The organism is Nocardia sp. NPDC055050, from assembly GCF_053608345.1.
On the sequence record NZ_JBSGVG010000022.1, the window covers coordinates 1 to 56924 of the forward strand.

General features: G+C 67.3%; 55 protein-coding genes and 2 tRNA genes (1 of these 57 running past the window's edge). 27 read left to right on the forward strand and 30 right to left on the reverse strand.

Going from position 1 to position 56924, the window contains the following annotated elements; translation table 11 throughout:
* Window positions 1-127 precede the first annotated feature (127 nt).
* The 23 genes from murA to argS form a co-directional block, all read right to left on the reverse strand.
* On the reverse strand, window positions 128-1408 hold the full coding sequence (murA, locus tag ACWGCN_RS22165) for a UDP-N-acetylglucosamine 1-carboxyvinyltransferase (protein ID WP_056819138.1): 1281 nt from the start codon (window positions 1406-1408) through the stop codon (window positions 128-130).
* 91 nt (window positions 1409-1499) lie between these two features.
* Window positions 1500-2078, reverse strand: a complete 579-nt coding sequence (locus ACWGCN_RS22170) for a cob(I)yrinic acid a,c-diamide adenosyltransferase (protein WP_062984468.1) — start codon at window positions 2076-2078, stop codon at window positions 1500-1502.
* Window positions 2075-2503 (reverse strand): DUF2550 domain-containing protein, encoded by a 429-nt coding sequence (locus ACWGCN_RS22175; RefSeq protein ID WP_378639396.1) that lies wholly within the window; start codon window positions 2501-2503, stop codon window positions 2075-2077. Before ACWGCN_RS22175 ends, ACWGCN_RS22170 begins: the two co-directional genes overlap by 4 nt.
* 186 nt (window positions 2504-2689) lie before the next feature.
* Window positions 2690-3067, reverse strand: a complete 378-nt coding sequence (locus ACWGCN_RS22180; protein ID WP_378963587.1) for a F0F1 ATP synthase subunit epsilon — start codon at window positions 3065-3067, stop codon at window positions 2690-2692.
* A 6-nt stretch (window positions 3068-3073) separates the two neighbouring features.
* Window positions 3074-4522, reverse strand: coding sequence for a F0F1 ATP synthase subunit beta (gene atpD / locus ACWGCN_RS22185; RefSeq protein ID WP_056817894.1), 1449 nt, complete (start codon window positions 4520-4522; stop codon window positions 3074-3076).
* Window positions 4523-4547: 25 nt separating this feature from the next.
* Window positions 4548-5519 (reverse strand): F0F1 ATP synthase subunit gamma, encoded by a 972-nt coding sequence (locus tag ACWGCN_RS22190; RefSeq protein WP_379314655.1) that lies wholly within the window; start codon window positions 5517-5519, stop codon window positions 4548-4550.
* 58 nt (window positions 5520-5577) lie between these two features.
* Window positions 5578-7218: a F0F1 ATP synthase subunit alpha gene (gene atpA / locus ACWGCN_RS22195; RefSeq protein ID WP_378996162.1), complete on the reverse strand. Its 1641-nt coding sequence runs from the start codon at window positions 7216-7218 to the stop codon at window positions 5578-5580.
* Between the two features lie 67 nt (window positions 7219-7285).
* Window positions 7286-8098 carry a F0F1 ATP synthase subunit delta gene (locus ACWGCN_RS22200; protein WP_378996164.1) on the reverse strand — a complete coding sequence of 271 codons (813 nt, stop codon included), beginning with the start codon at window positions 8096-8098 and terminating at the stop codon, window positions 7286-7288.
* Between the two features lie 19 nt (window positions 8099-8117).
* A complete protein-coding gene (locus ACWGCN_RS22205) occupies window positions 8118-8675 on the reverse strand; it encodes a F0F1 ATP synthase subunit B (protein ID WP_378996166.1) in 558 nt (185 codons plus the stop codon).
* 5 nt (window positions 8676-8680) lie between these two features.
* Entirely contained in the window at window positions 8681-8929 is a 249-nt protein-coding gene (locus tag ACWGCN_RS22210; RefSeq protein WP_056817903.1) for an ATP synthase F0 subunit C, read from the reverse strand.
* Window positions 8930-9001: 72 nt separating this feature from the next.
* Window positions 9002-9856 (reverse strand): F0F1 ATP synthase subunit A, encoded by an 855-nt coding sequence (gene atpB, locus ACWGCN_RS22215; protein ID WP_378996168.1) that lies wholly within the window; start codon window positions 9854-9856, stop codon window positions 9002-9004.
* A 286-nt stretch (window positions 9857-10142) separates the two neighbouring features.
* Window positions 10143-10601, reverse strand: coding sequence for a hypothetical protein (locus ACWGCN_RS22220; RefSeq protein WP_378996170.1), 459 nt, complete (start codon window positions 10599-10601; stop codon window positions 10143-10145).
* 28 nt (window positions 10602-10629) lie between these two features.
* On the reverse strand, window positions 10630-11760 hold the full coding sequence (locus ACWGCN_RS22225; protein ID WP_378996172.1) for an MraY family glycosyltransferase: 1131 nt from the start codon (window positions 11758-11760) through the stop codon (window positions 10630-10632).
* A gap of 13 nt (window positions 11761-11773) precedes the next feature.
* On the reverse strand, window positions 11774-12439 hold the full coding sequence (locus ACWGCN_RS22230; protein ID WP_378996174.1) for an L-threonylcarbamoyladenylate synthase: 666 nt from the start codon (window positions 12437-12439) through the stop codon (window positions 11774-11776).
* Between the two features lie 331 nt (window positions 12440-12770).
* Window positions 12771-13652 carry a peptide chain release factor N(5)-glutamine methyltransferase gene (gene prmC, locus ACWGCN_RS22235; protein ID WP_452460160.1) on the reverse strand — a complete coding sequence of 294 codons (882 nt, stop codon included), beginning with the start codon at window positions 13650-13652 and terminating at the stop codon, window positions 12771-12773.
* A gap of 180 nt (window positions 13653-13832) precedes the next feature.
* Window positions 13833-14903, reverse strand: a complete 1071-nt coding sequence (prfA, locus tag ACWGCN_RS22240; RefSeq protein ID WP_062984459.1) for a peptide chain release factor 1 — start codon at window positions 14901-14903, stop codon at window positions 13833-13835.
* Window positions 14904-14998: 95 nt separating this feature from the next.
* Window positions 14999-15235, reverse strand: a complete 237-nt coding sequence (gene rpmE, locus ACWGCN_RS22245) for a 50S ribosomal protein L31 (protein WP_067447685.1) — start codon at window positions 15233-15235, stop codon at window positions 14999-15001.
* A 254-nt stretch (window positions 15236-15489) separates the two neighbouring features.
* Window positions 15490-17538 (reverse strand): transcription termination factor Rho, encoded by a 2049-nt coding sequence (rho, locus tag ACWGCN_RS22250; protein ID WP_452529089.1) that lies wholly within the window; start codon window positions 17536-17538, stop codon window positions 15490-15492.
* Between the two features lie 361 nt (window positions 17539-17899).
* Window positions 17900-18826, reverse strand: a complete 927-nt coding sequence (gene thrB, locus ACWGCN_RS22255; protein WP_452458375.1) for a homoserine kinase — start codon at window positions 18824-18826, stop codon at window positions 17900-17902.
* A 25-nt stretch (window positions 18827-18851) separates the two neighbouring features.
* Window positions 18852-19943, reverse strand: a complete 1092-nt coding sequence (gene thrC, locus ACWGCN_RS22260; RefSeq protein WP_378635756.1) for a threonine synthase — start codon at window positions 19941-19943, stop codon at window positions 18852-18854.
* Window positions 19940-21280, reverse strand: a complete 1341-nt coding sequence (locus ACWGCN_RS22265) for a homoserine dehydrogenase (RefSeq protein ID WP_378996183.1) — start codon at window positions 21278-21280, stop codon at window positions 19940-19942. Before ACWGCN_RS22265 ends, thrC begins: the two co-directional genes overlap by 4 nt.
* Entirely contained in the window at window positions 21277-22698 is a 1422-nt protein-coding gene (gene lysA, locus ACWGCN_RS22270) for a diaminopimelate decarboxylase (protein WP_378996185.1), read from the reverse strand. The genes ACWGCN_RS22265 and lysA overlap by 4 nt, the downstream gene beginning before the upstream one ends.
* Window positions 22699-22732: 34 nt before the next feature.
* Window positions 22733-24394 carry an arginine--tRNA ligase gene (gene argS / locus ACWGCN_RS22275; RefSeq protein WP_379313086.1) on the reverse strand — a complete coding sequence of 554 codons (1662 nt, stop codon included), beginning with the start codon at window positions 24392-24394 and terminating at the stop codon, window positions 22733-22735.
* Window positions 24395-24483: 89 nt separating this feature from the next.
* Here argS and ACWGCN_RS22280 point away from each other — a divergent pair, with 89 nt between their 5' ends.
* The 3 genes from ACWGCN_RS22280 (at window position 24484) to ACWGCN_RS22290 (ending at window position 26279) form a co-directional block, all read left to right on the forward strand.
* Window positions 24484-25371, forward strand: coding sequence for a DUF3105 domain-containing protein (locus ACWGCN_RS22280; RefSeq protein WP_378996189.1), 888 nt, complete (start codon window positions 24484-24486; stop codon window positions 25369-25371).
* Window positions 25371-26093, forward strand: a complete 723-nt coding sequence (locus tag ACWGCN_RS22285) for a DUF305 domain-containing protein (RefSeq protein WP_452453957.1) — start codon at window positions 25371-25373, stop codon at window positions 26091-26093. Before ACWGCN_RS22280 ends, ACWGCN_RS22285 begins: the two co-directional genes overlap by 1 nt.
* Window positions 26094-26206: 113 nt before the next feature.
* A tRNA-Arg gene (locus ACWGCN_RS22290) sits at window positions 26207-26279 on the forward strand.
* Between the two features lie 83 nt (window positions 26280-26362).
* Here the strand turns inward: ACWGCN_RS22290 and ACWGCN_RS22295 are convergent.
* The gene (locus tag ACWGCN_RS22295; RefSeq protein ID WP_449972277.1) at window positions 26363-26692 is read right to left on the reverse strand and encodes an antibiotic biosynthesis monooxygenase family protein; all 330 of its coding nucleotides are present in this window, start codon (window positions 26690-26692) and stop codon (window positions 26363-26365) included.
* A 224-nt stretch (window positions 26693-26916) separates the two neighbouring features.
* On the opposite strand from ACWGCN_RS22295, the gene ACWGCN_RS22300 reads away from it, so the two are divergent.
* From ACWGCN_RS22300 to ACWGCN_RS22335, 8 genes are all read left to right on the forward strand, one after another.
* Complete coding sequence (locus ACWGCN_RS22300) at window positions 26917-27543, forward strand: Rv0361 family membrane protein (protein ID WP_378996193.1); 627 nt, start codon at window positions 26917-26919, stop codon at window positions 27541-27543.
* Window positions 27544-27600: 57 nt separating this feature from the next.
* Window positions 27601-28956 (forward strand): metallophosphoesterase, encoded by a 1356-nt coding sequence (locus tag ACWGCN_RS22305; RefSeq protein WP_452458376.1) that lies wholly within the window; start codon window positions 27601-27603, stop codon window positions 28954-28956.
* Window positions 28957-29049: 93 nt separating this feature from the next.
* Window positions 29050-30072 (forward strand): iron ABC transporter substrate-binding protein, encoded by a 1023-nt coding sequence (locus tag ACWGCN_RS22310; protein WP_452458377.1) that lies wholly within the window; start codon window positions 29050-29052, stop codon window positions 30070-30072.
* 15 nt (window positions 30073-30087) lie between these two features.
* Window positions 30088-31626 (forward strand): ABC transporter permease, encoded by a 1539-nt coding sequence (locus ACWGCN_RS22315; protein ID WP_452458378.1) that lies wholly within the window; start codon window positions 30088-30090, stop codon window positions 31624-31626.
* Entirely contained in the window at window positions 31623-32681 is a 1059-nt protein-coding gene (locus ACWGCN_RS22320) for an ABC transporter ATP-binding protein (protein ID WP_452458379.1), read from the forward strand. The genes ACWGCN_RS22315 and ACWGCN_RS22320 overlap by 4 nt, the downstream gene beginning before the upstream one ends.
* Window positions 32682-32746: 65 nt before the next feature.
* Window positions 32747-32818 (forward strand) — tRNA-Cys (locus tag ACWGCN_RS22325).
* Window positions 32819-32856: 38 nt separating this feature from the next.
* Window positions 32857-33444, forward strand: coding sequence for a MarR family winged helix-turn-helix transcriptional regulator (locus ACWGCN_RS22330; protein WP_379316391.1), 588 nt, complete (start codon window positions 32857-32859; stop codon window positions 33442-33444).
* Window positions 33445-33469: 25 nt separating this feature from the next.
* Window positions 33470-34522, forward strand: coding sequence for a hypothetical protein (locus ACWGCN_RS22335; protein ID WP_452453966.1), 1053 nt, complete (start codon window positions 33470-33472; stop codon window positions 34520-34522).
* On the opposite strand, the gene ACWGCN_RS22340 is transcribed toward ACWGCN_RS22335, so the two are convergent.
* Window positions 34519-35313: an enoyl-CoA hydratase gene (locus ACWGCN_RS22340; protein WP_452453968.1), complete on the reverse strand. Its 795-nt coding sequence runs from the start codon at window positions 35311-35313 to the stop codon at window positions 34519-34521. The two genes, ACWGCN_RS22335 and ACWGCN_RS22340, sit on opposite strands and share 4 nt — an antisense overlap.
* 140 nt (window positions 35314-35453) lie before the next feature.
* On the opposite strand from ACWGCN_RS22340, the gene ACWGCN_RS22345 reads away from it, so the two are divergent.
* Window positions 35454-36005 (forward strand): hypothetical protein, encoded by a 552-nt coding sequence (locus ACWGCN_RS22345; RefSeq protein WP_378996206.1) that lies wholly within the window; start codon window positions 35454-35456, stop codon window positions 36003-36005.
* A 32-nt stretch (window positions 36006-36037) separates the two neighbouring features.
* Here the strand turns inward: ACWGCN_RS22345 and ACWGCN_RS22350 are convergent, their stop codons facing one another.
* Window positions 36038-36997, reverse strand: a complete 960-nt coding sequence (locus ACWGCN_RS22350) for a DUF2157 domain-containing protein (RefSeq protein ID WP_449972258.1) — start codon at window positions 36995-36997, stop codon at window positions 36038-36040.
* A 135-nt stretch (window positions 36998-37132) separates the two neighbouring features.
* Between ACWGCN_RS22350 and icmF the strand changes: the two genes are divergently transcribed.
* The 3 genes from icmF to ACWGCN_RS22365 all read left to right on the forward strand — a co-directional run bounded on the left by icmF (window position 37133) and on the right by ACWGCN_RS22365 (window position 41952).
* Entirely contained in the window at window positions 37133-40342 is a 3210-nt protein-coding gene (gene icmF, locus ACWGCN_RS22355) for a fused isobutyryl-CoA mutase/GTPase IcmF (protein ID WP_378996210.1), read from the forward strand.
* Window positions 40343-40423: 81 nt separating this feature from the next.
* Window positions 40424-41491 (forward strand): amidohydrolase family protein, encoded by a 1068-nt coding sequence (locus ACWGCN_RS22360; protein WP_452458380.1) that lies wholly within the window; start codon window positions 40424-40426, stop codon window positions 41489-41491.
* 53 nt (window positions 41492-41544) lie between these two features.
* The gene (locus ACWGCN_RS22365) at window positions 41545-41952 is read left to right on the forward strand and encodes a DUF3224 domain-containing protein (protein WP_378996216.1); all 408 of its coding nucleotides are present in this window, start codon (window positions 41545-41547) and stop codon (window positions 41950-41952) included.
* Between the two features lie 37 nt (window positions 41953-41989).
* Here ACWGCN_RS22365 and ACWGCN_RS22370 read toward each other — a convergent pair whose 3' ends face one another.
* Both ACWGCN_RS22370 and ACWGCN_RS22375 read right to left on the reverse strand, forming a co-directional pair.
* A complete protein-coding gene (locus ACWGCN_RS22370; RefSeq protein WP_378996218.1) occupies window positions 41990-42739 on the reverse strand; it encodes an SWIM zinc finger family protein in 750 nt (249 codons plus the stop codon).
* A complete protein-coding gene (locus tag ACWGCN_RS22375) occupies window positions 42739-45612 on the reverse strand; it encodes an SNF2-related protein (RefSeq protein ID WP_452458381.1) in 2874 nt (957 codons plus the stop codon). Before ACWGCN_RS22375 ends, ACWGCN_RS22370 begins: the two co-directional genes overlap by 1 nt.
* 198 nt (window positions 45613-45810) lie before the next feature.
* Here ACWGCN_RS22375 and ACWGCN_RS22380 point away from each other — a divergent pair, with 198 nt between their 5' ends.
* From ACWGCN_RS22380 to ACWGCN_RS22405, 6 genes are all read left to right on the forward strand, one after another.
* The gene (locus ACWGCN_RS22380; protein WP_378996222.1) at window positions 45811-46173 is read left to right on the forward strand and encodes a hypothetical protein; all 363 of its coding nucleotides are present in this window, start codon (window positions 45811-45813) and stop codon (window positions 46171-46173) included.
* A gap of 247 nt (window positions 46174-46420) precedes the next feature.
* Entirely contained in the window at window positions 46421-47044 is a 624-nt protein-coding gene (locus ACWGCN_RS22385) for a thermonuclease family protein (protein WP_452458382.1), read from the forward strand.
* A 361-nt stretch (window positions 47045-47405) separates the two neighbouring features.
* The gene (locus tag ACWGCN_RS22390) at window positions 47406-47759 is read left to right on the forward strand and encodes a hypothetical protein (protein WP_378996228.1); all 354 of its coding nucleotides are present in this window, start codon (window positions 47406-47408) and stop codon (window positions 47757-47759) included.
* Complete coding sequence (locus tag ACWGCN_RS22395) at window positions 47734-47907, forward strand: hypothetical protein (protein ID WP_452458383.1); 174 nt, start codon at window positions 47734-47736, stop codon at window positions 47905-47907. Before ACWGCN_RS22390 ends, ACWGCN_RS22395 begins: the two co-directional genes overlap by 26 nt.
* Before the next feature lie 8 nt (window positions 47908-47915).
* The gene (locus tag ACWGCN_RS22400; protein WP_379312073.1) at window positions 47916-48281 is read left to right on the forward strand and encodes a hypothetical protein; all 366 of its coding nucleotides are present in this window, start codon (window positions 47916-47918) and stop codon (window positions 48279-48281) included.
* 290 nt (window positions 48282-48571) lie between these two features.
* On the forward strand, window positions 48572-49051 hold the full coding sequence (locus tag ACWGCN_RS22405) for a hypothetical protein (RefSeq protein WP_452458385.1): 480 nt from the start codon (window positions 48572-48574) through the stop codon (window positions 49049-49051).
* A gap of 487 nt (window positions 49052-49538) precedes the next feature.
* Here ACWGCN_RS22405 and ACWGCN_RS22410 read toward each other — a convergent pair whose 3' ends face one another.
* Entirely contained in the window at window positions 49539-50345 is an 807-nt protein-coding gene (locus ACWGCN_RS22410) for a sulfurtransferase (RefSeq protein WP_452458398.1), read from the reverse strand.
* Between the two features lie 288 nt (window positions 50346-50633).
* Between ACWGCN_RS22410 and ACWGCN_RS22415 the strand changes: the two genes are divergently transcribed.
* A complete protein-coding gene (locus tag ACWGCN_RS22415) occupies window positions 50634-51836 on the forward strand; it encodes a benzoate/H(+) symporter BenE family transporter (protein WP_452458386.1) in 1203 nt (400 codons plus the stop codon).
* A gap of 22 nt (window positions 51837-51858) precedes the next feature.
* On the opposite strand, the gene ACWGCN_RS22420 is transcribed toward ACWGCN_RS22415, so the two are convergent.
* Window positions 51859-52350: an Lrp/AsnC family transcriptional regulator gene (locus ACWGCN_RS22420; protein WP_379312069.1), complete on the reverse strand. Its 492-nt coding sequence runs from the start codon at window positions 52348-52350 to the stop codon at window positions 51859-51861.
* A 171-nt stretch (window positions 52351-52521) separates the two neighbouring features.
* Here ACWGCN_RS22420 and pdhA point away from each other — a divergent pair, with 171 nt between their 5' ends.
* From pdhA to ACWGCN_RS22445, 5 genes are all read left to right on the forward strand, one after another.
* Window positions 52522-53604 carry a pyruvate dehydrogenase (acetyl-transferring) E1 component subunit alpha gene (pdhA, locus tag ACWGCN_RS22425; RefSeq protein ID WP_452458387.1) on the forward strand — a complete coding sequence of 361 codons (1083 nt, stop codon included), beginning with the start codon at window positions 52522-52524 and terminating at the stop codon, window positions 53602-53604.
* Entirely contained in the window at window positions 53601-54575 is a 975-nt protein-coding gene (locus tag ACWGCN_RS22430; RefSeq protein ID WP_378996244.1) for an alpha-ketoacid dehydrogenase subunit beta, read from the forward strand. The genes pdhA and ACWGCN_RS22430 overlap by 4 nt, the downstream gene beginning before the upstream one ends.
* A complete protein-coding gene (locus tag ACWGCN_RS22435; protein ID WP_452453994.1) occupies window positions 54575-55909 on the forward strand; it encodes a dihydrolipoamide acetyltransferase family protein in 1335 nt (444 codons plus the stop codon). Before ACWGCN_RS22430 ends, ACWGCN_RS22435 begins: the two co-directional genes overlap by 1 nt.
* A 107-nt stretch (window positions 55910-56016) precedes the next feature.
* A complete protein-coding gene (locus ACWGCN_RS22440) occupies window positions 56017-56712 on the forward strand; it encodes a hypothetical protein (protein WP_452458388.1) in 696 nt (231 codons plus the stop codon).
* Between the two features lie 85 nt (window positions 56713-56797).
* A protein-coding gene (locus tag ACWGCN_RS22445) for a nucleobase:cation symporter-2 family protein (RefSeq protein WP_452458389.1) crosses the window boundary here: on the forward strand, window positions 56798-56924 show its beginning. Its footprint extends 1265 nt past the window's final position; 127 of the gene's 1392 nt are visible here — the first part of the coding sequence; its start codon is at window positions 56798-56800; the stop codon falls past the right edge of the window.

A 56924-nucleotide genomic window follows, 5' to 3' on the forward strand; every position in this document is an offset into this window, starting at 1 on the left:
CAGTCAGGCGCTCAACGTCCTACCTCGTGTCCCGGCCGCTGGGCGGCTGAGTCGGTGTCCGTGTCGCTCTGACTCGAATAAAGTTACGTGCCGACCAACACGAAGTCAAATCGGCTGGTCAGGGGCCCTATTTCGGCGCATCTACCCGTTCGACCTGTCCGCCGAGCGCCTGCATCTGCTCGACGAACCGGGGGTAGCCGCGGTCGATGTGATAGACGTCGTGCACTTCGGTGACGCCATCAGCGACGAGGCCGGCGAGCACCAGGCCCGCACCCGCGCGGATGTCGGAGGACCAGACCGGCGCACTCGACAACCGCGGGATTCCACGGACCACCGCGTGGTGACCGTCGGTCCGGGCGTCGGAGCCGAGCCGGATCATCTCCTCCACGAAACGGAACCGCGCCTCGAAGACGTTCTCGGTGATCATCGACGTGCCGTCCGCGATCGCGGCCAGGCCGATGGCCATCGGCTGCAGGTCGGTCGGGAAACCGGGGAACGGCAGCGTCGCGAAGTTCACCGCGCGCGGACGCTCGGCCTGCACGACCCGGAAACCGTTGGGCTCGTACGAGATTCGCGCGCCGGCCGAACGCAGCTTGTCCAGCACCAGCGCCAGGTGCTTGGGGTTGACGCCGGTGACCCGGACATCGCCGGTGGTCATCGCGGCGGCGATCCCCCAGGTGGCGGCGACGATACGGTCGCCGATCACCCGGTGTGTGGTGGGCGAGAGGCTCTTGACGCCCTGCACGGTGAGCACGGAGGAACCGGCACCATCGATCTGCGCACCCATCTGTACGAGCATGGTGCACAGGTCGACGATGTCGGGCTCGCGCGCCGCATTGTCGATGACCGTCTCCCCCTCGGCCAGGACCGCGGCCATCAGGATGTTCTCGGTCGCGCCCACCGACGGGAAGTCGAGGCGGATCCGCGCGCCCTGCAACTGTTCGGCCGACGCCACGACGCAACCGTGCTCGATCGCACTGGTCGCACCGAGCAGGCGTAGGCCCGCCTGGTGCATGTCAAGGGGTCGCGAACCGATCGCGTCGCCACCGGGCAGCGCCACCACGGCGCGTTTACAGCGCGCCATCAACGGACCGAGCACACACACCGAGGCGCGGAACTGGGTCACCGCGGGGAAGTCCGCGTGGTACTTGGGCTCGGCGGGGGTATCGATCGTCACCACCGAGTTGTCGCCGCCGACATCGTCGGAGATCGTCACATCGCAGCCGAGGCCGCGCAGCACCTCCGCCATCAAGGGGACATCGAGGATGTCCGGGCAGTTGGTGATGGTGGTCGTGCCCTCGGCCAGCAACGAGGCAGCCATCAGCTTCAGCACGCTGTTCTTCGCGCCGCCGACCGCGACCTCGCCGACGAGTCGATTGCCGCCGGAGACCAGAAACCGTTCGCTCACCACGCCAGCTTATCGACCGTCACGCGACGACACGCCCCCCTGCCACGAAAGAACAAGAAACCGACCGATTCTCCGCGTCGGAGAGTCGCTTTCAGCGTGGTAGCCCGCCGCCGGGCTGCCACAACACGTCACCGGAAGGATTGGTCGCGCGGCTGAGGATGAACAGCAGGTCCGAGAGTCGATTCAGATATTTCGCGGGCAGCACACTGGTGTCGTCAGGGTGCGTTTCGACAGCGGACCACGCGGATCGCTCGGCGCGCCGCACCACAGTGCGGGCTGTGTGCAACAACGCAGCCAACGGCGTGCCGCCGGGCAGAATGAACGAATTCAGCGGTGCCAGACCGTCGTTGAACTCGTCGCACCACTTCTCGAGCCGGTCGATATAGGGCTGGGTGATGCGCAGCGGCGGATACTTCGGTTCGGCGACAACCGGGGTGGACAGATCGGCGCCCGCGTCGAACAGATCGTTCTGGATCTGGCGCAGCACCGTCAGCACAGCGGGTTCGGGCGCACCGAGAGCGACGGCGACACCGAGTGCGGCATTGGCCTCGTCGCAGTCGGCGTAGGCGATCAGCCGGGGATCGTTCTTGGCGACACGGGAGAAATCGCTGAGACCGGTCGTCCCGTCATCGCCCGTGCGGGTATAGATCCGGGTCAAATGCACGCTCACGACGGGCCTCCACGAGTGCGGCGGGCGCGATCGGACGGTCGCGACTCCACCCAGGACAGAAAAGCCGCCATCGAACCGCGGTCGAGCGCGAGCTCGAATTTGCTGTGCGGATCGGTGACGGCTACCACCACGATGTCATCGCTCATGATGTCGAATTCGTCGCCCTGCGGCGCTCGGCGCTCCACGATCTCGAGGCCCTGCCGATGCACCGTGGAGTCGGGTCCGAATTTCAGGCTGGTCAATTTGAAGAAGACGAGGCGATCCTCGTCGTAGCGAATGAGCCCGTGCCGCCAGCCTTGGCCGCCGCGCGCGGGCAGTGAACGTAGGAGCGCGGCCGTACCCCCGCGGCGCAACATCACCAGGCGATAGGTCGACGCACCGGCTACGAACACGAGCGTCAGCACCAGAATGATCAGGAGAACCATCCCGGTTTGCAATGCCGTACGCCCTTTCGCTCTAGCCGGTGTCAAAGACACCCCCGCCCAGACATTCAATCACGCCCACTACGCGGTGCTCCGGCCGGATCGTCTATCCCCACGAAAAGGCGGTGCAAACAACTCTGCCGGCGAGGAACCGAAGTTCCTCGCCGGCAGAGAGTCGTACTACTGCGATCAGTCGGTCACGGTCGCTTCGACCGCACGCACCTGGCCCTGGGCCGCGCGCAGCTCCACCTCGGTGGCGCTCGCATCGGCCAGCACCTTGCGTGCCGCGTCGACGTCGACCTCGCCCGCGAGATCCGCGGACTCGGCCAGCACCCGCACGGTGTCGGCGGTGACCGAGAAGAAGCCGCCGTGCACCGCCGCGACGATCCGCTCGCCGTCGGTCGACACGATGGAAACCGTGCCGCCCTCGACGAGCTGACCGAGCAGCGGCTCGTGGCCTGCCATGATGCCGATCTGACCCTCGGTGGTCTGCGCGCTGACGAACGAAGCCTGGCCGGACCAGATCTTGCGCTCGACAGCTACGAGATCAACTGTCATCTCCGCCATAGTGGACTACTTCCCGAGGATCTTCTTCGCGGCTGCCTCGACGTCGTCGAGACCACCGCAGGAGTTGAACGCCTGCTCCGGGTAGTGGTCGAACTCGCCCTTGCAGACACGGTCGAAGTCGTCGATGGTCTGCTCCAGCGGAACGACCGAGCCGACCTGGCCGGTGAACTTCTCGGCGACGATGAAGTTCTGACCGAGGAACTTCTCCAGGCGACGGGCGCGACCGACGAGGACCTTGTCCTCTTCGGAGAGCTCGTCCATGCCGAGGATGGCGATGATGTCCTGCAGTTCCTTGTACTTCTGCAGGATCCGCTTGACCTCGTTGGCGACCCGGAAGTGGCGCTCGCCGACGATCGAAGCCTCGAGGATACGAGAGGTCGAGGTCAGCGGGTCGACGGCCGGGTAGATGCCCTTCTGCGAGATCGGGCGCGAAAGCTCGGTCGTCGCATCCAGGTGGGCGAAGGTGGTCGCCGGCGCCGGGTCGGTGTAGTCGTCGGCGGGGACGTAGATCGCCTGCAGCGAGGTGATCGAGCGACCCTTGGTCGAGGTGATGCGCTCCTGGAGCTGACCCATCTCGTCCGCCAGCGTGGGCTGGTAACCGACGGCCGAAGGCATGCGACCCAGCAGGGTCGAGACCTCGGAACCGGCCTGGGTGAAACGGAAGATGTTGTCGATGAAGAGCAGCACGTCCTGGTGCTGGACATCGCGGAAGTACTCCGCCATGGTCAGCGCCGACAGGGCGACGCGCATACGCGTGCCCGGCGGCTCGTCCATCTGGCCGAAGACGAGGGCGGTGTCCGGAAGGACGCCCATCTCTTCCATTTCCAGACGGAGGTCGGTGCCCTCACGCGTACGCTCACCGACGCCCGCGAACACCGAGGTGCCCGAGAACTCGCGAGCGATACGGGTGATCATCTCCTGGATCAGCACGGTCTTGCCGACACCGGCACCACCGAACAGACCGATCTTGCCGCCCTTGACGTACGGGGTCAGCAGGTCGATGACCTTGACGCCGGTCTCGAGGATCTCGGTCTTGCCCTCGAGCTGGTCGAAGCTCGGCGGCTGACGGTGGATGCCCCACTGCTCGCCGTCCCGGCCGAGGCCGGGGGTGTCGAGGCAGTCACCGAGGGCGTTGAACACGTGGCCCTTGACGATGTCGCCGACGGGCACCGAGATCGGCTTGCCGGTGTCGGTGACGGTCGCGCCCCGGACCAGGCCGTCGGTCGGCTGCATCGAGATGGTGCGCACGATGTTGTCGCCGAGGTGCTGAGCGACCTCGAGGGTGAGGGTCTTGGCCACCGACGGGAGCTCGATGTCGGAGTTCAGAGCGTTGAACAGCTCGGGGATGGCGCCACGCGGGAACTCGACGTCCACGACGGGGCCGATGACACGGACGACGCGACCAGCGGTTTCGCCCGCCTTCTTCGCGTTGTCCTGAGTGACAGCTGCGGTCATTAGATTGGTTCTCTTCCTGCGCTTCTTAGTCGCGGTCCGAGCTCGACGCCAGCGCATTGACGCCGCCGACGATTTCGCTGATTTCCTGCGTGATCTGGGCCTGACGCACCGAGTTCGCCTCGCGCTGGAGCACATTGGCCAGCTCGTTGGCGTTATCGGTCGCCGCCTTCATTGCGGTGCGCCGAGCCGCGGACTCGGATGCCGCTGCCTCGAGCAACGATGCGTAGATACGCGTGTTGATGTACTTGGGCAGCAGAGCCCCGAGCAGCACATCGGCGTCCGGCTCGAACTCGTACTGCGCCGTGGCCACCGCGTTCGGCGAATCCGACATGATGTCGTCACCGAGCTCGTAGTTCTCGTCGACGTAGCTGACCTGGATCGGCGCCAGGCGGCGCACCTCCGGGTTCTGGGTCAGCATCGAGACGAACTTGGTGTACACGATGTGCAGCTCGTCGACACCCTCGATGGTTCCGGTGCCGTCGAGCGAGGGGACCTCGCTGTCGGAGCCGGCCATGAAGGCCTCGACCAGGTGCTGGCACGCGGCCGAGGCATCGGTGTACTTGGGCTGCTGGGAGAAGCCGAACCACGACGCCTGGAACGGACGGTTGCGGAACTTGTAGTACGTGATGCCCTTGCTGCCCATCACGTACAGAACGGGTTCCTTGCCGTCGCCACGCAGCGTGGTCATGAGCTCTTCGGCACGCTTGAGCACGTTCGAGTTGTAGCCACCGCACATACCGCTGTCACTGGTGATCACCAGGACAGCGGCCCGACGAGCGTTGGGACGCTCGGTCAGCAGCGGGTGCGACAGGTTCTTCGAAGCGCTCGCCAGTTCGCCGAGGACCTTGGTGATCTCCTCGGCGTACGGCTTGGCAGCCGCAACCCTGGCCTGGGCCTTGGAAATTCGCGAGGTCGCGATCAGTTCCTGAGCCTTGGTGATCTTCTTGATCGAATTCACACCACGAATGCGGGAGCGCAATTCGCGCAAACTTGCCACTAGCGGTTCACACTCCCTTCATTCGCCAGATCGGAAATTGCCGACATCATGACCCGGCTTACTTGTCGACGTGCTTGCGGGTGACCGACAGCGACTCGACCTCTTCGTGGTCCAGCTCGCCCGCGGCAGCCTCGTTCACGATGCGATTGCCGTTCGAATCGAGGAAGCCCTGCTTGAACTTGTCGGTCTCGGCCTTGATCGCGTCGGCGGCCTCGCCGGCGAGCGGCTTCTTGCCACCCTCGAGCGCGTCGAACGAGCTCTGGGTCGCGCCGTGCAGGTACTCGAGCAGCTCGGCGGTGAAGCGACGCACGTCTTCGACGGGCACCGACTCGTAGTAACCGGCGTCGACCAGGAAGATCGAGACAACCTGATCCTCGACCGAGACCGGGGAGTACTGGTCCTGCTTGAGCAGCTCGACCCAGCGGGCACCACGCTCGAGCTGCGCCAGCGACGCGGCGTCGAGGTCGGAGGCGAAGGCGGAGAACGCCTCCAGCTCGCGGTACTGCGCCATTTCCAGACGCAGCGAACCGGCGACCTTCTTCATGGCCTTGGTCTGGGCGGCGCCACCGACACGGGAGACCGAGGTACCGACGTTGATCGCCGGGCGGACGCCCTTGTTGAACAGGTCGGACTCGAGGAAGACCTGGCCGTCGGTGATGGAGATGACGTTGGTCGGGATGAACGCCGAGACGTCGTTGGCCTTGGTCTCGATGATCGGCAGACCGGTCATCGAGCCGGCGCCCATCTCGTCGGACAGCTTCGCGCAACGCTCCAGCAGACGGGAGTGCAGGTAGAAGACGTCACCGGGGTACGCCTCGCGGCCCGGCGGACGACGCAGCAGCAGCGAGATGGCGCGGTACGCCTCGGCCTGCTTGGTCAGGTCGTCGAACACGATGAGGACGTGCTTGCCCTGGTACATCCAGTGCTGGCCGATGGCCGAACCGGTGTACGGAGCCAGCCACTTGAAGCCGGCGGAATCGGAGGCCGGGGCCGCGACGATGGTGGTGTACTCCATCGCGCCGTGCTCCTCGAGCGCGGTCTTGACGCCCGCGATGGTGGAGCCCTTCTGGCCGATCGCGACGTAGATGCAGCGAACCTGCTTGTCGGCGTCGCCGGTCTCCCAGTTCGCCTTCTGGTTCAGGATCGCGTCGATCGCGACGGCGGTCTTGCCCGTCTTGCGGTCGCCGATGATCAGCTGACGCTGGCCGCGACCGATGGCGGTCAGCGCGTCGATCGCGGTGATGCCGGTGGCCAGCGGCTCCTCGACCGGCTGACGTTCCAGCACAGACGCGGCCTGCAGCTCCAGCACGCGGCGCTCGTCGGCCTCGATCTCGCCCAGGCCGTCGATCGGCTGGCCGAGCGGGTTGACGACGCGACCGAGGAACTTGTCACCCACGGGGACGGAGAGCACGTCGCCGGTGCGACGGACCTGCTGGCCCTCCTCGAGCGAGGCGTACTCGCCGAGGATGACGGCACCGATGTTGGTGTCCTCGAGGTTCAGCGCGACGCCGAGAACCCCGCCGGGGAACTCGAGCAGCTCGTTGGCCATCGCCGAAGGCAGGCCGCTGACGTGCGCGATACCGTCGCCGGTATCGGTCACGATGCCGACTTCTTCGATGGAGGTTTCCGGGGTGTAGCTCTGGGTGTAGCTCTCGATCGCGCTACGGATCTCGTCGGAGGAGATCGTCAGCTCCGCCATGTTGTTCCTGCTCTCGCTGTGGTCTCGAATGTCGGGGATGGGGGAAGTGGAGTCTGGGCCTTGTCGATTACGACAGAGCCCGACGCAGCTTCTCCAGTCGGCCGGTGGCGCTGCCGTCGATCACGTCGTCTCCGACGCGGACGACGACGCCGCTCAGCAGCGTCGGGTCGACCTGCACGTGCACGGTGACCGCCTTGCCGTAGATCCGCCGCAGGGAAGCCGACAGCTTCTCCTTCTGCTGATCGTTCAGCTCGACCGCCGAGTTCACGTGGGCGACGATCTGGTCACGACGGGCCGCCGCCAGATCGGACAGGGCGTCGAAGGCGACGCCGATGTTGTTGGTCCGCAGGCGGGTCACCGCCTGCTCGGCCAGCGCCAGGGTGACCGGCTCGACCTTGCCGTTGAGCAGCCGCTCGACCAGTTCGCGCCGCGCCGAGGCGGGCTTTCCCTGATCGGACAGTGCCTGCTCCAGCTTCGGGTTGTCGGCGATGATGCGTCCGAGCCGGAACAGCTCGTCCTCCACCGCGTCCTGTCGGCCACCGACGGCGGCAGACTCCAGCAGAGCCTCCTGCCCGAGCAGCACCAGGGTGTCGACCAGGTCGCGGGTGCGTGACCAGTCCTGCGCCACCGCGGTGGTCAGCACTGCCTGCGTGGCAATGCTGACCTTGCCGCCGAAGACCCGCTCACTGAGTTCAGCGCGCGCCGAACCCGGCACCGAGGCGTCCGCGAGCGCCACACGCAGCGAACGCTGGTCGTCCAGCACGGCGACAACGGCGAACAGTTCCGACCCCGTTGTGGCCGCAACAGTTTCGCTTCCGGTCAGAGCGACCCGAAGCGCCTCGCGAGACCGGGTACTGGCCTCGCGGCTCGCTGCGTACATGCTTCTCACTTTCGCGTCGCTACCTTCCGACCCCGATGGCGTCGGTGTCGTCGAGTTCACTGAGGAACTTGTCGATCGACGCCGCCTGCTTGGCTTCGTCCGAAACCGACTGACCGATGATCTTCTCGGCCAGGTCGACGGCCGTACGGCCGACCTCGGAACGCAGCTCCGTCAGGATCTGCTGGCGCTGGGCTTCCAGCTGGGAATGACCGGCGGCGACGATACGGTCGCTTTCGGCCTGGGCATCCGTGCGCATCTGCGCGAGGATCTGCTGACCCTGGGTGCGTGCTTCCTCGCGGATGCGCGCGGCCTCGAGCCGGGCGTCGGCAAGCTGCTGCTGGTACTGCTCCAGCGTGTGCTGTGCCTCGGCCTGGGCTGCTTCGGCCCTGGCGATACCGCCTTCGATCTTGTCTGTGCGCTCTTCGAGTGTCTTGGTCACACGCGGGATCACGTATTTCCAGAAGAGCACGCCGATGATGACGACGCAGACGATCGACCAGACGATGTCGTACGTTTCGGGAACGAGAGGATTCACATCCTCTCCACCCTCAGCTGCGAGCGTGATGAGTTCGCGCATCGGAATCAGAAGATGAAGCCGGCGACGAGGCCGATCAGCGCCAGGGCCTCGGTGAACGCGATGCCGAGGAACATGGTGGTGCGGATCTGGCCGGACAGCTCGGGCTGACGAGCGATGCCCTCGATGGCCTTACCGACGACGATACCCACGCCGATGCCGGGGCCGATCGCGGCCAGACCGTAGCCGATGGCGCCGAAGCCCTTGAAGGTGCTCTCGGTGGTCGCGGCTTCCTGGGCCAGGTAAGCGAGGCTCATGAATCTTTCCCTTTCTGTTGCTCACCCGCCGGTCGGCGTGTGTAGCAGGTTTCCGGTCGTTGGTCAGTCAGGTCAGTGGTCGGCAGCGTGCTGCGACTGGCCGATGTACACGGCGGCCAGCAGCGCGAAAACGTAGGCCTGCAGGAAGATCACCAGCAGCTCGAAGAGCGTGAAGCCGATGCCGGCCAGCAGCGAGAACGGCGAGAAGACCTTCATCCACGCGGCGGCGTCGAACAGGAAGAACCAGGTCGCGCTGAAGAACAGCACCAGCATGATGTGGCCGGCCAGCATGTTGGCCATGAGACGCACGGTGAGCGTGAACGGGCGCAGGATGAAGGTCGAGATGAACTCGATCGGGATCAGCAGCACGTGCAGCGCGACCGGCACGTCGGGGACGACGATGCTGTGGCGGATGTAGGAGAAGAACCCGTACTTCCGGATACCGACGTAGTTGTACGCGATATAGACGATCGCGGCCAGCACCAGCGGCATGCCGATGCGCGCATTCGACGAGATGTTCAATCCGGGAATCACACCGGAGAAGTTCAGGAACAGAACCGTGAAGAAGATCGTCGCGATGAGCGGGAGGAACTTCTTGCCGGTTTCCTTACCGAGAACCTCGTCGGCGATCTGCTCCTTGACGAAAACCACACCGGCTTCCATCACGTTCTGCAGGCCGCGTGGCACGATCTTCGGCGAGCGGAATGCCAGCACGAAGACGGCCACCAATACGGCGGTCATCAGCAGCCGGACCAGCATCAGGCGATCGAGTTCGAACGGCGTCCCCGCGAACAGCACTGCTGGAGGGTAGAAGTCGGACAGCGATGGCGCGTGAAACTCGCCCGCCGCCAAAGTGATGACGCTCAGCGTTCTCTCCCGTGTTCGGGCCGCAGGTACGACTGTCATTCCCGCGGTTCGATCGGACATTGACGATCAATGGGGTCGACTCTGGTCGGCTCGAAATTCGACAGCGGCTCGTACGGTATAACCCGTATCGGCTTCTGTTCGGGCGTCGGCGACATCGTCGACATGCTTCAACCGGGCACATTCCACCCGGATCGGCAGTAAGCATAGCGGCACCGGGTGGGATCCCGATGATCCCCCCTGGTAACTCGAGGCATAGCCCCGAGTTTGTCGGGCCGGGCCTCTAGCTTGGGTGCTTGCTTACCAACACTTTACCAAGCTATCTACGACAGTGTGTAGCTGGGTGGGATTATTCCTGCTCGGAAGCCGTTTCGCTGTCTCCCGCGCGTGTCGTGACGTACGGAACCTTCTGGCTCACAACGCCGTACGTCTCCGCACCGAGGACGATCAGCAGGGCTCCTACCACCGTAAAGAACAGTGCGGGCCCGCTGTAGAAGTCGAACTGCTTGAGCACCACGATCACCAGCAGCGCCACCAGCAACTTGCCGACCCAGCTGACCAGCATCACCGCGCCTGCCATGGTCGGCGGCAGCTTCGCGCCGAGCAGCACCGCGACGACCGTGGTGAGGATGAACCCACCACCGATCGCGGCGCCGAGCAGCGCCCCCCACAGACCGGGCATCCCGGCCACCGCGGAGGCGATCGCCACCGAGACGACGACGAGCACGCCGAGGCCGATCAGGCCGTAGCGCAGCGCGGCGCGCAGAGGGGCGTCAGGGCCTGGCACGGTTTCGGGTGTAAAGCTCACGGCCCGAACTTTACCTTGCGGGCCGAACTCAGTGCTGCGTCGACTCCGACCTGCGCACAGACGGGATCGCGGTCACTACCAGCGCGAACACCAATCCGCCTGCCACCAGCAGGACAACAAGGCGTCTATCCATCAGCGAAGTTCCCACCGCGCCGAACGCGAGAACACCGACCCATAAATAGATCAGCAAGACCACGCGACGGTGCGAATGCCCGATCTGGAGCAATCGGTGGTGCAGATGCATTTTGTCCGGTGTGGAGAAACTCACGCCGGCGCGCACCCGGCGCACGATCGCCAGCAACAGGTCGAGCACCGGAATGAACATCACCGCCCCGACCAGCAAGATCGGCGACAGCAAACCGACAATGTCGCGCGGTCCGTAACCCTGGAGTGGAATTCGCCCGGAGGCGCCGGTGGATACCGCGGCCAGGATCAAACCGATCATCATCGAGCCGGTATCGCCCATGAATATTCGGGCGGGCGAGAAATTGTGCGGCAGAAATCCGAGGCAGGCACCGGCCAGCGCGGCGGCCAGCAACGCGGGCGGATAGGTGTCGACCGAACCGCCCTGGTCGTAGAGCAAACCGATGGAGAACACGAAAACCGCACTCGCGCAGATCAAACCGAGACCGGCGGCGAGGCCGTCCAAACCGTCGACGAAGTTCATCGCGTTCACCAGGGTGACGGTGATGCCGACGGTGACCAGGCCGCCCTGCAACGCGTCGAGCACAACGGTGGTGTCGTTGAAGGGGTTGTAGATCACGTACCAGCTCAGGCCCATCACGGCCATCACGCCCGCGGCGGTGATCTGACCGACGAATTTGGTGAGCGCGTCCAATCCCCACCGGTCGTCGACGATGCCGACCAGCACGATGATCGTCGCGGCGACCAGCACCGCCGGGATATCCGGGGCGTAGTCGAAACCTCTTCGCAGCGCGGGCAATTGGTGCGCGAACAACACCGCGGCGACGACGCCGACATACATGCCGACACCACCCATCCGCGGGACCGGCTTCACGTGCACATCACGCTCACGTGGCACCGCCACGGCGCCGAACGCGATGGCGAGCACCCGCACGCCTCCGGTGGCCAGGAAAGTCACCGTGGCGGAGACGAGCAGCACGAGCAATAGCTCGCGCAGGGGAACGACTGAGCTCATCAGCGGCGTGCGATCACCGCTGTGCGGAGCTGATCAGGGCTTCCGGCACCATCCCGAGCACCTCCGCGATATCGGCCACCGACACAGCACCTTCCCGCAACACCCGCGGCTGATCCGCGGTGAGATCGACGATCGTCGAGGCCACAGCGTGTTCGGCCGGGCCGCCGTCGAGATACACGCTCGCCAGCGACCCCAACTGCTCGCGCGCCTGCGCGGCGGTGGTCGCGGGCGGCTGCCCCGACACGTTGGCGCTCGACACCGCCAGCGGCCCGACCTCACGCAACAATTCGAGCGCCACGGGATGCAACGGCATCCGCAACATCACCGTGCCACGGGTATCACCGAGATCCCACGCGAGCGAAGGCGCGGCCTGCACGACAAGACTCAGCGCACCGGGCCAGAACGCGCGAATCAAGTCCCGCGCCTGCGGCCGCACCGAGAACACCAGGCCGTCGATGGTGTGCCACGACCCGACGAGCACCGGCACCGGCATATCGCGTCCACGGCGCTTGGCGGCCAGCAGATCGCTCACCGCGGCGGAATCGAACGCGTCGGCGGCGATGCCGTAGAGCGTGTCGGTAGGCATCACGACCAACCGACCGGACTTCAGAGCGCTGGTCGCGGCGGTGATGCCCGCCGCACGCGAATCAGCTTCGGCACAGTCATAGACGGTACTCACAGCGTCTGTCGCCTCTCCGCGAATTTTTTCCGGTCGTTGGTGCGCGCAAGAGTCTAACTCCCAGGCTGAGGCCGCAGTGCCGGGGGACTTTTGGGCATGACCGGGCGCCTGATGCTCAGAGTGTGCTGGTTGACCGTTCGCCGACCGAGTCGCGGCGTCAGCCCGGCAATTGGGCAATCGTCCAGAGTTTGCCGGTCGTCGGCGGGGCTACGCTGAACCGGGTCTCACGCGCGCAGATGCGAACTCGTGCCGGGCCACCGAGGCCACTCACACCATCATCGGAATCGACGGCGATCGAGGCCGACCCAGGCCACGCCGGATTCGCCTGCGATCAGGGACGGTCAGGGCGCCGGGCGACCACGAAGCGGGGCTTGTCGGCCAGGTCGACGTGTTCGACGACGTCGGTGAAATCGGCTGCCGCCAGTAGCGCCGCCACTCCCCCGCCATTGGTGTCGTCGTGTTCGATGCCGGTGGCGCCGCCGGAGTTCAGGAGTCGGGCGATGGTGGGGATCATCGCCCGGATGACGTCGAGGCCGTCCGGGCCCCCGAAGAGGGCGCGGTGGGGGTCGTGGTCGGCGACCTCGGGGTCGAGGATCGCGGCGTCGGGGATGTAGGGCGGGTTGGCGACGACCAGGTCGACGCGGCCCGTCAGCGGGGTGAGCAGGGCCGGGTCGGTGACGTCGTCGGCGTGCAGGGTGATCGGGGTGTCGCCCCCGGCGATACGGGTGTCGGCGTTACGACGGGCCCAGGCGAGGGCGGCGGGGTCGAGTTCGACGGCGTGGACCTCGGCGTCCGGGCGGGCGTGCGCGATGGCCAGCGCCAGTGCGCCCGAGCCGGTGCACAGGTCAACGACGATCGGCGTGTGGTCGTGCGGAAGGGTCTCCAGGTAGGCCAGCGCCCACGCGAACAGCAGTTCGGTCTCCGGGCGCGGGACGAACACCCCGGGGCCCACCGCGAGGTCGATCTCACCCATCGCGGCCGTTCCGGTCAAGTGCTGCAAGGGAATTCGAGAGGCCCGCCGCTCGATCACCGCGCGGTACCGATCGGCGACCTCGGGCTCGACCAACGGGATCATCGCCAGCCGCATGTGCTCGGTACCGAGCACATGGGCCGCCAGGTTCTCCGCGTCCGGCATCGGCGAACCGACGCCGGCCTCGGCCAGCCGGGCGGCGGCTTCGACGATCAGCGGCCGCAACCGCACCCGCTCGGTCATCGATCCGTCCGGTCCATCATGGCGCGCTCGCAGGTCGGCCGCTGCTCGCGTCGATCGTTCATCCGAGCGACCTCGGCGTGGCCGTGGCGGGCGTGATGAGGCCTGCGACCGCCCCGGCCGAGCGGTCCACGTCGGTGTCCCGTGGGGCCGCCGGTGCGGGGAGTCGACTGCTCATGCCGGTTACTCGGCAGCCATTCGCGCGTCGCGGTCGGCCTTGCCGAGCGCGTCGAGCAGCGGGTCCAGATCGCCATCGAGGACGGCGTCGAGATTGTGCGATTTGAACCCGATGCGGTGATCGGCGATCCGGTTCTCCGGGAAGTTGTAGGTGCGGATCCGCTCGGAGCGGTCGACCGTGCGGATCTGGCTGGCGCGACCGGCCGCGGCTTCCTGGTCGGCCTGTTCCTCGGCCAGCGCCTGCAGCCGGGCGGCGAGCACCTGCATGGCGCGCGCCTTGTTCTGCAGCTGGGAGCGTTCGTTCTGGCAGGTCACCACGATGCCCGAGGGCAGGTGGGTGATGCGCACCGCGGAGTCGGTGGTGTTGACGCCCTGGCCGCCCTTGCCGGAGGACCGGTAGACGTCGATGCGCAGGTCGGTCTCGTCGATCTGCACCTGCTCGACCTCGTCGGGCTCGGGGTAGATCAGCACGCCCGCGGCCGAGGTGTGAATGCGGCCCTGCGATTCGGTCACCGGCACGCGCTGCACCCGGTGCACCCCGCCCTCGAACTTGAATCGCGACCACACCCCGTCGCGCGCGGCGTCCTTGCTCTTGATCGACAGCGTCGCGTCCTTGTATCCGCCCAGGTCGGAATAGGTGACATCGAGCGTCTCCACCTTCCAGCCGTGCCGCTCGGCGTACCGGATGTACATGCGCGCCAGATCGGCGGCGAACAGTGCCGATTCCTCGCCGCCCTCGCCGGACTTCACCTCGAGCACCACGTCGTCCCCGTCGTGCGGGTCGCGCGGGGCGAGCAAGTCAGCGAGAGCCTGTTCCAGCTCCACCAGCTGTGTCTCCAGCCCCGGCACCTCCGCGGCGAACGAGGCGTCGTCGGAGGCCAGCTCACGGGCGGCTTCCAGATCGTCGCGCACGGTCTCGAGCTTGCGATAGGTGCTCATCACCGGTGCCAGCTCGGCGAACCGCTTACCCACCCGTCGCGCCGCACCCGCGTCGTTGTGCAACGACGGATCGGCGAGCTGCATCTCCAGGCCGGCGTACTCGGCCAGGATGTCGTCGATAGCGGACGGCTGCGTCACAGAGAGTTCCTTATGTGTGGGAAAGCGATGACCTCGGGCAGAGAAACCACCGACGCCCGGCCTGCTGATGCAGTACCGGGCGTCGGGAGAGGTAACTAGGAGGCGTCTTCGGCCTTCTTGGCACCTGCGCGCTTGCCGTAGCGAGCCTCGAAGCGAGCCACGCGGCCGCCGGTGTCGAGGATCTTCTGCTTGCCCGTGTAGAACGGGTGGCACTGCGAGCAGACCTCGACCGAGATCTGGCCGGACTCCTTGGTGGAGCGAGTCTGGAAGGTGTTGCCGCAACCACACACAACGGTGGTCTCGACATACGTGGGGTGGATTCCTGCCTTCATGGGCGTCCTCTCGATAATGGTCGCCGGGTCGTAGCCCCATGGAGTGGAGTACGTGAACCGGAACCGACTAGGCGGGATGTCTGCGAACTCGCAGACACACAGTTGTCCAGTATGCCAGAGCAGACCGCACCCTCCCAGAACACCCCCCACCTCCGCTTTGTTCCCTGTGATATTGCGGCCGGCGCCGCGCGTTCTCGGCCGAGAACGAGCAAGGGCCCCGCCGAAGCGAGGCCCTTGCCGGTGGTTCTAGACGATCACTCGTCGAGAGCGCTCGGTGCGGTCTTGGAGACCGTCATCAAGAACTCGAGGTTGTTCTTGGACTTGCGCAGACGATCCATCAGCAGATCGATCGCCTGGTGCGAGTCCAGACCCGACAGCACGCGCCGCAGCTTGTGCACCACAGCCATCTCGTCGGGCGAGAGCAGCAGCTCGTCGTGGCGGGTGCTCGACGGGTTGATGTCCACCGCGGGGAACACGCGCCGCTCGGCGATCTTGCGGTCGAGCTTGAGCTCGGCGTTGCCGGTGCCCTTGAACTCTTCGAAGATCACCGTGTCGCCGGTGGAACCGGTCTCCACCATCGCCGTGGCGATGATGGTGAGCGAGCCACCGTTCTCGATGTTGCGGGCCGCGCCGAGGAAACGCTTCGGCGGGTACAGCGCGGTCGAGTCGACACCACCGGAGAGGATGCGGCCCGAGGCAGGCGAGGAGTTGTTGTACGCACGGCCCAATCGAGTGATCGAATCGAGCAGCACCACAACGTCTTTGCCCATTTCCACCAGACGCTTGGCACGCTCGATGGCGAGCTCGGCGACGGAGGTGTGGTCACCCGGCGGGCGGTCGAAGGTGGAGGCGATGACCTCACCCTTCACCGAACGCTGCATATCGGTGACCTCTTCGGGACGTTCGTCGACCAGGACAACCATGAGGTAGCACTCGGGGTTGTTGATCGCGATCGCGTTCGCGATGTCCTGCATGATCGTGGTCTTACCCGCCTTGGGCGGAGACACGATCAGCGCACGCTGGCCCTTACCGATCGGCATGATCAGGTCGATCACGCGCGTGGTGAGCTTGTTCTGCGCGGTTTCCAGGCGCAGCCGCTCGTTCGGGTACAGCGGGGTGAGCTTCTGGAAGTCCGGCCGACGACGCGCCGCTTCGAGCTCGCCACCGTTCACGGTGTCCAGGCGAACCAGCGGGTCGAACTTCTGCCGCTGGTTGTTCTGCTCGCCGTCGCGCGGGGCGCGCACCGCACCGGTGATCGCGTCACCGCGGCGCAGGCCGTTCTTGCGCACCAGGTTCATCGACACGTACACGTCGTTGGGGCCGGCGAGGTAGCCGGAGGTCCGCACGAACGCGTAGTTGTCGAGGACATCGAGGATGCCCGCGACCGGCTGGAGCACATCGTCTTCGCGAATGTCGTAGTCGCGCGCCTCGGACTGGCCGCCACCGGCGGGACCACCATCGCGGTCACGACCACGACGACGCTCGCGGAATCGACGACCCCGGCGACCGCGGCCGCCTTCCTCGTCGTCACCACCGCGGTCGTCGCGGGGTCCGCGATTGCCGCCGCTGTTGCCGTTCTGGCTCTGGTTCTGGTTGCGCTCGTTCTGATTACGGTCGCCACCGGTGCGCTCGCCACGGTCGTTGCCGTTGCGGTCGCCACCGGTGCGCTCGCCACGCTCGGCGCCGTTGCGGTCGCCACGCTCGCGGCGACGCTCGCCCTGATCGCCACCCTCGGCCTTGTCGGCCTGCTTGGTCTCCTCAGCGCGGTTCTCGGCCGGGGCGCGGTTCTCGGCGGGAGCATTGTCGCCACCACCGGAACGGGCCTGGTCACGTCCACGACGCTGCCGACCGCGGCCACGCTGACCGCCGTCGCGACCGGAATCCTCGCCTGCGTCGGCGGGGGCGTCGGTCTTGACCTGCTCGGTCGCGGCCTGCTCGGCCGGAACCTCGACGGTCTTGGCCTCGGGGGCCTTGACCTCGACGGGAGCCTGCTTCTCGACGGGCGCGGCCTGCTTGTCGGCCTTGGCGGACTTCTCCACCTTCGCGGGCGCTTCGTTCTTGACGGGCGCTTCGTTCTTGGCAGGCGCTTCGTTCTTCGCGGGCGCGTCGTTCGCGACGGGCGCGGCGGCGGGCTTGTCCCCCTTGGCGGGCGCTCCGGATTGATTTTCCTTGATAGCGGCGATGAGATCGCCCTTACGCATTCCGGAGGTACCTCGGATACCGAGCTCCCCCGCCAGTGCGCGCAACTGCGGCAACAGCATTCCAGTCAGCCCCGATCGTGCGACGTCGGTTTGTTCGCTCATTTTCGAAATCTGTCCGGATTCACTTTCGCGGCTGCCCGAGTTCGTAGGGTTGGAATCCACCCCGGGTGTCGCGAGCAGGTCCGTTTCTGTCACGGAAGTCCTTTCCTTCCCTCGAATGCCGTGTGCTGATTCGAGGGTTCCGTTCCGTAGACCCGGCAATATATGCCGAGCTCGGATTATGCGTCCATGTTCGACGCCTGTGCCGTACTACCCGCCGCGGGAGGACCGGAGGCCTTCGCCACCAGAAGACAGTGGTGAGGGGAGCGATTGCCCTGATGAAGCACCGGCGTCTGATGCGCACGATGTACGGACTTGCTCAGAATAGCTGCCTATTGCGAACAACGGCAAGGCAGGCACGCCGTCAGTCGATCGATACCCCGTCGGCAATGCCGGGTTCGACCACGCGCAGACCGTCCGATTCGGCCTGTTTGCGCAGGTCATCGGGGAATTCTTCGGTGGTCAGGGCAAGCACGGTCGGGCCGGCGCCCGAGACGGTCGCCGCGATACCCGCGGCGCGCAACAGCTCGATCCACTTCGTGGTGAGCGGTAGCGCGGGGGCACGCTGGGTCTGGTGCAACCGGTCGGCGGTGGCCGACATCAGCAGATCGGGACGTTCGGTCAGCGCGACAACGGCCAGCGCCGCCCGGCTGACGTTGAACGCCGCGTCACCGTGGGGCACCTGCTCGGGCAGCAGCCCGCGGGTGTGCGCCGTGGAGGAGCGTTCCTGTGGGATCAGCACCACCGGACGAAGGGCCGATGCCGGGGTGAGCCGCACGGCCCGGTAGGCGCGGGTCTGCGCGGCATCGGTTTCGGTCCACGACACCACGATTGCCCCGAGCACGCTGGCAGCGGCATTGTCGGGGTGGCCTTCGAACTCGGAGGCCAGCTGCACCAGCCGGTCGTCGTCCATGCGCAGCGCGGGATCGAACTTCGCGGCCAGCCCGGCGCCCGCGGCCAGCCCGCCGACCACGGCCGACGCGCTGGAACCCAGCCCACGCGAGTGCGGAATCACGTTGCGGCACACCACGTCGAGACCGTCGGCCCACACACCCATCGATTCCAGTCCACGCTCGATCGCGCGGACCACCAGATGTGTTGGGCCCCAAGGCACGTCGTCGGCGCCTTCACCCTCGACGCGGATGCCCAGTCCCGACTCGGTAGTGCGCACCACAATTTCGTCGTAGATGCCCAATGCCATTCCGAGACAATCGAATCCGGGACCGAGATTGGCCGTCGAGGCGGGAACACGCACGGTCACTTCGAGACCGGCGGGCAGCGTCGCTGTCATCAGCGTTGGCTCGGGTGCGGTCAACTCAGGCCAGCTCGAGTTCGCGGGCGATAGCGACCGGGTCGACCGCGATCGGCTTGACCTCCGGCATTCCGGCCAGCGCGTTGTCGGGGTCCTTGAGACCATTGCCGGTCACGGTGCACACGACGGTCAGGCCCGAATCCAGCCAGCCTTCCTTGCGCGCGGCCAGCAGACCGGCCACGCTCGCGGCCGAGGCGGGCTCCACGAAGACGCCCTCTTTCGCGGCGACGAGGCGGTAGGCGGCCAGGATCTCATCGTCGGTGGCCGCGCGGAACGCGCCACCGGACTGCTCCTTGGCTTCCATCGCACCGTTCCACGACGCCGGGGCGCCGATCCGGATGGCGGTCGCGATGGTCTCCGGGTCCTTCACCGGCGCACCGTTGACCAGCGGCGCGGCACCGGCGGCCTGTACACCGAGCATGCGCGGCAGCACCGAGGTGATGCCGTCGGCGTAGTACTCGCGGTATCCACGCCAGTAGGCGGTGATGTTGCCCGCGTTGCCGACCGGCAGCACGTGCACATCGGGCGCCTTGCCGAGTACATCGCAGATCTCGAACGAGGCGGTCTTCTGGCCTTCGATACGCGCCGGGTTCACCGAGTTCACGAGGCCGACCTGCGGGAACTCCGCGGTCACCTTGCGCGCGAGCTCGAGGCAGTCGTCGAAGTTGCCCTCGACCTGGATGATCTTGGCGCCGAGCATCACGGCCTGGGCCAGCTTGCCCATCGCGATCTTGCCCTGCGGGATCAGCACGGCGCATTCCATGCCCGCCCGGGTGGCGTACGCCGCGGCCGAGGCCGAGGTGTTGCCGGTCGACGCGCACAGCACGGCCTTCTGGCCGCGGTACTTGGCGTCGGTCATCGCCATGGTCATGCCGCGGTCCTTGAACGAACCGGTCGGGTTGGCACCCTCGACCTTGAGATACACCTCGCACCCGGTGAGCGCGGACAGGTGCGGCGCGGGGACCAGCGGGGTACCGCCCTCGAACAGGGTCACCGGCTCCCAGTCGGCCGCGCCGGCCAAGCGGTCGCGGTAGGCAGCGATCAGACCGGGCCAGCGCGAGTGCACGCCGGTCTGGGGGGCGATGCCGTTCGTCATTCTTCGGTGCCTTCCAATCTGAGAACGCTGGTCACAGCGGTGACGGATTCCATGTCCGCCAATACGGCGACAGTATCTGCCAGCGACGACTCCACCGCATGGTGGGTGACGACCACGAGCCGGGCGCCGTCGCCGTGGCCCTGCTGACGCACGGTCGAGATGCTCACCCCGTGCTGGGCGAAGGTGTCGGCGACCGCGGCGAGCACGCCGGGACGGTCCTCCACCTGCAGGTTCACGTGGTAGCGGGTGGGGGTGTCGCCGATCGGCGCGATCGGCAGCTCAGCATAGACCGATTCGCCGGGCGCACGACCACCGTAGAACTTGTTACGCGCGGCCATCACCAGGTCACCGAGCACGGCCGACGCGGTGGGGGCGCCACCGGCGCCCTGCCCGTAGAACATCAGGCGACCGGCGTTGTCGGCTTCCACGACGACGGCGTTGAACGCGCCGTTCACCGAGGCCAGCGGGTGCTTGCGCGGGATGAGCGCCGGGTAGACGCGCACCGAGACGCGATCCTTGCCGCCCTCTTCCAGCGTCGGCTCGCCCGGACCGGCCGAGACACGCTCGCAGATGGCGAGCAGCTTGACCGTGCAGCCGACTGCCGACGCGGTCTCGAGGTCTTCGGCGGTGATCTTGGAGATGCCCTCGCGATAGACATCGGCCGCGGTCACCCGGGTGTGGAACGCCAGCGAGGCCAGGATCGCGGCCTTGGCGGCAGCGTCGTAGCCCTCGACGTCGGCGGTGGGGTCGGCCTCGGCGTAGCCGAGCGCGGTGGCCTCGGCGAGCACGTCGTCGTAGGCCGCGCCGGTCTCGTCCATCGCGGAGAGGATGAAGTTGGTGGTGCCGTTGACGATGCCGACGACCTTGTTCACCCGGTCACCCGACAGCGACTGGATCAGCGGCCGGACCACCGGGATCGCACCGGCGACGGCGGCCTCGAAGTACAGGTCGGCGCGGCTGCCCTCGGCGGCGGCGGCGAGTTCGCCGGTGTAGTCGGCCAGCAGCGCCTTGTTGGCGGTGACGACGGACTTGCCCGCGTTGAGCGCGTCGCCGATCAGCTTGCGGGCGGGGTCGATGCCGCCCATGACCTCGACGACCAGGTCGACGTCGTCGCGAGCGACGAGCGCGGAGGCGTCGGTGGTGAGCAACTCGGCGGGCAGACCGCGGTCCTTGCCGATGTCGCGCACCGCGACACCGCGCAGCACGAGCGGCGCTCCGACGCGCGAACGCAGGTCATCGGCGTGATCGCGCAGCACGCGAACCACCTCGGTGCCGACAGTGCCCATCCCGAGCACGGCTACGCCGAGCGGACGTCCCGCGTCATTGGTGCCGTTCATTCTTCCACCTCCAGGCTGAGCAGGTCCGCCACCGTTTCCCGGCGCAGAATCAGTCGCGCCGCACCGTCACGCACCGCGACCACGGCGGGCCGGGTGAGCAGGTTGTAGCGGCTCGACATCGAGTAGCAGTACGCACCGGTCGCCGCCACGGCCACCAGGTCACCGGGGGCCGCATCGGCGGGCATCCACGTGTCACGAATGACGATATCGCCACTCTCGCAATGCTTTCCGACCACGCGCGCGACGACCGCATGGGCGTCCGAGGAGCGCGAGACCAGACGGCAATCGTAGTCGGCCTGGTACAGCGCGGGGCGGATATTGTCGCTCATCCCGCCGTCCACACTGACGTAGCGACGGCGCGCGCCACCGTCGAGTTCGACATCCTTGATGGTGCCGACCTCGTACAGGGTGACGGTGCCGGGACCCGCGATCGCGCGACCCGGTTCCACGGCGATGGTCGGCTCGGGCAACCCGGCACGGGCGGCCTCGGCCGCGACCAGAGCGCGCAGGTTGGTGGCGAATTCACCCAGCGGCGGCGGGTTGTCGCTCGGCAGGTACGAAATGCCGAGACCACCGCCGAGATCCAGGGTCGAGATCTGGGCGGTGCGGTCGATGCCGAACTTGTCGATGGCCTCGCGCAGCAGGCCGAGCATGCGGCGCGCGGCGATCTCGAAACCGTCGAGTTCGAAGATCTGCGAGCCGATGTGGCTGTGCAGACCGACCAGACGCAGGTTGTCGGCCTCGAAGACGCGCGCGAGGGCTTCCATGGCGTCGCCGCCCGCGATCGAGAAGCCGAACTTCTGGTCCTCGTGCGCGGTGGAGATGTACTCGTGGGTGTGTGCCTCGACGCCGACGGTCACGCGGACCAGCACGTCCTGCACCACGCCCGCCGCACCGGCGACCGCTTCGAGCCGCTCGATCTCATAGAGCGAGTCGACGACCACGTGCCCCACACCGGCCGTGACGGCCGCTTCGAGCTCGGGCACCGACTTGTTGTTGCCGTGCAGCGCGATGCGCTCGGCCGGGAAACCGGCGTTCAGCGCCACCGCGAGCTCGCCGCCGGAGCACACGTCGAGGGAAAGGCCCTCGTCACGGATCCAGCGCGCGATCTCGCCACACAGGAACGCCTTGGACGCGTAGTGCACGCGGGCGTTCGGCCCGAACGCGGCGACCATGTCGCGGCAGCGCGAGCGGAAGTCGTCCTCGTCGATCACGAACAGCGGCGTGCCGTACTGCTCGGCGAGCTGGGTGACGGGCACGCCCGCCAGCGCGACCACACCGTCGTCACCGCGCGAGGCATTGCGCGGCCAGACGTTGTCGGGGAGGTCGATCATCTCCCTCGGATCGGTCGGGCGCTCGGCCAGACTCGGCGCGTGCGGGATCTCTGCGTGCCGGGGACCGGCCGGGTGTGCACTCATCGCAGTGCGTCCTTCCTGAAAAACTTGCCGGTGTTCACATGCGCTCCGGTGCGCTCACGCCGAGCAGGGCAAGGCCGTTGGCCAGCACCTGACGGGTCGCCTTGACCAGTTCGAGGCGAGCCGCGTTGAGCGGGGTGACGGCGTCGTCGCCCTTGGGCAGCACGCGCATGTCGTCGTCGGACTGGAACGGGTGGTACACACCGGCCAGTTCTTCGAGGTAGCGGGCGATGCGATGCGGTTCGCGGGTATCGGCGGCGGTCGCGACCACGCGCGGGAAGTCGCCGAGGGTGCGGATCAGATCGCCTTCGCGACCGGAGGTCATCAGCGCGAAATCCGGTTCGACAGAAGCGAATTCGGGGTACTTCGCGGCATTACCGATGATGCTGTTGGTCCGCGAGTGCGCGTACTGGACGTAGTAGACCGGGTTCTCGCTGCTCGCCTTGGTCCACAGGTCCAGGTCGATGTCGATGCTCGAGTTCACCGAGGAACGCACCAGCGAGTAGCGCGAGGCGTCGACGCCGATCTGTTCGACCAGGTCGTTGAGAGTCACCACGGTGCCCGCACGCTTGCTCATCTTCACGGCGACGCCGTCGCGCACCAGGTTCACCATCTGCCCGATCAGCACCTCGACGGTGTCGGGGTTGTCGCCGAACGCGGCGGCGGCGGCCTTCAACCGGCCGATGTAGCCGTGGTGGTCGGCGCCCAGCATGTAGATGGCCAGGTCGAAGCCGCGGCCACGCTTGTTCTGGAAGTAGGCGATGTCACCGGCGATGTAGGCGGCGTTGCCGTCGCTCTTGAGGACCACGCGGTCCTTGTCGTCGCCGTATTCGGTGCTGGCGATCCACCAGGCGCCGTCCTTCTCGTACAGGTTGCCCGAGTTCTTCAGCTGCTCGACGGCCTGTTCGACGGCGCCGGAGGCGAACAGTTCGCTCTCGTTGAAGTACACGTCGAAATCGGTGCCGAACTCGTGCAGATCCGCGCGGATCTGGGCGAACATCTGCTGCACGCCCTCGCTGCGGAACACCTCGTGCCGCTCGTCGGCGGGCAGGGTGAGCACATCGGGATGCGCGGCGACGATGCCCGCGCTGATCTCGGCGATGTACTCGCCCGCGTACCCGTCCTCCGGGGTCGGTTCGCCCAGTGCGGAGGCGACCAGCGACTTCGCGAAGCGGTCGATCTGCGCGCCGTGGTCGTTGAAGTAGTACTCCCGCGTCACATCGGCGCCCTGAGCGGCCAGGATGCGACCCAGCGCGTCACCGACGGCGGCCCAGCGGGTACCGCCGAGGTGCACCGGACCGGTCGGGTTCGCGGAGACGAACTCGAGGTTGATCTTGGTGCCTGCCAGCGCGGACCCGGTGCCGTAGATCTGCCCCGCGGTCAGGATCTGGCTGACGATGACGCCCTGCGCCGAAGCGGCGAGACGGATGTTCAGGAAGCCGGGCCCGGCGATCTCGGCCACATCGATCCCCTCGGTGGCCGACAGCGCCTCGGCGAGCCAGCCTGCCAGCTCGCGGGGGTTGGTTCCGACCCGCTTGGCCACCTGCATCGCTACATTCGTGGCATAGTCGCCGTGTTCGGGGTTGCGCGGACGCTCCACTGTGACCTGCTCGGGCAGGACCGACGAGTCCAGTCCGCGTTCGACAAGCACCTTCGCCGCGGTGGTACGAAGGAGATCTGCAAGGTCAGCTGGAGTCACGAGTCTCTATCCTATTGGCTGGGCCCCTTGCAACCACGACCGCCCGCCACGAACCCACCGATCCACACGTCGAAAGAGCACAACGAGCGATGCCTAGCAGGACCAGCGCCACATCAGCCAAGGCCGTGCGGGCCGCGGGGAAGTCGTCTCCGTCCCGCAAGACCCGCAAGGGCAACCTTCCGGGCAAGAAGCGCGACACCCCATGGGTGCTGCTCGGCGCGGGCGTCGCCATCGTCGCGCTGATCGGGCTGCTGGCCTACAGCCTGGTGCCCAAGTACATGGACCAGGCCGCGATCCGCGAGGCCCAGACCGACCTCAAGGAATGGGTCCCCTCCAAGGAGAACCAGGACCCGTCGGCGAAGATCGACGGCGTCGTGAAGTCGGAGTACCCGGCCGGTCTGCACGTGACCGCCAGCCAGCGCGTGGCCTATGACAAGGCCCCAGCCTTCGGTGGCCCGCACGACGGCGCGTGGGCGAACTGCACGGGCACCGTGTACGCCAAGCCGATCCGCATGGAGAACGCGGTGCACTCGCTCGAGCACGGCGCGGTCTGGATCGCCTACAACCCCGACAAGGTCGACGCGGCCGGTGTCGAGAAGCTGTCGAACTTCGTCAAGGGCCGTCAGTACTCGCTGATGTCGCCGTACCCGGGTCTGGACTCGGCGGTCTCGCTGCAGTCGTGGGGCCACCAGCTCAAGCTGGACAACGCCGACGACGCGCGGATCAAGCAGTTCATCTCCGCCCTGCGTGAGAATCCCTACGCCTACCCCGAGGTCGGCGCGAGCTGCTCGAACCCGATCTTCGACGCGAACAACCCGCCGCCGTTCGACTCCTCGCCCTACGGTCCCGAAGCGGTCCCGATGGACGGCAAGGGCCTGACGCAGGACCAGACCGAACTCGGTGGCGGCGGCACGGGCTCGGGCATCCCCGGCCTGCCGAACATCCCGATGCCGGGCGGCCTGCCCGCGGGTCAGTAGTGAGCGCGGACGAGAGCGCGGTCGAACCCGACGACACCGCGCCCGAGTCGAGCGCGCGTCGCCCGGCCGGGGCGGTGCTCGTTCTCGGCGCGATCGGTCTGCTGCTGCTCGGCGCGGTGGCGGGTGTGTTGTTGCGGATGCCGCTGGAGAAGAACGCCGAACCGGAGCCGAGCGCGGTCGACATCGGTTTCAGTCAGGACATGTCGGCGCATCACGCGCAGGCCGTCGACATGGCCGGAGTGGCCCTGATCGCCTCCACCGACAACGATGTGCGTCGCCTCGCCTACGACATCCTGACCACCCAGCAGAACCAGATCGGCCGCATGCAGGCGTGGTTGCAGCTGTGGGGCGAGTCCAACCAGAACGTCGACGGCTACATGGGCTGGATGAGCGACGACCACGGCAGCACCGGCCACCACGGTGGTTCCACCGCCGAGCCGGCGATGTCGGGCCCGATGCAGTCCATGCCCGGCATGGCGAGCCAGGAGGAGATGACCGCGCTGCGCCGATCCACCGGCCCCGCACTGGACACGATGTTCCTGCAACTGATGCTGCGCCATCACCAGGGCGGCGTCCCGATGCTCGACTACGCCGCCGAGCACGCCGACACCACCGCGGTCCGCACCCTGGCCGCCACGATGTCGAAAACCCAAGAGGGCGAATCGCAGCTGATGACCACCATGCTCGCCGCCCGCAACGCCACCCCCCTCCCCCTCGGCTGACAACCGCGGCCGGACCGGCCCCAACCCCCGGTCCGGCACAGTTTTTGGCGCACCGCACTCGATGCGATACGCTGTCGCTGCCCGATCGCCTCACCGCGACCGGCATCTATCCCGCCCTCGTAGCTCAGGGGATAGAGCGTCTGCCTCCGGAGCAGAAGGCCGCAGGTTCGATTCCTGCCGAGGGCACCGAAGAAGGCCCCGACCACTTGGTCGGGGCCTTTCTCGTTGCCGAGCCAGGACGAAATTCTGATCGGCCACTGAGCCACCTTTCAGCACTGGCGGTCATCGTGAACGAGCGCACCGAGTTCCGCCGGGCGCGTCCATTCGTATTCGCGTTCGACGTGGCATATCCGCGCGCGGTACCCCAGGTAGAACCGTTCGCGGCCCAGGCGTTGGACTGCGACATGCTCGACGTTGTCACGCCAGGTCCGTAGCGCGTCCAGATCCCTCCAGTACGACACGGTGATGCCACAACCCGCGTCTCGAGCGAACTCCATGCCAAGGTAACCGTCGATCCGCGCTGCAAGATCGGCCATTTCCGCCGCCGCCTCCGCGTATCCAGCCAGGTCCGCAGCGTCCGTCGACAAGGCGGTGGTCAAGATCGCGGCATAGTAGGGCGGAGCAGTTCCGCGGACGAAGGGCAAGTCCCCACTCGACGCCGTCATGGCTTCATCTTCCCTCCACGAAGGCATCCAGCCCCGGGTGAGGTCGAGTGGAGCGCGGAGGTTATGGTTCGCCTCGTTTGTTCGATATTCAGGTTTGATCTCGCACGGTTCCATAGGTTTTGGGGGTCGACGCCCCCGATGACATCAGGAGCGTTGCCATGACGAATCCGCCCGAGGGACAACAGCCTCCCTTCGGTCAGCAGCCGCCCGGCGATCCGGGGATGCCGTCCGGGCCGCCGGGGTATCCGCATGCGGGGTTCGGGGCCGGGGGGCCGCCGGGGCCCGAGTATCCGGGTGGGCCCGATGTGTTCGTGCCGCCGCCCGCGCCGAAGAAGAAGCGGACCGGGTTGTTCGTGGCGTTGGGGATCGTCGCGTTGGTGGTCGTCGGTGTGCTGGTGACGGGGGTCGTGCTCACGTTGCAGGGGCGTACGCCGTTGTCGTCGGACGAGAAGCAGATCGACGTCGCGGTGCGCGACTTCTACGACACGCTCGATGCCGACGGTTTCATCGCCGCCGCGCAACTGGCCTGTCAGGCGGATCGCACGGAGATCGACAATCTCACCCCCGAGCAGCGGGCGCAGTTCGAGCGGGCGACGGTGCAGGTGACGATCGACGAGGTCAAGGACATCGTCATCACCGGCGACGACGCGAAAGCGACGGTCACCGGTCAGCTGACGCTGTCGGTGGAGGGCGAGGAGCCCGATACCGAGTCGAGTACCGAGGAGCACCTCACCAAGGAAGACGGCACCTGGAAGATCTGCTCGGCACCGGCCAACAAACACTGACCGAACACCCGGTGACGCTTCCCGGTATCGCCTGGAACCGCCGTTACGCTCGACAGTATGGGCTGCTGCGGAGCGTCGCGCCGAACCGTACTGGCCGCCGCGGCGGGCGCGGCGCTCGCCGCGGCGATACCGGGTTCCGGTGCGGCGCAATTCGATCCGCTGATCGCGCTCGATCTGGAAATCGTCACCGTGACCGATCGTGGTGCGGTGCTGACCTGGACCACGTTCGGTCTCGATCCGGCAGGCCGGCCCTTTCCGGTCCCCGCCGATACCGAAGTGCGCCTGGCCCCGGCGGATTCACCCCGCGAGCCGTTCACCGTCTACCACGACGGCTCCAGAACCCCGTTCCACTATGCCGAGATCGACGACCTCGAGCCCGGCCGCCCGTACCGATTCCAGGCCCTGTCCAACGGAATTCGCGCGCTCCCCGCCCCGGCGCTCACCACGGCGGCACCCGGCGCTCCCGAAGCCCGTGGCGAATTCACCACGCTCACACCACCTCCCGGACGTCTGCTACACACCATCGCCCTGGCCAACGACGTGCACTACGGCGAGACGGTGAGCGGCATCGTGATCGCCGGTTTCCCACCTGGATACCAGAGCGACCCGCCCTATCCGCGGTTCATGCTCGACGGCCTCCTCGCTGATATCAGCGCCCGCGACGCCTCGCTCCTGCTGTTGGCAGGCGACCTCACGAACGAGGCCACCGCCGACGAATCACGTGCTGTCCGACAACGTCTGGACGCATGGGGAACTCTCGGCACCGACTACCTGGTCGCCCGCGGCAATCACGACCGCCCGCACGACTATCCGGACTGCGCCGACTGCTGGGGCGATCAGTTCCTGCCCCGTCAGCAATTGACCGAACACCACCTCGGTGACCTGCGCATCCTCGGCCTCGACACCAGCGCCCCGGATGCCGCGGGCGGCACCATGGACCGCCCGCAACTCGACGCCCTCACCGAAACGCTGCGCGCCGACCCGGACCGGCCGACCATCGTGTTCGGCCACCACCCCGTCACCGCCGAGGCGGGCTTCACCAATATCGGCGGCCCCGGCTTCATCCTCGACCGCGCGACCGCCCTCGAACTACAGAGCCTCTACCAGCAGGCGCCGGGCGTCTTCCTGCACCACAGCGGTCACACCCACCGAACCAGACGCACCCGGCCCGACCTGCCCTGCGCGGTGGAATTCCTGGAAGTCGGTGCGGTGAAGGAGTATCCGGGCGGCTACTGCCTGCTCCACGTCTACGAGGGCGGCTACCGGGTGAACTTCCACAAGACCCGATCCGAGGACGCCCGCCGCTGGAGCAGCCTGACTCGCGGCCAGTATTTCGGCACCGCACCGGACTATCTCCTCGGCACGATCGAGGACCGCAATCACGCCGTCACCCGCGATCTGTCCGGACTCTGATTCGCCGGTCGTCCGCATCTGTGCACGTCACGCGAGGTATCTTCCTTAGGCAAGCCTCATCATAGGATGGGGACCCTTGGTGGAAGGACGCGAATGACCTCGCGCAGTTGGAAACCTCTGGCCGGACTGATGGCGGTCGCCGTGGCGACCCTCGGCCTCAGCGCCTGCTCCTCGTCCTCGGGCAGCGCCGACGAGATCACCGTCTACAACGCCCAGCACGAGTCGCTCACCAAGGAGTGGGTCGCGGCGTTCACCGAGGAGACCGGCATCAAGGTCACCCTGCGCCAGGGTGGTGACACCGCGCTGGGCAATCAGCTCGTCGCCGAGGGCGCCAACTCCCCCGCCGACGCCTTCCTCACCGAGAACTCCCCGGCCATGGCACTGGTGGAGAACGCGGGCCTGTTCGCCGATGTCGACAAGGCCACCCTCGACCAGGTGCCGGCACGGTACCGTCCGTCGACCGGTAAGTGGACCGGAGTCGCCGCTCGCGCAACGGTTTTCGTCTACAACAAGGACAAGCTCAACACCGCGGGGCTGCCCGCCTCGCTGCTGGATCTCGCGCAGCCGCAGTGGCAGGGCCGCTGGGCGGCGGGCACGTCCGGCGCCGACTTCCAGGCGATCGTGGCCGGTTTGCTCGCCTTGAAGGGCGAGGACGTCACTCGCGCCTGGCTGCGCGGCATGAAGGCCAACGCGACCAGCCTGCAGAACAATGTCGCGACCATGAAGGCGGTCAACGCGGGCAATCCCGACGGCGGCGTGATCTACCACTACTACTGGTACCGCGACCAGGCCAAGACCAAGGAGGGCAGCGCGAACACGGCGCTGCACTACTTCAAGAACCAGGACCCCGGCGCCTTCGTCAGCGTGTCGGGTGGCGGGGTACTGAAGTCGAGCAAGAAGCAGGAGTCCGCGCAGAAGTTCCTGGCCTTCATCACCGCGAAGAAGGGCCAGGAGGTGCTGCGCGACGGCGATTCGATGGAGTACCCGGTGGCGAGCGATGTCGCCGCGAACCCCGCGCTGCCACCGCTGGCCGACCTGCAGGCACCCGCGATCGACCCGAGCAAGCTCGACGCGAAGAAGGTCACCCAGCTGATGACCGAGGCCGGGCTGCTCTAGGTGCGCACTACCCTCGTGAGGTCGACACCCCGGGTCGGTCGGCCCGGGGTGTTCAGCACGCTCGTCGCACTGGTGCTCACAGCGGCGACGTTCGTGCCGCTGGGCTATATCGTCTCGGTGCTGTTCGACACCGGGCTGAGTGAGGCAGGCGCGCTGGTGTTCCGGCCGCGGGTGGGCGAGTTGCTGACGAACACCGCGCTGCTGGTGGTGTGCACGGTGCCGGTCTGCGTGGTGCTCGGCATCGGGTCGGCCTGGCTGGTCGAGCGCACCGATGTGCCGGGACGGGCGTGGTGGGGGCCGGTGCTGGTCGCCCCGCTCGCGGTGCCCGCGTTCGTCAACAGTTATGGGTGGGTGAGCGTTTTCCCGTCGATGCACGGGCTGTCGGCCGCGGTGATCGTGGCGACGATGTCGTATTTTCCGCTGGTGTACCTGCCGGTCGCGGCCACGCTGCGCCGACTCGACCCGGCGATCGAGGAATCGGCGCGTGCGCTGGGCTCGGGGCCGGTAGCGGTGTTCTGGCGAATCACGCTGCCGCAGTTGCGATTAGCAATTCTCGGTGGCGGCCTGCTGATCGGGCTGCATCTGCTCGCCGAATACGGCGCGTTCGTGATGTTGCGCTTCGACACGTTCACCACGGCGATCTTCGAGCAGTACCAGAGCAGTTTCGCCGGTCCGGCGGGCAGCATGCTCGCGGGGGTGCTGGTGCTGTGCTGCCTGGCGCTGCTCGGTGGCGAGTCGCTGCTGCGCGGCGACGCGCGCTACGCCCGGCTGGGTGGTGGTGCGGCGCGGGCGGCGCGGCCGATCGCGCTGGGTGGGCTGCGGGTGCCGCTGTTCGGGGTACTCGTGGCGGTGGTCGCCGGGTCGCTCGGCGTGCCGCTGTGGACGATCGGGCGCTGGCTGTGGCTGGGTGGTGCAGCGGTGTGGGACTCCGCGGAAATCGGTGCGGCACTGGGCCAGACGATCAGCCTGGCGGCCGCGGCCGCGCTGGTCACCACGCTGTGCGCGTTCCCCGTCGCCTGGATCGCGGTGCGTTCCACGAGCGCGTTCGCCCGGCTGATCGAGGGCGCCAACTACATCACCAGTTCGCTGCCCGGCATCGTGATCGCGCTCGCCCTGGTAACCGTCACCATTCGCTGGACACCGCCGCTGTACCAAACGGTGTCGCTGGTGGTGATCGCCTACGCGCTGATGTTCCTGCCCCGCGCGTTGGTGAGCGTGCGAGCCGGGCTGGCCCAGGTCCCGGTCGGCCTCGAAGAGGTGTCGCGGTCGCTGGGCGAATCGGCCTCGACCACCTTCTTCCGGGTCACCCTGCGCATGACTGCGCCCGCCGCCGCGTCGGCCGCCGCGCTCGTCTTCGTCGCGGTATCAACAGAACTCACCGCGACGCTGCTGCTGGCGCCCACCGGTACGCGCACTCTGGCCATGCAGTTCTGGGCGAAGTCGGGCGAACTCGACTACGCGGCCGCGGCACCCTACGCGTTGATCATGATCATCGCCGCCGTCCCGGTGACATATCTACTGTTCACCCAGTCACGAAAGGCGGCCGGGATATGAGTCGGCTTGTTGTCGAAGGGGTTTCGAAGAGTTTCGGCGGCACCACGGTGCTCGATCACATCGACCTCGACGTACCGAACGGCACGGCCACGGCGGTGGTCGGCGCGTCGGGCTGCGGCAAGACCACCTTGTTGCGGGTGATCGCCGGATTCGAGGGCCCGGATACAGGTTCGGTGCGACTCGGCTCGGAAACTGTTGTGCACCAAGATATTTGCGTACCACCACAGCGCAGGAGAATCGGTTACGTCGCCCAGGACGGCGCCCTGTTCCCGCACCTGAGCGTCGCCGACAATATCGCCTACGGCCTGCACACCGGGCTGCGCGGCGCCGTCGACCGCCTGCGCCCACACCGCGACCGCCCCCGTGTCATCGAACTCCTGGCCATGGTCTCCCTCGACCCTGACTACGCCGACCGCAAACCCCATCAACTCTCCGGCGGCCAGCAACAGCGTGTCGCCCTGGCCCGGGCCCTGGCCCGCAAGCCGGATCTCATGCTGCTCGACGAGCCGTTCAGCGCCCTCGACACGGGCCTGCGCGCCACCACCCGTCAGGCTGTGGCCGACACGCTGCGCGCCGCGGGCATGACCAGCATCCTGGTCACCCACGATCAGGAGGAAGCGCTCAGCTTCGCCGAACAGGTCGCCGTCATGCGCGCGGGGCGGTTCACCCAGGTCGGGCCGCCGCAGCAGGTCTACCACCGGCCCGCCGACCTGTTCACCGCCCGCTTCCTCGGCGACTGTGTGCTCCTCGACGCCCTCTGCGAAGCCGACACCGCCAAGTCGGTCCTGGGGCCCGTCCCGGTGCAGCCGGGCGCCCCCACCGGCGAAGTGACCCTGATGATCCGTCCCGAACAGCTCGCCGCCCAGGTGATCGGCGACGACGAACCGCACTCCGGTCACGTCACCGCCGTCGACTTCCGCGGCCCCGACGTGATCGTGACCATCGACCTCGCCGAGGGCGCGGGCACCGTCCGTGTCCGCCGCACCGGCATCGAGGCCCCCACCACCGGCAACCGCGTCCGCCTCACCGTCCACGGCCCCGCCGTGGCCTACTGACGTTGCGATCACGCTGATCCCAACCCTCGCCGCGAGCGCCGGAGCACGGCACTATCAATGGCGAGGCGGGCGTGGCTGAGTGGTTTAGGCAACGGTCTGCAAAGCCGTTAACGCGGGTTCAATTCCCGCCGCTCGCTCTGTGGGAAAGCGGCTGGGTCGTGGAATGATCGTTTTCATGTCACGGCCCAGACCGCTTTCCGAGGACCCGATCGCCGAGGCTTACCGGCAGTGGGTTGCCCACGGCTGGGAGTCGGTCGCCGACGGGATGGCCCTGGTGACCTCGCTGGTTCGGGCGCAGCAGATTGTGATGGCGCGCGTCGACGAGGCGCTCAAACCGTCCGGGCTGACGTTCTCCCGCTACGAACTCCTGCAGCTGCTCAGTTTCAGCCGCACCGGCGCGCTGCCGATGGCCAAGGCGAGTGCGCGCCTGCAGGTGCATCCGACGAGCGTGACCAATACCGTCGATCGGCTCGAAGCCGCCGGGCTGGTGGTCCGCGTCCCGCATCCCAGCGACCGACGGGCAACTCTCATCGAAATCACCAGCGCGGGAAGGAAATCCGTGGCCGAAGCCACGGCGGCACTGAACGCCGAGGTGTTCGCCGAACCCGGCCTGCCCGCCGACCAGGGCCGCGACCTGTTACGACTGCTGGCACAATTCCGTCACGACGCGGGGGATTTCGAGGTCGACGACCCGGAAAACCTCGCATTCCACGCGACCTGGCAATCGACCGGAGAATCTTCGGCCGATTCCCTTGGCAGCTAGCCCGAAAAGGTTCACGATGTAGCGCATGGTGCTGATCCTCGGGGTGTCGGCGGGCGCGGGTGGAGCCCGTGCGCTGCTGACCCATTCCGATCAGCCCCACATGCCGCCCATCGACCGGATCCAGGTACCGCGCAGGCCGGGCGGATCGGTGGAGGAATCGGTACTCACCGCGATCCATCGCATGCGCGCCGCGGCCGCCGACCGTGAGGAGTACATTTCGGGCACCGCGGTCACCTGCCGCAGCGAGTTACAGGCCGATGCGATCAGAGCGGCAGCGGGCCAGGCCGACTTCGCGATCGTCGACGAGCCACTGGCCCAGTTGCGCTATCTGCGTTTCAGCGGCCTGCTGCCCGCCATCGACTCGGTGATGCTCTACGACCTGGGCAGTTCCGGTTTAACCATCACCCACGCCGACTGCCGTACCGAAACCATCCTCGCGGGCAAACGCAGCACCGTCATCAGCGGCAACGGCTACGACGCGCTGCTGCGCTGGCAACTCGCGCGCAGTGGCGTCTCGGCCGACGCGCACGCCAGCCGCGAACATCGGGAATCGTTGAGCCGCACCAGAGTTGTCACCGCCGCCGATGCGGACACCGGCGGCCGCGCCGTGCTCACCCGCAGCGATCTGGCCGCCCTCTGCGAAGCGGGACTGCATCATTCGGCGTCGTTCGTGCGCCTGCTGATCCAGGAGACAGGGGTGCAGCCGGGAGCGCTGGCACTACTGGGCGGCTGCGCGCGCAACCCGAGCCTGCGTGCGGATCTGGCCCAGCTGATCGGCTTGCCGATCGTGTACGACCCTGAGCCGGAATATGTTTCGGCGCGCGGCGCGGTGCTGCTGTGTGCCCGCCGTCCCTCGGCACGGTTACGGATGCCGCGTCGAGGTGCGGGGGTCATCGGAGTGCCGCCGCGCCAGGGTCGCCGAAAACTTCTCGCCGCGGTCGCGGTGACGGCCACCCTCGGTGGCACGGTCGCCGGCCTGCTCAGCAACGACAACCCCTCGGCGCGGTCCCCTGAACAGGGCACCGCGCCGAGCACCGCGCACTTCATCGACGGTGCGCCGCGCTGGAAACCGAACTAGCGGTTGATGAAGTTCGGCGGCCGCTTCTCGACGAAGGCAGCCATACCTTCCTTCTGATCCTCGGTCGCGAACAGCGAATGGAACACCCGGCGTTCGAACAGCAGCCCCTCGGCGAGCGTGCTCTCGAACGAGCGGTTCACCGCCTCCTTGGCGATCATCGCGACCGGCAGCGACATCGACGCGATGGTCTGCGCGGCCTCCAGCGCGGTGTCGAGCAGTTCGTCGGCGGGCACGACCCGCGAGACGAGCCCGGAGCGCTCGGCTTCCTCGGCACCGATCATCCGGCCGGTCAGGATCAGATCCATCGCTTTGGCCTTGCCGATCGCGCGGGTGAGACGCTGCGAGCCGCCGATGCCGGGGATGACGCCGAGGGTGATCTCGGGCTGGCCGAACTTGGCGTTGTCGGCGGCGATCAGGATGTCGCACAGCATCGCCAGCTCACAGCCACCACCGAGCGCGTACCCGGAGACGGCGGCGATGGTGGGCTTACGGAAGTTGGCCAGGCGGTCCCAGCGGGCGAAGTAGTCGGCCAGGAACATGTCCATGTACGACTTGGGCGCCATCTCCTTGATGTCGGCGCCCGCCGCGAAGGCCTTCGCCGAGCCGGTGATCACGACGGCGCCGATGGAATCATCGCGGTCGAGCTCGTCGAGCGCGGCGATGACGTCGTCGAGGACCTGGGCATTGAGAGCATTGAGTGCCTTGGGCCGGTTCAGGGTGATCCAGCCGACCCCGCCCTTACCGTCGGTGCCGCCCTTGCGCTCCAGCAGAATCGTCTCGAATTCGGTCACAGCCACCCTCTTGTCAATCAACGGTCACGGATGGTGCAGACCATACCGAGCCGCGCCGCTCTCCGGTGACCTGGATCTGAACTGTGCCACGCCGTCTGTGACGCATTCCACCGCGCCCGATTTGCGGCACAATCGTCGCCATGGGCAGCGACCACTTCGTGCGGATCACCCGCCTGCGCGCACTGATCGACCACGAGAACACCGGCGCGGGCGAGCGCGCCACCGCCGAGCGGATGCTGGACCGATTGCTCCGAAAATCCGCGGACCACACTGCTTCGGGCGCCGCGCCGGACCGCGTCTACGGTTCGCGGCACCACCGTGCGGGCAGGCACGCGAGCACCGCCTCGATCGTGGAATCGGTCCGCGAGGACATCGCCTTCGCCCGCACTTTCGTCGCCGCGGGCGCGCCCGGCGAGGTCACCGTCCACAGCCCCCTCGCCGCGGCTCCCGCCCAGCTCACCGTGGCCGTAACGACCCCGTTCGCCGACCAGATCGTCGTCACCATCACCGACATACCCCCCGCGTGGGGGTGGGAACCCGACGAATTCGACCGCATCACCGCCACTGCGGACCTGCGCCGGCTCGCCGATGAACTCGCCGAGATCATCGACAGCTACAACCACGACGGCGCCGATGTGGGTCCCCGCTTCTTCCGGACGATCCGCGCCCAGGAAACCACCCTGATCCGCTGACCTGAACCGATCCTGCCGAGGCCCACAGCAGGTCATCCCTGCTTGCCGACCACGACCACCACCCCCGCGGTGAGTACCAGCGCGCCGATCCCCAACACCACGCTCGCGACGACCGGCCCTCCCGCGGTGTAGTCGGCCACCGCCTGCACGACCGCGACCGCGATCCCCGCCGCCCCACCGAGCACCAGCACGGCGTCGCGACGCAGGACGTACAGCACGAAGCAGAGCACCCCGATCAGCGCGGTCAGGCAGGGTCGCCACAGCGATTCGCCGAACGTCACCGATTGCGCGCCGATCACCGCGATCACCCCGCCGAGGAGATAGCCGGCCCATTCGGCCACCAGCAGGCGAGCCGACGCGAGTCCGAACCACAGCGCACCGAACGCCATCAGCGCGATCCCCTGCCACGGCGACCGGACCTCGAACAGCTCCGAGGTGACATTCAGAATGCTCGCGACACCGAAGCAGGCCACGGCGACCATTCCGAGCACGCTCGGCACCAGCAGATATCCGAGAACGGCGACGAACAGTCCCGCGATCGAGGCCGCGATGGCCGTCGCGTCGCCATGATGCCCGTCGAACGCCGTCGCCACCGCACCGGTCACCGCCACCGCCGCCAGCACGAGCAGCACCGCCGCCAGCCGCACCCGCCCCGCCGACGCGATCGGCACCCGGCGGAACACGCCCACGCATCCTTCGGCCAGTACCACCGCTCCCCACATCGCGCACCCGGCCACCACCACCAGCAACACCACCCGGCCCGATTGCGCCACCTGCGCCCACGCCTTGTCGATGAACAGTCCCAAACCCGCGGCCACCAGCGCGGCCCCCAGGTACGCCACGATCTCGGCGGCCACCCGTCCCCCGCTCGCGCGCCCGGCCCGCTCCTGCTCGTCGACCGCCCGCAGCACCGCTCCCCGCTGCTCGCCACTGATCACCCCGGACGCCACCAGTCGCTCCAACGCCACATCCACCCGGTGCTCGCGAACCATCCGTCGAGTATGTCGACCTGCGGTGATGATTCCGCCGCAAGCTGGGCGGGGCGTTTCGCGGCCAAGTGACGCGGTTCACAGTAGAATTACTTTGATGTCCTAGTATCGGGCGCTCTATCAATGGCGGAGGCAGTCATGAGCCTGCATGTTCCGGTGAATCCCGTGCGATTCGTGACCTCGGCGGCACTGTTCGACGGGCACGACGCGGCGATCAACATCATGCGGCGGATTCTGCAGGCCCAGGGCGCGGAGGTGATCCATCTCGGGCACAACCGGTCGGTGCGCGAGATCGTCGACGCGGTGATCGAGGAAGACGTGCAGGGCGTCGCGGTGAGCTCGTATCAGGGTGGGCACATCGAGTTCTTCGAATACCTGGCGCGGGCACTGCGCGAGGCGGGCGCCGGTGAGGTGCGGATCTTCGGCGGTGGCGGCGGGGTGATCGTCGCCGAGGAGATCGAGCGGCTCGCGGCGAGCGGCGTGCGGATCTTCTCCCCCGAGGACGGCCAGCGCCTCGGCCTGCCCGGCATGATCAACGAACTGATCCAGCTCTGCGATGTCGACCCCGCGCGCACCGCCCCCGATCTCGACGCGCTCTATACCGGGGATCGAAACGCCCTGGCGCGCACCATTACCTGCCTGCAGCAGGGCTCGCTGCCCGAATCCGATCGAGCGGCGATCCTCGCGGCCGCGACCACACGGCGTGTTCCCGTTCTCGGCATCACTGGCACCGGCGGGTCCGGAAAGTCCTCCCTCACCGATGAATTGGTGCGCAGGCTCCGCACCGACCAGCAGGACAAGCTGCGCATCGCCGTGCTCGCGGTGGACCCGACCCGCAGGCGAGCCGGTGGCGCCCTGCTCGGTGACCGGATCCGGATGAACGCCCTCGACGGTGATCACGTGTATTTCCGGTCACTGGCCACCCGCGGCAATCACGAACTGCCCGACGATATCGACGCCATGATCGCCGCCTGCCGGGCCGCCGGTCACGACCTGGTCATCCTCGAGACCCCCGGCATCGGCCAGGGCGACGCGGGCATCGTCGACCACGTGGATGTGGCGCTGTATGTGATGACGCCGGAGTTCGGCGCCGCGTCCCAGCTCGAGAAGATCGACATGCTCGACTACGCCGATGTCGTCGCGATCAACAAGTACGAGCGCCGTGGCGCGGCCGACGCGGTGCGCGATGTGGCGCGCCAATTGATCCGCAACCGTGCGGAATTCGGCGCGAGCCCCGCTGACATGCCGGTCTTCGGCACCAGTGCGGCGACGTTCGACGACGACGGCGTCACCGCCCTGTACCAGCACCTCACCGGCCTGCTCACCGAACACGGCCTGACGCTCGAGCCCGGCGCCCTGCCCCGCGTCGACACCTCGGTCTCCACCCGCTTCGCCCAGCTCGTGCCCCCGTCACGGGTCCGGTATCTGGCCGACATCGCCGACACGGTCCGCGGCTACCACGCCGACACCCGGCGCGAAGCCACTGCCGCCCAACGGATTCAACGGCTGGCACTGGTACACGCGGAGCTCCCCGACGACGCGGCGGTCGCCGACCTGCTCACGCAGGCCCGTCCCGCCCTCTCCGCGGCCTCGACCGCGGCACTGGCCGACTGGCCGACGGTCGCCGAGAGCTATCGCGGCGACGAACAGGTGGTGCGCATCCGCGACCGCGAACTGCGCACGCCGCTGCGCCGCGAATCCCTGTCCGGGACCAGCATTCCCCGGGTGGCCCTGCCCCGCTGCACCGACGACGGCGACCTCCTGCGTTTTCTGCGCGCCGAGAACCTGCCCGGCCGATTTCCGTTCACCGCAGGCGTTTTCCCGTTCAAACGCGAGAACGAGGACCCCGCCCGGATGTTCGCGGGCGAGGGTGATCCGGCCCGCACCAACCGCCGCTTCAAGGTCCTCAGCGCCCATGCCGAAGCCACCCGCCTGTCCACCGCGTTCGACTCCGTCACCCTCTACGGCCACGACCCGGCCGAACGCCCCGACATCTACGGCAAGGTCGGCACCTCCGGTGTCTCGGTGGCCACCGTCGAGGACATGCGCACCCTGTTCGACGGTTTCGACCTCGGCGCCCCGACCACCTCGGTCTCGATGACCATCAACGGCCCCGCCCCGACCATCCTCGCCTTCTTCCTCAACACCGCGATCGATCAAGCGCTGCAGCGCTTCTCCGATGCCGAAGGGCGCGAGCCGACACCGGCGGAAGCCGCCGATATCCGGGCACGCACGCTGTCGACCGTGCGCGGCACGGTGCAGGCCGACATCCTCAAGGAGGACCAGGGCCAGAACACCTGCCTGTTCTCCACCGAATTCAGCCTGCGCATGATGGCCGACGTCCAGGAATGGTTCGTGCGCAACAACGTCCGGAACTTCTATTCGGTCTCGATTTCGGGATATCACATCGCCGAGGCAGGCGCGAATCCCATCAGCCAGCTCGCTTTCACCCTCGCCAACGGATTCACCTATGTGGAGACCTACCTGGCGCGCGGGTTGGCGATCGACGACTTCGCCCCGAATCTGTCGTTCTTCTTCTCCAATGGCATGGACCCCGAATACACGGTGATCGGCCGGGTGGCCCGCCGGATCTGGGCGATCGCGATGCGCGACCGGTACGGTGCGGGCGAACGCGCCCAGAAACTCAAGTACCACGTGCAGACCTCCGGGCGTTCGCTACACGCCCAGGAAATGCAGTTCAACGACATTCGCACCACTCTGCAGGCGCTGATCGCCGTCTACGACAATTGCAACAGCCTGCACACCAACGCCTTCGACGAGGCGGTGACCACCCCGACCGAGGATTCGGTGCGCCGCGCGCTGGCGATTCAGCTCATCATCGCCAAAGAATGGGGGCTGGCCGTCAACGAGAATCCGCTCCAGGGCAGTTTCGTCGTCGACGAACTCACCGATCTCGTCGAAGAGGCCGTGCTGGTCGAATTCGAGCGGATCAGCGAACGCGGCGGAGTGCTCGGCGCGATGGAGACCGGCTATCAGCGCGGCCGCATCCAGGACGAGTCCATGCGTTACGAGCAGCGCAAACACGACGGATCGCTGCCGATCGTGGGGGTGAACACCTTCCGCGGCCGCGACGACGACACCGAACACGCCCCGCTGGAACTGGCTCGCGGCACCGAAACCGAACGCCGTTCCCAACTGGACCGGCTGCACGGTTTCCAGGCTGATCACGCCGAAGAATCCCATCGCGCGCTGGCCCGGCTGACCGAGGTAGCGCACACCGACGGAAATATTTTCGATGTGCTCATGGACGCGGCGCGGGTGTGCACATTGCAGCAGGTCACCGATGCCTTCTTCGCGGTGGGAGGACAGTATCGGCGCACTGTGTGAGCCGCGTAATCCGTCGCGACACGCCGTTGGCGTGTGACAATCGCCGTGAGCTCTGCCAGCGGCGGCGATGGGACGCACAGCATGGATCTGACCGACTTCGACATCATCGATGCCCATATTCACCAGTGGGATCCGCATGCCACCCCACGCGAGTTCAGCAAGCTCGCGAAATTGATGCGATATCTGCCTCTGCCGGTCGGTACCGCGGCAAAGCTGGCCCCGCTGCGTGACCGCCAATTCGTCGGCGAGCCCAGCGCTTACCTACAGCCTTATCTGCCCGCCGACTACCGCGCGGACCGGGGAAATACGCCGGTCGAATCCGTGGTGGAAATCGAGGTGCAGTGGACGGGCTGGAAGCCCGACGAGACGCGCTGGGTGGCGAGCCTGCCGTTCGGTGTCGACACGCCCGCCTTGGCCACGATCATCGGCTCGGCCGACCCCGCCGGCGCGGACTTCGGCGCAGTGCTCGATGCGCATCAGTCCGCGTCGCCGCTGTTCTGTGGCATCCGGTCGATGGTCGCCTACCACCCCGATCCCGGCGTGAAGTCCTTCGCCGCCCACGACGGCGCACTCACCGCCCCGGCGTTCCTGAACGGCTTCGGGCAGCTCGCCGAGCGGGGGCTCTCGTTCGACGCGTGGGTGTATTCGGGGCAGCTACCCGAGGTGACGGCGCTGGCCGAACGGTTCCCCGAGGTACCGATCGTGCTCGATCACCTGGGGACGCCCGCGGGCATCTTCGGGCCGGTCGGCAAGGACACGGGACATACCGGCGGACAGCGGGAGCTCCTGTTCGATCGGTGGCGCGAGGACCTCACCGATCTGGCCGCGCAGCCCAACGTGGTGGCCAAGGTGAGCGGGCTGATGATGCCGGTGCTCGGGCACCCGGTGCCACGACGCGGTACTGCGACACCTGTCCCCACACTGCTGAGACGGGTGGGGCCGCTGCTGGCGCACGCGCTGGCGGTGTTCGGCGCCGACCGGCTGATCTGGGGGTCGAACTTTCCGGTCGACAAGCCGATCACCAGCCTCGGCGGCGCGGCCGAGACCGTGGCCACCGCGCTGAGCGACGCGGGCGCGAGCACCGACGACCTGCGGAAGGTGTTCGGCGCCAATGCCGTCCGGTTCTACCGGATCGAGCCGACCGCGTGAATCGCCGCGTCCGCGAGCCGGTTTCTGTCGGTGGACGGGTTTAGCATCGGCGCATGAAAGCCATCGGCACCTTCGAGGTCACCGCGTTCGATCCCACCGAACTGACGCCGCAGCCCCCCATCGTCACCGGGATGCCGGTCGGCATCTCGACCATGACGAAGGCCTACGCGGGCGAGATCGAAGGGCTCTCGGCCACGCTGTTCACCGCCGCCTTCGACATGAGCACCGGCGCGGGCACCTATCTCGCGATGGAGTCCTTCGAGGGTGCGCTGCACGGCAAAGCCGGTGCCTTCAACTTCGTCCACTCCGCCACCACCGGCGGTACCGACCGCACCGACGAGTTCTTCCACATCGTCCCCCGTAGCGGCACCGGGGAATTGACCGGCATCACCGGTACCGGCGCGCTGTACGTGGATGCCGAAGGCGGGCACCATATCTGGTTCGAGTACGAGCTGGGCTGATGCCAGGTCGAACAGCAGACCGGGCCGAACCGTCGACTCAGTCGTCGAATTCGGTATAGAGCGAGCGCAGTTCGCGTAAGCCGGTTGCCGCGGTCGGTTCGTCCTCGGCCGACATGCGCAGCGCGCGACGCAGCGGAATCGCGTCGAGGTCGTCGATGACGGCGTGGAATTCGACGCGGGGCAGCTCGGGTAGGACCAGCTCGTCGCCGTAGGGGTCGTCGGAATCGGCGGTGCGCGCGGACTTCTCGACACCGCCGATGAGGGTGTCGAGGTCGAGGCCGCGCAGGGTGAGGATCTCGCTGGGCTGCTCGTCGAGGCGTTCGGCGAGCAGATAGCAGACTGCCGCCACGTGCTTGCACGGCCAGCCCATGTCCGGGCAGCTGCAGGTGAAGTCCAGTTCGGAGGCCGTGGTCGGCAGCAGGTGCGGGCCGAGCGCGGGTGGGAGCGCGCCCGAGGCGATCTCGGCGAGCATGCCGGGCGCCTCCCTGATCTCGGCCAGCAGCAGGTCCACCTCGTCCTCGCGCAGCGGCCGGATCGACAGCACCGAGGTGAACGGGCTCGGTTGGCTGCCCTGCACCTCCGCGGTCACCGCACCCCGTTCGATCCGGTAGTTCACCACCTGCCCGACCCTGGCGTAGGTGCGTCCGCGCGAGAGCCTGCCCGCATCGGCGACCTTCTCCACCGAGTCGAGCAGCGACTTGCCCCACCAGGTCCGGCCGAAACCGCCGCGAGCCTGGGCGCCGCCGCGCACCGGTTTGCGCGGACCGAACTGGCTGAAGTCGGCCATCAGTCACCCACCGCCTCGGCGCCCAGGGTGAACAGCTCGCGCAGTTCGTCGGTGCTCATCTCGGTGATCCAGTTCTCGCCCGCGCCGACCGCCAGATCGGCCAATTGCTTCTTCCCGTTGATCATTTCGTCGATCCGCTCTTCGATGGTGTCGACGCACACCAGCTTGCGGACCTGCACCGCGCGCTGCTGGCCGATCCGGAACGCGCGATCGGTGGCCTGGTTCTCGACGGCCGGATTCCACCAGCGGTCCAGGTGGATCACGTGATTGGCGGCGGTGAGGTTCAGCCCGGTGCCGCCCGCTTTGAGCGAGAGCAACATCAGCGGCGGGCCGTTCGCACCCTGGAAGCCGGTCACCATATCGTCGCGGCGCTGCTTGGCCACGCCACCGTGCAGGAACGGGATCGGGGTGCCGAACCGTTCGGTGAGGTAGGGCAGGATCAGGTCGCCGAACTCACGGAACTGGGTGAAGAGCAGGGCCTTCTCGCCGTCTGCGAGCACCGCGTCGAGCACGTCCTCGACCAGCGCCAGCTTGCCGGAGCGGTGGCCGCCGCGTCGCAGGATCGGCGAACCGTCACCCAGGTAATGCGCGGGATGGTTGCAGACCTGTTTGAGCCGGGTCAGCGCGCCGAGCACAGCGCCCTTGCGCGCCATGCCTTTCGCGTCTTTGAGCTTCTCCAGCATGTCGTCGACGACGGCCTGGTAGAGGGCGGCCTGTTCGACGGTGAGGTTGGCCCGCACCGTCATCTCCAGCTTCTCCGGCAGGTCGCTGATCACCGCCGGATCGGTTTTGAGCCTGCGCAGCACGAACGGATCGGTGATCAGCCGCAGCCGGTCGATGGCCTGCTGGTCGCGTTCGCGCTCGATCGGCACCGCGAACTTGGCGCGGAACGACTGCGGGCTGCCGAGCAGTTTCGGCATGGCGAAGTCGAACAGCGCGCGCAGTTCTTCCAGCCGGTTCTCCACCGGAGTTCCGGTGAGCGCCAGTCGATGTCGCGCGGTGAGTGCCCTGGCCGCACGCGCCTGCCTGGTCACCGCGTTCTTGATGTGCTGTGCTTCGTCGAGCACGATCCGCTCCCACTGCTGTTCGTTCAGCAGCGTGATATCGCGGGCGAGCAGTGCGTAGGTGGTGATCACCAGATCCGAATCAGCCACCGCCGCAGCGAATTCCGTGCCCTGGAGGCGACCGGGGCCGTGATGCACGAGCACCCGGAGGTCAGGTGCGAACCGTTGGGTCTCCCGCTGCCAGTTACCGACCACCGACATCGGACACACCAGCAGCGTCGGTCCGACCTGCGCCCCAGCGTCGAAGCTCGCGAGGGCGGCGTGTTCGTCGACCATCGCGGGCTGTGTCTTCTCACCCGCCGCGGCAGCCGTGCCGACCTCGCGCTCGTGCACGAGCAGCGCCAGCACCTGCACAGTCTTGCCCAGCCCCATGTCGTCGGCCAGGATCGCGCCGCAGTTCAGCCGGCTCATCGTGGCCAGCCAGCTCAGGCCACGTTCCTGGTAGGGCCGTAGCTGGGCTTTCAGGCCGACCGGAACCGGAACCGGCTCGGGTTCGCTTTCCCTGGCGAACAATTCGGCCGCCCAGCCGTCGGCGGTGACCTCGGTGACCGGGACATTGTCGACCCGCTCGGCGGCGAGTTCACCGATCATGTCGGCCAGGGTGATCGGACTGTCGTCGACATGCTGCGCGACGTAGCGGGCAGCGGCGGCCAGTGCTCGATGGTCGGCCTGCACCCATTCGCCGCGCAACTGGACCAGGTCGGATTTGCTGCTGATCAGCCGTTCCATCTCGGCCTGGGTGAGCACCAGATCGCCGAGCGCCAACTCCCACCGGTAGGAGAGCAGGCCACTGAGGCCGACGGTGGATTCGGCGGCGGCGGGGCTGCTCACGCGCAATCGCATGCTCGGTTCGGCGATGTTCCAGGCCCGTGGCAGGAGCAGCCGAATACCGGCTTCCTGCAGGGCATGTGCGCCGTGGGCCACCAGGTCGGCTACCACCTCGGTGGGGAGCAGCAGGTCGAGGCCGCGCGGATCGGTGGGGAGGTCGCGCAGGCGCGGGTAGGCCTTGCGCGCCTGGCCGAGTTTCTCCGCCGCCGTCCGTACGAGCACCGGATCATCTTCGAAGACAACGGGTTTGGGTGCGTCGTCGACCGGGCGCAGGCACACCTGTAGTCGCCACAGCGCCACCGATTCGTCGGCCGTGCCGAATTCGCCGTCGGGTTCGCACAGGCGCAACACCAGTTCCGGCTCATCGGCGGCATAGCCTTCCCGCCACTGCGTCAGCGTTTCCGACAGGCGGTAGGAGCCGGCGTCCAACGGGGTGTCGGCGACCAGCGCGGCCAGCAGCGGGTGCGTCATCGTGCGGTGCGCGAGATATTCGCGGGCGATCGGGTCGGTGAGGTGTGTGCACAGGTCGTCGAGCACGGCGGCGGGCGGGCCCGCCACCCGCAGCGCCGGCGGCATCGCGGCGGCCAGCTCGGCCAGCCATGCCCGTTGACGTTGTCCGCCGACGAGCCGCCAGCGCACCCACCACTGACCGTCTGCCCGCTCGATCTGGGGCACCACCCGACCGGCTCGCACCCACCGTTCGATGCCGCGCGCGACGTGCGCGAGGAACCGCAAGTCGCCGGAGATGTGCTCGCGCGGCAGTCGGCTGCGCAGCACAACGGCCGCCGTCGGTGGGGCGAGCGCGTGTGCGCGAACCTCGGCGGTCCCGGACTGTCCCCCGGCATCGACGACGAGCACCTGGGCCCGGTGCCGGAACCTCGCACGATCCAGGATGTCGCCGAGCACCGACCCCACGGCGACCGGCTCCGTGTCGTGCCACAGCAGTAGGCCCGATTCGGGGGACCACAGACCGTGCAGCATGGACTCCATCCAAGCAGGCGGCACCGACACCGATCACGGCCGCCATACCCCTGGATTTCTCGCCGCAACGAGAACATACTGAAATAACCCCAGGTCACGGGCCGGAACACCCACCGGCGACAACTCCATATGGACCCAGGCGGACCGGACGGATCCGGTTCGACCGATGACCCCTTGTAATTCGTGCGGAGGGCAGCGATGACGATTCTGCTCCAGGTTCTCGAGCAGAGCTACACACCCAACACCCCTTGGGAACGGCGCAAATTCACCTTCATCGACACCACGAAGATCCTCGGCATGCGGCTGGACGGTCAGGCAGGCGTCTGGCTCGATCTGTCGCGGCCAGGCGAATCCCAGCGCCTGGCGCACACCATCGACCCCAGTGAATCCATCACCTTCCTGCTCACCGTCTTCGCCAAGATCGCCGAATGCGAAGACCGTGGCGGTTCGTGGCTGGTCGGCCATGACGGCGCCCACGTCTCCTCGATAGCAGCCACCCGATTCCCGCCCAACCCGGCCGCGCAGGCCGCGGACGACCTGCTGGCCCGAGCCTGGTTGTAGGCCGCATCGTCGACTGACGCGGCCTTCCCCTCGCCCAGCGCCGCTCGAAGCGCGGTTGTTGTCGGTACCACCGGCTACAACATGCGGGTATGGGGAAGCCGGCGTGGTTGCTCGTCACAGTGCTCGCGGTTGCCGGGTGCGCGGTGATCGGACCGGATGGGCCGGTCACACCCGCACCCGGCAGTCCGACGCGCGCCGGGCAGTCACGACGGCTGCGACACCCGCATTATCTGGACTGTTGAGGGCGATGTTGCGTGATTTCCTGGTAGTGCGGCAGCGCTCAGTTCGGCATGGCCTGAGGGACGTGAGTCACGGCGTCGCAGCTGTCGGCGCCGTGGTGATGGTTCCATTGGCTGTGGCATGTGGTCAGGTGCCTGGAGTCGAGTCGGCGTCACCGCCCAGTGAGGTGCCGAGTCCAATTCCTGTTCCGGCTGATGCAGCGGGGCCGTTTCCGGTGTTGCAGGTGATCGACGGTGACACGGTGTCGATCCTGAAGGACAGCAAACAGGTGAAGGTCCGGATGTTGGGTCTGGACACACCTGAGACCCAGGATCCGCGCAAGTCGGTGCAGTGTTTCGGTACCGAGGCGGCTGACCGTGCCAAGCGGGTGCTGGTCGGCAAACAAGTAGTCGTGAGGCCCGATCCGTCGCAGGACAGCACCGACAAATACGGTCGGCTCCTGGCGTATGTCTGGGTGGATGGGGCGCTGTTCAACCTCAACCAGATCGCTCAGGGGTTTGGACACGAATACACATATTCACACTCACACCCCTACCAGTATCAGCGCGAGTTCCGCGCCGCAGCGCGGTATGCGCAGGTCCACCACCTGGGGCTGTGGAACCCGGCGACATGCAACGGCGTCACGAACTAGTACTGCAACGGCATCCGTGTGATTCGGGCGTCTGCTTGTCGCGCTCGTGTTGACCCGGCTCGATACCGCCGACCACGGCTGGTACCGGTCGCACTGGCGACGACGCCGCGAGATCACGCCCGGCTATCGCACGACCGGCGGCAGGGCACCCGCTCGACTGACCACCGAGTGCAGTTGCAGTACTGGCTCGCCCCGCGCGGATTGCGATGGGGCTGACCGCCGATAACCTGGACGCATTGCACCGCAACAGATTCGGTGCCACCGAAATTGACCATCGAACCCGCGGCGAAGTAGAGTCCGAGTGGCCCGACCAGCATCGGACCGCGCAGGAATATCGTAGACCTGCGAGTTGGAGAATGTGATGTACGAGGAAGTTCAAGGTGGCGAGAACGGACAGGCGCCGCCGATCAAGAGTTACGACACTTCTATTCATCCAAATTTTCCGGTAGTCGACTCGAGCAAATTCAAGACAATTCGCGATTTCACCGGTGAATTGATTCAAGCCAATGCCACCCAGGCGGCAGCCGTGGGGATCTACTTCAGCTCGAGAGATCGCCCCGTCGCCAAAAAATTGTTCGATCATTACTATCGCGTGACCGGCGACGACTACGTGCTGGAGGAATCGGCGATCCGCCTCGACCACCGTTGTGGTCGCCCATCCAGGTGCGGCCGGATCACATCAGATCGAATTGAAGCAGCAGTCCCACATCTGTGATGTCTACAATTTCCATACCGACGACGACTACGGCAACATGGCCCAGTCCGCCGTGAACACCATGGCGCAGAGCGAGGAACTCGGCCTCGCCAAGTCGTTCCTGGTATACGGTTCCGGCGCGGTGCACTCCTGGTCGGGTTCGAAATAGGTGGGGATATGACTGATAGGAACAGCAGGACCGATGATGTATTGGTCCCGGCGATCTTCGGAGTCATCATCGGCGGCTTACTGGCGGTGATCGCCTATTTCCCCTTGGTCGTGCTACTGCAGAACGTCTTCGACGTGCCCGAGCCCACTGCGACTCCCAAGAAATACCGAGGCGACACGGAACCAATCTCGCCGTGGTATTGGATAACGTGGATGATTCCGGCGCTCGTCGCGATTCCCGCCGGATTGGGATTGTCCTGGTGGCGGCGCATCCGGGTTTTCGCGCTGGCGTCTACGGTGACGTTCGTCCTCGGCGCTGCCGTGGTCGCCGCTGTCGTGATTTCCTTCGAGATCAACGGATTCGCACCCGACTGACCTGACCGGAGTAGCCGGGTCAGACGGAGACGGCGTGTTCGAACCACACGTTGTCTCCGTATCCGTACCGAATGGCACCCAGGTCGACAATCACCTTCTCCGGGAGTTCGAATTCGCTCGCGTTGTAGACCGGGGTGGCCCGACCGGACTCGTAGCCCAAAGCGCCGGAGATCCGCTGGATCGTGGTCGTTCGACTGTCCGAGGGTGGTCGCGGTAGCTCCGAACGCGGTCGCGGCTGCACCGGTCCAGTCGGCCTGTATCCACCCGGTGCCCGCGGACAGGTTCTGCGAGTGGGCGAAGTCGTTGATGCCGAGCAGGCCGATCCGCTTACCCACTCCCTGCAGCGCCTCCCAGTCCGCTTCCACCGGTGCCAGGTAATCGGCGACGGGCTTGATGCCGATGGTCCGGCCGAGCGGCTCGTCGTAGGAGGTGAGCAGCTCGACGCAGCCGGTGACGACCTGGCGGACCGTGTACTGGGCTTCCTCCACGTTCTGCAGACTGGGCTGCTGCAGGCCGGTGAATCGGCGGATGTCCCCGGCCTGGCTTGTCGCCGCGACACCCTGCCCGTCGGTGAAGCTCGCCGCGGCCTGGTTGATCGAGACAGCGTGCTGCTCATCGGAATTCTTGTACGCGGTGGCCGCGGTCCCCAGTCCGGAACCCAGTGTGCCGAGGGCGCTCGTGTCCTTCTGATGGTCGCCGGACAGTGTGGTTTGCAGCTTCTGGATCGACACCGTCAGCTGTGCCAGCTGTCCGGCTGTTCCGGCTGGTAGCGCTAAACCTGGTAGTAAACGGCCCGCGTTCTCGGTGAAATTGGCGCCGATGTCCTGGAGATCCAGTGTGAAGCCGGACAGCTTCGACACATCAACAGTAAAGTCGACCATTCGATCCCTCCGAGACAAACGCTGCGCACATGGTGACCCGGGACAACCGCAGCCGGGTCACCGAGGCTCGGGCCGGGCGAACCGGCAACCAATCCTGGCAACCAGCGAATCCAACTCGGCCACATCATGATCCAACACCACACACTACGACACCCCGGCCGCATGGCTGCCGCCCGCGCGCCCCAACCACTGCTTCTACGCCGCCGAGTACCTCACCGTGGCGGTCGACTACGACCTACCCGTCACCGCCGCGGACAACGCCACCCTCCACGACATCGCCCGCGGCTGCCCGTGAGCTCGGGTGGGTCCGCAGCCGGTCCGAGCCAGTGCTGTCACACCACCGAACCCCGCGGTCGCCAGGCACTCCCAGCAGCGCCTACTCTCCGGTCGCCACCGCCCGTTTCGGATCGTTCGACCACTGCGAGTACGAGCCCGGGTAGAGGGCGGCGTCGATGCCCGCGATCGCCAGCGCCGCGATCTGGTGGGCAGCGGTGACGCCGGAGCCGCAGTACACCGCGACCGGGCCGTCGCCGAATCCCGCGAAGCGTGCGCGCAGTTCTTCGGCATTCCGGAAATGCCCTGTGCCATCCAGGTTTTCAGCGGTCGGTGCGCTCACCGCGCCGGGGATGTGTCCGGGACGCGGATCGACCGGTTCGACCTCGCCGCGATACCGCTCGCCCGCGCGCGCGTCGAGCAGCACACCCGGCCATTTCGCGACGGCGTCGGCATCGACCATCGGCAAACCGCCGGGCCGCACCACCAAATCACCACCCACCGGATCCGGTTCGGCGCCGGTCGCGACTTCCCCACCGGCCGCGATCCACGCGGGCAGCCCGCCGTCGAGGATGCGCACGTTGTCCACACCGGCCCAGCGCAGCAGCCACCACGCCCTCGCGGCCGCCATGCCGCCGGTCGCGTCGTAGACCACCACCGGGTCGCCCGAGCTCAATCCCCAACTGCGCGCGCATTTCTCGAGGGTGCCGGGATCTGGCAGCGGATGCCTGCCGCGTGGGGGCGCCGGCGCGGCGGCCAATTCGGTCTCCAGATCGACGAACACCGCGCCCGGAACATGCCCGTCGAGGTAGTGCTGCGGGCCATCGGGATCGCCCAGCGCCCACCGCACATCGAGCAGGTGAATCGGCTTGTCCGCCAGCTCTTCCCGAAGCTCAGCCGAGGTAATCAATACCGCGCCCACTCCCACTCCTCCTCCAAGCCCCCGCCTGCGAAACCGTCCTCGACACCCTACGCATCGAACCGGCTCCGCGGCACCTGTCGACGCACGACTTCACCCGGCAACGCCGACCGTGCCGGTGACTCCGGCGCGGCAACGCACGACGCCGGGCCCGCGAACCCGGTCGCATCGTTCACAGGCCGGTCGCGAAACTGGACCCACCATCGGCACGCACGAATCAGGCCACTTTCGCGAGACTGGCAGGCGACGACCCCCACCGCGTCGGGCAGTATCGGCACAATGTCGCAGGTCTCCACCACTTCGCCCGATATCGCCGACAAACCGGCGGGCATCGCACAGCCGCTCGGTGCGGGCGCCATCACGGCACTGGTCGGCTTCACGAGTTCGTTCGCGGTGGTGCTGAGTGGTTTGCGCGCGGTGGGGGCGAGTCCGGCGCAGGCCGCGTCGGGCCTGCTGATCCTGTGCTTCACTCAGGGCATCGGCATTCTGCTGCTGAGTGTGCGGTACCGGATCCCGATCACGCTGGCTTGGTCCACGCCGGGTGCCGCCCTGCTCGCGAGCACCGGACTGGTCGCGGGCGGCTGGCCGGGCGCGGTCGCGGCCTTCGCGGTGACCGGCGTACTGATCGTGATCACCGGGTTGTGGCAGCGGCTCGGCTCGCTGGTGGCCGCGATCCCCGTGCCGATCGCGCAGGCGATGCTGGCCGGTGTCCTCGTTCCGCTGTGCCTGGCCCCGGTGCAGGCGCTGCGCACCTCGCCCGCCGTGGTGGTCCCGGTCATCGTGGTGTGGCTGGTCCTGCAACGGTTCGCACCCAAGTGGGCCGTGCTCGTCGCCTTCGCCACGGCGGCCGTCGGTACGGGCATCGACATCGTGGTGAACAACCGGCACCTGGAATTGTCCGCCATGGTTCCGACTGTGGAATGGACTGTCCCCCAGTGGCATTGGCAGGCCGTCGTCGGCATCGCCATCCCGCTCTACATCGTCACCATGGCCTCGCAGAACATTCCGGGCGTCGCGGTGATGCGCTCGTTCGACTTCCAGGTCCCGTGGCGTCCGGCCATGCTCGTCACCGGTATCGGCACCATCCTCGGTGCGGCAGCGGGCGGCCACGCGATCAACCTCGCCGCGATCAGCGCCGCCCTCGCCGCCGCACCGTCGGCGAGCCCCGACCCCAAACGCCGGTGGATCGCCGCGGCGACAGCGGGCGCCGGCTACCTCGTCCTCGGCCTCGCCTCCGCCGCCCTGGTCACTCTCATCGCCGCCGCGCCGGCGGGCACCATCGAAACCGTCGCGGGCCTTGCCCTCCTCGCCACCCTCGCCGCCGCCCTGACCGGCGCGCTCAGCGACCCCGCCCATCGCATGGCAGCCCTGGTCACCTTCCTCGTCGCCGCCTCCGGCACCACCCTCTTCGGCATCGGCGGCGCCTTCTGGGCGCTGGTAGCCGGACTCGTCGTGCGCCGCTTCCTGCCCACCGGCACCTGAGGGTCCGGCGGCGGGGCCGAGTTCAGTTCGGTCCGGCCAGCCGGTCGAGCAACGGGCCGGTCCGCGGTCCCACCAGCTCACGCATGACCAGGGCCATATTGGTGCGCTCCACGCCGGGGATCTTCAGGATTCGGCCCGCGATGCGGTAGAGGTCGTCGGCGTCGCGGGCGACGATGCGGACGGTGAGATCGGTGGCGCCGGTCATCCCGCAGACCTCGGTGACCTCGGGGACGTCGGCCAGCTCGTCCACCACGCTGTCGAGTCGGTGCTGGTCGACCACGACCGCGACGAACGCTGCCAGTGGGTAGCCGAGGGCGCGCGGTTCCACCCGGCGTTCGAAGCTGCCGAGCACCCCACCGCTGTCCCAGCGCGCCAGACGCGCCTGCACCGTGTTGCGCGACAGGCCGAGGCGCGCCGCGAGCTCCACCCCGGTGGCACGGGGATTGGCGTTCAGCTCACGCAGCAAACGCGCGTCGGTGGCGTCGAGTGTCACGTCCGGTTCGCGACTGGTCATACAACGCAGTATGACAGCGCACCACCCCTGCAGACCATGCATTCTGCTCAGGTGCGCGCGTACCGCTTGCGCACACCGCGTTATGGTGGATGCTGAGTGATACACATCGCACTCAGCGGAGTGGCGTACCTGCATCGGCCCACAAGGCGCGGTGGCGAGGAGGCGATCACGATGTCGCAGAAGCAGACCTACCCGGTCCAGCTGGTTCAGCCCGACGGCCGCCGGGTGTTCGACAGGGAGCACGGCGCGCTCGTCGCCGACATCGATGCCGAGCGGTTGCGGCAGCTGTATCGGGACATGGTGATCACCCGCCGGATCGACATCGAGGCGACCGCGTTGCAACGCCAGGGCCAGCTCGGATTGTGGCCGCCGCTGCTCGGCCAGGAAGCCGCGCAGGTCGGCTCGGCGCACGCGCTGCACCCCGACGACTACGTGTTCTGCTCCTACCGCGAAACCGCCGTCGCCTACTGCCGTAGCGTCGCGCCCGAGCAGCTCACCGCCCTCTGGCGCGGCGTCTCACACCACTGCTGGGACCCCGGCGAGGTCAAGATGACCAATGCCAATATCGTCGTCGGATCCCAGGGGCTGCACGCGACCGGTTACGCCTTCGCCGCCCATCTCGACGGCGCCGATATCGCCACCATCGCCTACTTCGGCGACGGTGCGACGAGCCAGGGCGACCTCGCCGAGGCACTCGGATTCGCCGCGGCGTGGAGCGCGCCGGTCGTGTTCTTCTGCCAGAACAACCAGTGGGCGATCAGCGAACCGGTGGCCGTGCAGAGCCATACCCCGCTGGTCCGCCGAGCCGATGGTTACGGGATTCCGGGCGTGCAGGTCGACGGCAACGATGTGCTCGCCGTCCTCGCGGTCACCCGCCAGGCCGTCGAACGCGCGCGCACCGGCGGCGGCCCCACCTTCATCGAGGCGATGACCTACCGGATGGGCCCGCACACCACCGCCGACGACCCGACCCGCTACCGCACCGCCGCCGACACCGAGTACTGGGCCCAGCGCGACCCCATCGAGCGCGTGCGTCTACTCCTCGACCGCGATGGCGACCTCTCCCCCGAATTCACCCGGCAGGTCACCGACGAGGCCGACGAGGTCGCCCGCCGGCTGCGCACCGCGACAATCGAAATGCCCGACCCCGATCCCGTGCGGATGTTCGACAACGTCTACGCGACCGAGCATCCACTGATGACCGAAGAGCGCCAACAGCTCTCGGCCTACCTCGCCGAAGGAGCGCAGTCATGATCACCACCTTCGCCGGCGCCCTCAACGTCGGCCTGCGCAGCGCGATGGAAGACGACGCCAAAGTCGTCCTGCTCGGCGAGGACATCGGCCGGCTCGGTGGTGTGTTCCGCGTAACCGACACCTTGCAGAAGGATTTCGGCGACAATCGCGTCATCGACACACCACTGGCCGAATCCGGCATCGTCGGAACGGCTTTCGGGATGGCGTTGCGCGGATACCGCCCCGTGGTGGAGATCCAGTTCGACGGTTTCGTCTATCCGGCCTTCGACCAGATCGTGTCGCAGGTGGCCAAGATCCACAACCGTACCGGCGGAAAAGTGAAGGCACCGTTGACGATCCGCATTCCGTTCGGCGGTGGCATCGGCGCGGTCGAGCACCATTCGGAATCACCCGAGGTGTATTTCGCGCATACCGCGGGCCTTCGCGTTGTATCACCGAGTACGCCCGCCGACGCGTATTCGATGATTCGCCAGGCGATCTCACTGGACGACCCGGTGATCTTCTTCGAACCGAAACGTCGCTATTGGGACAAGGCCGACGTAGATTTCGAAGGCGAACCGGATCTGCCCCTGCACAGGGCCAGGGTCTGCACCCGCGGTGCCGACGCCACCGTCGTCGCCTACGGCGGTACCGTCGCCACCGCGCTCACCGCGGCGAAGATCGCCGCCGAGGAAGGACATTCGCTCGAGGTGATCGACCTGCGCAGTCTCTCGCCGATCGACGTCGACACGATCGCGGAATCGGTGGACAAGACCGGCAGGCTGGTCATCGTGCACGAGGCGCCCGTGTTCGCCGGGCTCGGCGCCGAGATCGCGGCCCGCGTCACCGAACGCTGCTTCTATCACCTCGAGGCGCCGGTGCTGCGCGTCGGTGGCTACGACATCCCCTACCCCCCGGCTAAGCTCGAAAAGCACCACCTGCCCGACCCCGACCGCATTCTGGCGGCGGTCGACCGCTGTCTAGCCGCGTGATGAAAGGTGCCCTCGTGCCGGAACCAGCCGCCGATGACGACGGTCATGTTCTCGAGTTCCGCCTTCCCGACCTGGGTGAAGGCCTGGCCGACGGCGACCTGGTGTCCTGGGCCGTCGCGGTCGGCGACACGGTGGAACTGAACCAGACCATCGCCGAGGTGGAGACCGCGAAGGCGGTGGTGGCGCTGCCGTCGCCGTTCTCCGGGGTCGTGGTCGAACTGCTCGCTCAGCCCGGTGACACCGTCCCGGTCGGCGCGCCGCTGATCCGGGTGCGCAACGATCTCGAGGTGTCGGCCCCACCGACCGCGGAGCCCCGCACGAACGTGCTGGTGGGTTATGGGCCCGAGGCCGAATCGACCTCGCGGAGAAGGAAAGCCACGCCGTCCATGGCCTCGAGCACGCCGAGCACCCATCGCGCCGCCGCGACTCCGGCGGCCCGCAAACTGGCCAAGGAACTCGGCATCGACCTGTGGTTCGTCGCGGGGTCGGGGCCGGAGGGCGCGGTCACCGTCGACGATGTGCGCTCGGCCGTGCCGGTGACCCAGCCGCGCACCCCCGCCCGCCTCGGCGATGTCGTGCGCGCTCCGTCCAACGGCCACATCACCGACGGGGACGGCCTGATCGAGCCGACCGCCCGGGAAGAACGCACTCCCGTCACGGGCATCCGGAAGCGCACCGCCGCCGCGATGCAGGCCAGTTCGCGCACGATTCCCCAGGCCAGCACCTTCGTCACCGTCGACTGCACCGCCTCGATGGAACTGCTCGATCACCTGCGCACCACCAAGTCCTTCGAAGGTCTCACGCTCACGCCACTGGCGCTGGTCGCCAAGGCCACGCTGGCGGCGATCGCGGAGTATCCGGGGATCAATACCGCGTGGGACGAGCAGAACCAGGAGATCGTCACCAAGCACTATGTGAACCTGGGGATCGCGGTCGCCTCGGATCGCGGCCTGATGGTGCCCAATCTCAAGGAGGCTCAGTCACTGAGCCTGCGCGAGCTGTGCCGCGAGATCAGCTGGGCGGCCGACACCGCCCGCTCCGGCAACGCCACCCCGAACGACCTGCGCGGCGGCACCTTCACCCTCACCAACGTGGGCGTCTTCGGTGTCGACAGCGGAGTCCCGCTGGTGAATCCGGGCGAGGCCGCGATCCTGTGCCTCGGCTCGATCCGCAAGCGCCCCTGGGTTTTCCGTGACGAACTGGCCGTGCGCTGGGTCACCACCCTCGGCCTCAGCTTCGACCACCGCATGGTCGACGGCGAACTCGGCGCCCGCTTCCTCGCCACCACAGCGGGTTTCCTGGAGGACCCGTTGACGCTGCTCAGCCGCATCTGAGCACGCGTCGGGACCCGGCCGTATAGTTCGGGCCGGTGCGCGTCCGACCGGACCGCGCACCGTGCGAACGAATTTCGGCAGGTGTATCCGAGGAAAAAGGGGGCGTCATGGGGTATCCGTATGGGCAGCAGCAAGGTCAGGGCTATCCGCCGGTCGGCCAGCAGGGCTACAACCCGTATGGCCAAGCCCTTCCCGGATATGGCGCACCGGGCCCCGGAGCTCCCGGATACGGCGTTCCCGGGCCCGGGTACGGCGCTCCCGGATACGGAACGCCCGGCCCTGGTGCACCCGGATACGGCTATCCCCAACCACCCGCTACCGGGGGCACGGCGATCACCGCAGCTGTGCTCGCCCTGCTGCTTTCCTTGATAGGCGCGGCAGGGTTGGCGATCGGCTACGCGATGGTGGGGGACAACAGCGCCGGCCCGCTGGTCCAGTTGCCGGACGGCAGCTTCGGGTACAAGTCCGTGCCCGTCTCGTCCATGGTGATGACCTACTTCGTGGTCGGAGCCGTCGTCGCCGGGCTGTGGTTCATCGGCGCGACGCTGCTGTTCCTCCGCAAATCGGCCGGCCGAGTGATCATCATCATCCTGGCGTCGCTCACCGCGCTCGGCGGCCTCGTCTCCCTCGTGTTCACTCTCGGATCCGGGGTGAGCTCGGTCGCGGGTGTGGCCATCGGCCTGATCCAAGCCGGGTTCGCGACGCTGATCCTGTGCCTGGCCGCGGCCGGGTCGACCGGGCGCTGGATCCGGGCAGCACAGCAGCAACCGAACTACCCACAGGGCGGCTACCAGCAGTATTGAACCCACCGGGTGATATATCCGACCCGCAACGCCGACGAAACACGGCGCTCACTCACGGTAAAAAACGGGGACTACAACCTGTTACATGAGTGAGGCGCATCCCGTCGACACCCGGTTGCCGTTCGCTCGGCAACTGGCGTTCGGCATCCAGCACGTCCTGATCATGTACACCGGCTGTATCACCGTGCCGCTGGTCTTCGGCGCGGCCGCGG

What these genes read in the sequence shown, in the direction of transcription:
- ACWGCN_RS22365 (WP_378996216.1), top strand. Translation starts at nt 41,545, where the DNA reads ATGAAAGCCATCGGCACCTTCGAGGTCACCGCGTTCGATCCCACCGAA.
- ACWGCN_RS22400 (WP_379312073.1), top strand. Translation starts at nt 47,916, where the DNA reads ATGACTGATAGGAACAGCAGGACCGATGATGTATTGGTCCCGGCGATC.
- ACWGCN_RS22330 (WP_379316391.1), top strand. Translation starts at nt 32,857, where the DNA reads ATGTCACGGCCCAGACCGCTTTCCGAGGACCCGATCGCCGAGGCTTAC.
- thrB (WP_452458375.1), bottom strand. Translation starts at nt 18,826, where the DNA reads ATGACAGCGACGCTGCCCGCCGGTCTCGAAGTGACCGTGCGTGTTCCC.
- ACWGCN_RS22205 (WP_378996166.1), bottom strand. Translation starts at nt 8,675, where the DNA reads ATGCGCGAACTCATCACGCTCGCAGCTGAGGGTGGAGAGGATGTGAAT.
- ACWGCN_RS22305 (WP_452458376.1), top strand. Translation starts at nt 27,601, where the DNA reads ATGGGCTGCTGCGGAGCGTCGCGCCGAACCGTACTGGCCGCCGCGGCG.
- ACWGCN_RS22390 (WP_378996228.1), top strand. Translation starts at nt 47,406, where the DNA reads ATGTACGAGGAAGTTCAAGGTGGCGAGAACGGACAGGCGCCGCCGATC.
- ACWGCN_RS22300 (WP_378996193.1), top strand. Translation starts at nt 26,917, where the DNA reads ATGACGAATCCGCCCGAGGGACAACAGCCTCCCTTCGGTCAGCAGCCG.
- ACWGCN_RS22180 (WP_378963587.1), bottom strand. Translation starts at nt 3,067, where the DNA reads ATGGCGGAGATGACAGTTGATCTCGTAGCTGTCGAGCGCAAGATCTGG.
- rpmE (WP_067447685.1), bottom strand. Translation starts at nt 15,235, where the DNA reads ATGAAGGCAGGAATCCACCCCACGTATGTCGAGACCACCGTTGTGTGT.
- ACWGCN_RS22380 (WP_378996222.1), top strand. Translation starts at nt 45,811, where the DNA reads ATGACGATTCTGCTCCAGGTTCTCGAGCAGAGCTACACACCCAACACC.
- atpB (WP_378996168.1), bottom strand. Translation starts at nt 9,856, where the DNA reads ATGTCCGATCGAACCGCGGGAATGACAGTCGTACCTGCGGCCCGAACA.
- ACWGCN_RS22385 (WP_452458382.1), top strand. Translation starts at nt 46,421, where the DNA reads ATGTTGCGTGATTTCCTGGTAGTGCGGCAGCGCTCAGTTCGGCATGGC.
- ACWGCN_RS22420 (WP_379312069.1), bottom strand. Translation starts at nt 52,350, where the DNA reads ATGACCAGTCGCGAACCGGACGTGACACTCGACGCCACCGACGCGCGT.
- ACWGCN_RS22210 (WP_056817903.1), bottom strand. Translation starts at nt 8,929, where the DNA reads ATGAGCCTCGCTTACCTGGCCCAGGAAGCCGCGACCACCGAGAGCACC.
- ACWGCN_RS22175 (WP_378639396.1), bottom strand. Translation starts at nt 2,503, where the DNA reads ATGGTTCTCCTGATCATTCTGGTGCTGACGCTCGTGTTCGTAGCCGGT.
- ACWGCN_RS22200 (WP_378996164.1), bottom strand. Translation starts at nt 8,098, where the DNA reads ATGTACGCAGCGAGCCGCGAGGCCAGTACCCGGTCTCGCGAGGCGCTT.
- ACWGCN_RS22360 (WP_452458380.1), top strand. Translation starts at nt 40,424, where the DNA reads ATGGATCTGACCGACTTCGACATCATCGATGCCCATATTCACCAGTGG.
- rho (WP_452529089.1), bottom strand. Translation starts at nt 17,538, where the DNA reads ATGAGCGAACAAACCGACGTCGCACGATCGGGGCTGACTGGAATGCTG.
- ACWGCN_RS22430 (WP_378996244.1), top strand. Translation starts at nt 53,601, where the DNA reads ATGATCACCACCTTCGCCGGCGCCCTCAACGTCGGCCTGCGCAGCGCG.
- ACWGCN_RS22350 (WP_449972258.1), bottom strand. Translation starts at nt 36,997, where the DNA reads ATGGTTCGCGAGCACCGGGTGGATGTGGCGTTGGAGCGACTGGTGGCG.
- prmC (WP_452460160.1), bottom strand. Translation starts at nt 13,652, where the DNA reads ATGACCGAGCGGGTGCGGTTGCGGCCGCTGATCGTCGAAGCCGCCGCC.
- ACWGCN_RS22265 (WP_378996183.1), bottom strand. Translation starts at nt 21,280, where the DNA reads ATGAACGGCACCAATGACGCGGGACGTCCGCTCGGCGTAGCCGTGCTC.
- ACWGCN_RS22280 (WP_378996189.1), top strand. Translation starts at nt 24,484, where the DNA reads ATGCCTAGCAGGACCAGCGCCACATCAGCCAAGGCCGTGCGGGCCGCG.
- ACWGCN_RS22320 (WP_452458379.1), top strand. Translation starts at nt 31,623, where the DNA reads ATGAGTCGGCTTGTTGTCGAAGGGGTTTCGAAGAGTTTCGGCGGCACC.
- atpA (WP_378996162.1), bottom strand. Translation starts at nt 7,218, where the DNA reads ATGGCGGAGCTGACGATCTCCTCCGACGAGATCCGTAGCGCGATCGAG.
- ACWGCN_RS22335 (WP_452453966.1), top strand. Translation starts at nt 33,470, where the DNA reads ATGGTGCTGATCCTCGGGGTGTCGGCGGGCGCGGGTGGAGCCCGTGCG.
- ACWGCN_RS22225 (WP_378996172.1), bottom strand. Translation starts at nt 11,760, where the DNA reads ATGAGCTCAGTCGTTCCCCTGCGCGAGCTATTGCTCGTGCTGCTCGTC.
- thrC (WP_378635756.1), bottom strand. Translation starts at nt 19,943, where the DNA reads ATGACGAACGGCATCGCCCCCCAGACCGGCGTGCACTCGCGCTGGCCC.
- ACWGCN_RS22415 (WP_452458386.1), top strand. Translation starts at nt 50,634, where the DNA reads ATGTCGCAGGTCTCCACCACTTCGCCCGATATCGCCGACAAACCGGCG.
- icmF (WP_378996210.1), top strand. Translation starts at nt 37,133, where the DNA reads ATGAGCCTGCATGTTCCGGTGAATCCCGTGCGATTCGTGACCTCGGCG.
- ACWGCN_RS22370 (WP_378996218.1), bottom strand. Translation starts at nt 42,739, where the DNA reads ATGGCCGACTTCAGCCAGTTCGGTCCGCGCAAACCGGTGCGCGGCGGC.
- atpD (WP_056817894.1), bottom strand. Translation starts at nt 4,522, where the DNA reads ATGACCGCAGCTGTCACTCAGGACAACGCGAAGAAGGCGGGCGAAACC.
- ACWGCN_RS22435 (WP_452453994.1), top strand. Translation starts at nt 54,575, where the DNA reads ATGAAAGGTGCCCTCGTGCCGGAACCAGCCGCCGATGACGACGGTCAT.
- ACWGCN_RS22375 (WP_452458381.1), bottom strand. Translation starts at nt 45,612, where the DNA reads ATGCTGCACGGTCTGTGGTCCCCCGAATCGGGCCTACTGCTGTGGCAC.
- pdhA (WP_452458387.1), top strand. Translation starts at nt 52,522, where the DNA reads ATGTCGCAGAAGCAGACCTACCCGGTCCAGCTGGTTCAGCCCGACGGC.
- ACWGCN_RS22440 (WP_452458388.1), top strand. Translation starts at nt 56,017, where the DNA reads ATGGGGTATCCGTATGGGCAGCAGCAAGGTCAGGGCTATCCGCCGGTC.
- ACWGCN_RS22310 (WP_452458377.1), top strand. Translation starts at nt 29,050, where the DNA reads ATGACCTCGCGCAGTTGGAAACCTCTGGCCGGACTGATGGCGGTCGCC.
- ACWGCN_RS22345 (WP_378996206.1), top strand. Translation starts at nt 35,454, where the DNA reads ATGGGCAGCGACCACTTCGTGCGGATCACCCGCCTGCGCGCACTGATC.
- lysA (WP_378996185.1), bottom strand. Translation starts at nt 22,698, where the DNA reads ATGAGTGCACACCCGGCCGGTCCCCGGCACGCAGAGATCCCGCACGCG.